Raw genomic sequence first — 57,671 nt, 5'->3', positions numbered from 1 at the left:
ATAATATCTCGTGAATTGATATCTGTTATCAAAAATTTCCTGAGAAATATTCGTAAGCTTTCTATTCGTCTTCGCCCCCAATTATTTCTCAGATATAAAGACTCCAATTCACCCAAAACAACTACAGATATCATAGCTGTATTATCGTCTCCCAAAGGATCATAATTCTTATCTAACCAATCCTTTTGAACATGATCCCTTAGGTAAATTAGGATGGCGTTTGTATCAAAGAAATAGTTCATCAAACAAGACTTAAACCATTCTAAGTAAATCCTCTATTGGCTCCTGAATATCTATTTCCTTTATCAACTGATCTACTTCTTCTTTATTGAAACCTTTATAGTTTTGTTCTAACTTCAATTGTTCAATATCTAACTCCTCCCTCATTGGTTTTACAATTTCCATAAGGATAGCATTTCCACTGGAATACTCCTTTAACAGCAACTCTAATTTATTCAAGACCTCTTCGTCTTGAAGACTTGTGATTTTTTCAATCAATTTGTATTTCTTTGTTTCAACGGTCATACCTCATTTTTTATCAATCAATAAGTTACGCTTAATTATCGGTTCTTACAATTCTATGTCTTGATTATCAACAAAAGTCAAAATCAATTGATTCCCGATTGCATTTACTCACCCACAACCTATATCCCATTCACACCTTCCTGAACAAAGATAAGCTTTCTCCAACTAACGCAATTCGGGAAGATTTGAGTATTAAACGGCCTTCCTAAAGCCGGGCGTCGCCTTCCCAAAGCCAAACGGGCCGTTGACCAAGTGGTGGTTTTTTCTCTTGTTTTTTTGCCGGAATATTGAGGAAAAACAATACGATATGAAAACATTCCGCATTTCCCCACGCTTGCTGACACTAAGTTTCCTGATCGCCGGGCTTGCCCTTTTCCACTTCCGGGCAGCGGCGCATTGGCTGGTATCCGGTTTGCCGGAAACCCAAACGGCAGTGGCTCCCCCGGACGACGGGCCACAGCGCATGCAGGTCGCCCTGCTTTTAGACACCAGCAACTCCATGGATGGGCTCATCGAACAGGCCAAATCCCAGCTCTGGAGCATCCTGGTCACCCTGAGCCAAACCCGCAAGGACGGCAAAGCGCCAAAACTGGAGATGGCGCTGTACGAGTATGGCAATGACAGGCTTCCTGCAGTTTCAGGCCATGTCCGGCAGGTCCTGCCTTTCACCAGCGATATGGACGAGGTTTCTGATGCCCTATTCCAGCTGACGACCAACGGCGGGCAGGAGTACTGCGGCACGGTGATCCAAAAGTCGCTGAGCAACTTAGGCTGGAGCAGGCACGAAAAAGCTGTCCGGATGATCTTCATAGCCGGTAACGAAGGGTTCAATCAGGGCGCCTACCCTTACCCTTCCGCCTGTACAGATGCACTGGAAAAGGACGTGATTGTGAATACCATTTTCTGCGGCGACTGCAACCAGGGCATTGAACTTCAGTGGAAAGACGGCGCAACGCGGACCGGCGGGCACTACAACTGCATCAACCAGAACGAGGTCACCACCTACATTGAGACGCCCTACGATGCCCGTCTGCAGCAGCTCAATGACTCCCTCAACCAGACCTACCTCCCTTTTGGGCAACAGGGGCAGGCCAAGCGGGAACTGCAAATCGCTCAGGACCAGAACGCCGGGCAGTACGGCCTGTCTAATGCCGCCAACCGCGCCACCTTCAAGGCTTCTTCCAGCTATAAGAATACTTCCTGGGACCTGGTGGATGCCTATCAGGAAGACGAAGCCGTTCTGGAGGAAGCCGAAGCACTGCCGGAAGCACTCAACGGCCTTTCAGAAGCCGAAATCAAAGCCAAGCTGAAAAACCTGGAACAGCAGCGGGCAGCAGTACAAGCTCAAATCCGGGACATCAGCCAGGAGCGGCAGGCCTATATCGATGCCCAGCGCCAAAAAGCCGGACAGGAAGCGGACTCCAACCTGGAAGCCTCCGTCCTGCAAGCCATTCGGGCGCAGGCAGCACAGAAAGGCTTTACGACGAAATAAAAACGAGGGCAGGGCCGCCCCGGCTGGGCTAAGGTTGCAGCCGGGGCAGGGCCCCGGCAGACCCCGCCAAGGCTAAGGTTGAGGTTGAGGTTGAGGACCAGGCTGTGTCACCCAGGGGCACGGCCGCTTTGCGACCGCCTCCCGGCAGACCAAGCGACCGGCACTCCGAGACCCACCGACCGGCAACGCTCGCCCCAAGACCCCGCCCCGGCAGACCCCGCCAAGGCTAAGGTTGAGGTTGAGGTTGAGGACCAGGCTGTGTCACCCAGGGGCACGGCCGCTTTGCGACCGCCTCCCGGCAGACCAAGCGACCGGCACTCCGAGACCAACCGACCGGCACTGCTCACCCCAAGACACCGCACCCGGCAGACCAACCACAGCCAATGCCCCATAGGGGCAAAATGTCGGTAACCTCCAAGCATAGCCAACGACTCGTGCCGTAGGTACGAAATGTGAAAACCCAGAGACACACCGACCGGCAACGCTCTCCCCAAGACACGGCCAGGAAGACCCCGCCCGGCCCTCAACCTCATCCTCGGTTCCGACCCCGCCAAAGACCAACCTCAACCTCCCCCAGGAAAAGCCCGGCACCGCCCCAGCTGAGGTTGAGGCTAAGGTTAAGGACCAGGCTGTGTCACCCAGGGGCACGGCCGCTTTGCGACCGCCTCCCGGCAGACCAAGCGACCGGCACTCCGAGACCAACCGACCGGCAACGCTCGCCCCAAGACCCCGCCCCGGCAGACCAACCACAGCCAATGCCCCATAGGGGCAAAATGTCGGTAACCTCCAAGCATAGCCAACGACTCGTGCCGTAGGTACGAAATGTGAAAACCCAGAGACACACCGACCGGCAACGCTCTCCCCAAGACACGGCCAGGAAGACCCCGCCCGGCCCTCAACCTCATCCTCGGTTCCGACCCCGCCAAAGACCAACCTCAACCTCCCCCAGGAAAAGCCCGGCACTGCCCCAGCTGAGGTTGAGGCTAAGGTTAAGGACCAGGCTGTGTCACCCAGGGGCACGGCCGCTTTGCGACCGCCTCCCGGCAGACCAAGCGACCGGCACTCCGAGACCAACCGACCGGCAACGCTCGCCCCAAGCCACCGCCCCGGCAGACCAACCACAGCCAATGCCCCATAGGGGCAAAATGTCGGTAACCTCCAAGCATAGCCAACGACTCGTGCCGTAGGTACGAAATGTGAAAACCCAGAGACACACCGACCGGCAACGCTCTCCCCAAGACACGGCCAGGAAGACCCCGCCCGGCCCTCAACCTCATCCTCGGTTCCGACCCCGCCAAAGACCAACCTCAACCTCCCCCAGGAAAAGCCCGGCACCGCCCCAGCTGAGGTTGAGGCTAAGGTTAAGGACCAGGCTGTGTCACCCAGGGGCACGGCCGCTTTGCGACCGCCTCCCGGCAGACCAAGCGACCGGCACTCCGAGACCAACCGACCGGCAACGCTCGCCCCAAGACCCCGCCCCGGCAGACCCCGCCAAGGCTAAGGCTAAGGTTGAGGTTGAGGTTGAGGACCAGGCTGTGTCACCCAGGGGCACGGCCGCTTTGCGACCGCCTCCCGGCAGACCAAGCGACCGGCACTGCTCGCCCCAAGACCCCGCCAGGAAGACCCCGCCCGGCCCCCGGCATTGCAGCGTTTAGGGAAAATCGCAGGCAGACGACGGCCACGCAGTGGCGCGGATACATTGTTTGAGCCAATACGCCCACACAACCTGAAAACCCGACATCAAGCTATTCCCTGCGCCCCCTTAACCCACCCCGCATCAAGGCGAGTTTGTAGGCACGAGCCGCTCCTTCGCGATTTTCCCGTTATACGCAATACGAAGTGGCTTGCGACATCGGCCACTGACGAAGCATAGCTTGTCAGGACAGGAGCAAGCCACTTCCCAGCGTAAATGCTGACCCTCCTGCCTTTAAGGTGATCAAAGCCCAAAGGCAACGGAACACGGGCATGCATTGAGTAGGTTTGCTGTGGCAAACCACTTAATCGTCAGTATAAGAACGATGTCCCGGTATAACCGGGAATTTTTATTTCCTCCGCCTGCCGTAGCTTAAGCGCCAGTATCCATTCGTAGGGACTTATCCGTATGGACTGGCCCGTCCATACGGACAAGTTATGGGAAGGCAGGTTCATCCAGGAAAAGAAAATGCCAGATTTACCCCAAGCCACCGCCCCGGCAGACCCAGCCCCGAAGACCAACCCTCGCTCCCAGGCAGGAGACCGTCTACGGTCGGACCTGGAAGCCATCGCCTGACTCTCAACCTCAACCTCGCAGAGACCCCGCCAAAGACCAACCTCAACCTCCCCCAGGAAAAGCCAGGAGCTGCCCCGCCGAGGTTAAGGTTAAGGTTAAGGACCAGGCGGCGTCACCCAGGGGCACGGCCGCTTTGCGACCGCCTCCTGACGACCCACCGACCGGCACTGCTCGCCCCAAGACACCGCACCCGGCAGACCCAGCAACGCCCCCCGGCAGGAGACCGTCTACGGTCGGTCCAGGAAGCCATCGCCCGGCCCTCAACCTCAACCTCGCAGAGACCTCGCCAAAGACCAACCTCAACCTTCCCCAGGAAAAGCCAGGCACCGGAGCAGCCAACGCTCAAAGTATACCCTAACAGCACTCCGCGCCCCGCTAGCCGAAGCCCTAAGCGAAGGCTGGTAGCCCGGGACTGAACCCACGGCAACGCTCGCCACTTTTACCCTCCTTCGTATCTACTTCAGCGGGCAGAGCATTTCCGAAGGCCGTATGGGTTACATTAAGAATTTTGCTGTTTCTAAGCGTAGCAAAGCCCGTATGGGTACATTTCCCCCAACCACCGCAAAAAACCAAGGCCAGCACTTCAAACCCCATAAAACCTAACAACCCAAACCCCACAACACCAAAAATTCCCTACCTTGCCAAAAACCAACCCACATTGCCATGAGCGACAAACTCAACCGCCGCGACTTCCTCCAAAAGTCCACCCTCGCCAGCGCCGGCCTGGCCGGATTACCCCTCACCGCACCCGGCTTTGCGCCCCTTCCCCAAAAAGAGCGTGACCTCCTGCGCGTCGGCATCATCGGCAGCGGGCTGCGCGGGCAATCCCATATCGACCTCCTCCTGCGCCGCAGCGACAGCACCGTAACCGCCATCTGCGATATCGACGACCGGATGATAAAGCGTACCCTCGACCTCTTCAAAAAGCACGACATCAAAGCTCCAAAGGTGTACAAGGGAGAACAGGCTTACCTCGAACTGCTCGAAGATGATACCGTAGATGCCGTCCTCATCGCCACTCCCTGGCGCTGGCATACCCCACAGGCCGTTGCCGCCATGCAGGCCGGAAAGTACGTAGGAATGGAAGTCAGCGGTGCCTTCTCCATCGACGAATGCTGGCAACTGGTCAATACGCACGAAGCAACCGGTACGCCCCTCTTTTTTCTGGAAAACGTCTGCTACCGCCGCGATGTGATGGCAGTGCTGAATATGGTGCGCCAGGACCTCTTCGGAGAACTCGTACACCTGGAGTGCGGCTATCAGCATGACCTGCGCGGAGTGAAGTTCAACGACGGAGAGACCGCCTACAACAGCGGCGTGGAATTTGGAGAAAAAGCCTTCAGTGAAGCCCGCTGGCGCACCCGCCACTCCGTCCACCGCAATGGTGACCTCTACCCCACCCATGGCATTGGCCCGGTCGCCCAGTACATCAACATCAACCGTGGCAACCGGCTGTTGTACCTGACTTCCACGTCCACCAAGTCACGGGGGCTGCACGAGTACATCGTTAACCACCCCAAGGGCGGGCCCGATCACCCGAATGCCAGTGTGCGGTTTGAGCTCGGTGACATTATCACCACCGTTGTCAAAACCGCCAAGGGCGAAAGCATCATCATCAGCCACGATACCAATCTGCCCCGCCCCTACTCTCTGGGCTTCCGGGTACAGGGCACCAAAGGCTTATGGATGGATGTCAATGATTCCATCTACCTCGAAGGTATAAGCCCCGGCCATCAGTGGGAACCGGCAGCAAGCTACCTGAAAAAGTACGACCACCCGCTCTGGCAAAAGCACGCCAATGATGCCGAAGGCGCCGGCCATGGCGGCATGGACTGGTTCCTGGTCAATGATTTCGTCCTCAGCGCCCGAAATAACACCCCACCACCTATCGATGTGTACGATGCCGCCACCTGGCTGGCCATCACTCCCCTTTCGGAGCAGTCCGTGGCCTCCGGCAGTCAGCCGCAGCCGGTGCCCGACTTCACCCGGGGCCGGTGGATGGTTTGGGAGAACCGGTTTGGGCAGGTGGGATAATGGGGTGCATCATTGCCAGGGCAGCCCGGGCCCAGCCGGGGTTCAGGTTGGTCCCGGAGCAGTCCGGGACGAGGTTCAGGTTGAGGTTCAGCACCAGGCAAGCCCGCCAAGGCTAAGGTTGAGGCTAAGGTTAAGGTTTCCGACTCCGCTAAAGCTACGTCGGACGGAGAAGAACCAGCCTCCGTCCTCCAGGGCCACGCCCGCTTTGCGACCGCCTCCTGAAGACCAACCATCGCCAATGCCCCATAGGGGCAAAATGTAGGTAACCTCCAAGACTAGCCAACGACTCGTGCCGTAGGTACGAAATGTAAAAACCCGTAGACACACCGACCGGCACTGCTCGCCCCCAAGCCAACGCCTGGCAGACCAACCCAGGAAGACGCCTCGACCGGCACTGCTCGCCCCAAGACCCCGCCCCGGCAGACCAAGCTCCGAAGACGCCGCCTGGTCCCCGGCATTGCAGCGTTTAGGGAAAATCGCGGAGGAGCGGCGTTCACGCAGTGACGTGGATACACTGTTTGAGCCCAAACGCCCAATCACCTGAAAAACCAGCATCATGCTATTCACCACGCACCCTTAACCCGCCCTGCACCAAGGCGAGTTTGTAGGCACGAGCCGCTCCTTCGCGATTTTCCCGTTAAGAACGATGCACAGCCGTGATTTTTGTTTCTTTTCATCCAGGAAAAGAAAATGCTAGATTTGCGCCAAGCCACAGCCCCGGCAGACCCAGCCCGGAAGACACCTCGACCGGCACCGCTCGCCCACCAAGGCTAAGGTTGAGGTTGAGGTTGAGCACCAGCCTGCGTCACCCAGTGCCACGGCCGCTTTGCGACCGCCTCCTGACGACCCACCGACCGGCAACGCTCGCCCCAAGACCCCGCCAGGAAGACCCCGCCTGGCCCCCGGCATTGCAGCGTTTAGGGAAAATCGCAGGCAGACGACGGCCACCCAGTGGCGCGGATACATTGTTTGAGCCAATACGCCCCACAACCTGAAAACCCGGTATCAAGCTATTCCCCACACCCCATTTTCCCACCCTGCACCAAGGCGAGTTTGTAGGCGCGAGTCGTCTGCCTGCGATTTTCCCGTTATACGCAATACGAAGTGGCTTGCGACATCGGCCACTGACGAAGCATAGCTTGTCAGGACAGGCGCAAGCCACTTCCCAGCGTAAATGCTGACCCTCCTGCCTTTAAGGTGGTCAAAGCCCAAAGGCAACGGAACACGGGCATGCATTGAGTAGGTTTGCTGTGGCAAACCACTTAATCGTCAGTATAAGAACGATGTCCCGGTATAACCGGGAACTTTTTGTTTCCTCCGCCTGCCGTAGCCTTTGCGAAGGCAGGTTCATCCAGGAAAAGAAAATGCCAGATTTGCCCCAAGCCACCGCCCCGGCAGACCCCGCCCCGAAGACCAACCCTCGCTCCCAGGCAGGAGACCGTCTACGGTCGGACCTGGAAGCCATCGCCTGACTCTCAACCTCAACCTCGCAGAGACCCCGCCAAAGACCAACCTCAACCTCCCCCAGGAAAAGCCCGGCACTGCCCCGCCAAGGTTGAGGCTAAGGTTAAGGTTTCCGACTCCCCATAACTTGTCCGTATGGACCTGTCCGTATGGATGGATATTGGCGCTAAAGCTACGTCGGACGGAGAAGAACCAGCCTCCGTCCTCCAGGGCCACGCCCGCTTTGCGACCGCCTCCTGAAGACCAACCGACCGGCAACGCTCGAAAACAACCGCCTACACTGCCCCTCAATCCCCTAAAGGGGAAGAACTACCCGCACCAACACCCAATTACCCATTTTCACCCCATTTCCCATCTTGGAAAGAAACCTTCATTAGCAGCGAAGCGACCCCGGAACCACCGACCGGCAACGCTCGCCACTTTTACATTTTTCAGTTTTACATTTCCGAAGCGCAGCAAGGCCCGTATGGGTACATTTCTCTGTTTTGCAGTTCCAAACCACAGCCAATGCCCCGTTAGGGGCAAAATGTAGGTAACACCCAAGACCAACCATCGCCTCGTGCCGTAGGTACGAAATGTAAAAACCCGGAGGCCCACCGACCGGCAACGCCCGCCCCCAAGCCACCGCCCCGGCAGACCCCGCCCCGAAGACCAACCCTCGCTCCCAGGCATGAGACCGTCTACGGTCGGTCCAGGAAGCCATCGCCTGACTCTCAACCTCAACCTCGCAGAGACCCCGCCAAAGACCAACCTCAACCTCCCCCAGGAAAAGCCCGGCACTGCCCCGCCAAGGTTGAGGCTAAGGTTAAGGTTTCCGACTCCCCATAACTTGTCCGTATGGACCTGTCCGTATGGATGGATATTGGCGCTAAAGCTACGTCGGACGGAGAAGCACCAGCCTGCGTCACCCAAAGCCACGGCCGCTTTGCGACCGCCTCCCCTTTGCCCCAGGCACAAAAAAAACTGCAGCTCAGGTCAAGCCCAAACTGCAGTTCCAACCTAAAAAATAAAATCTAACCTACTGCCGCACCACCTTCAGCACCTCCCGGTAGCCATCTTCGGTGAAGACCTCCAGAAAATAAAGCCCGGCGGGCAGTGACGCAGCATTCCAGTCCAGCTCCGTCTCCCCCTCCATTATAGGCTGCCGGGCGATCAGCTGCCCAAACTCGTTAAGCAGCGTCGCCTGCCCTTCCGCAACAAGAGGCCTGCTGAATTGCAGGGTAAACGCATCCCGGACCGGATTAGGCAGAATGCCGGCTTTGATAACCGGAGCTGATTCCGCTGTCCACTCCATCGTATTGGGCATAGCCAGACTGCCGCCCTGACTCAGGTAGCGCACTTCGCCAATAACGGCGGTTGCATTGCCAAACGGGTCGGTAGAGAAGACCGCCAGGCCCATTTCCACACAATTCGACATCGGCAGGTAGGCCTGATGAAAGAGCACCCAACTGCCACCGCTGCTGTTGCGGTAAAACGCCCGGAGGAGATCACCCTGACGGGTCAGGCGTAACCACTCAGGAAAGGACGCATAAGAAGTATTGCTGCTCCTTGGCCCGTTTTGAGTGTAACGGATTTCCCTCCGCAGCAGATTCGTCAGATTGGAATAGACCGCATACATCTTGGAACCCGGGTCGCTGCTTTCCCGGATCATCAGCCCGGCGTAGCCGCCAACAACGTCCCGGATGCGGGCCTGAATACCACCATCGCCGCAAAGAGGTACGCTGGCAAAAGCCAGGTTATCGGAATCCTGAGGAATGAGGTTATAGCCTCCAGTGCCAATGGTGAAGTCGCCAAGATCAGGGTTGTCATTGATACATGGGTCATATTCATAAAAGCTGCCATCACCCTGATCACCGATGTCGTTGGCGGTCCATTCCGGGGGCAGGGCGGTGCCGATTTCTACGGTGACCATTGCGGTGCATTGGCCGGTATTGCCGCTGGGGTCCTCAATCGTTACCACTACCGGGAAAGTCTGATAAGCATCGTCACAGGTATAGGTGACGCCCGGAAAATCTACGGAAGCGATGCTGCAGTTGTCACTACTGTTGATGGCATCGTAAATGTCGCTTTGCAGCAAAGTGTACAGGCCATTGGGCTGCAGTTCTACCGTGGGGTCAAAGCAGACCGGAACAGGCTTGATGTTGTCTTCCACCGTCACTGTCGTATTGCAGGTGCTTAGATTACCATTGACATCGACCACGGTAAGGGTTTCCAGGTTACTGCCCACCTCGGCACAACCAAAACTGGTCTGGCTGAGGGAAACAGACTGAATACCACAGGCATCGCTGGAACCGTTGTTTACAGCAGCGGCAGTAATAGAGCCATTGCCGTTTGCGTTGAGTTGCACAGTTACATTTTGGCATTGGGCAGAGGGTGGAATATTATCTTCAACGGTGACCGTCAGGAAACAGTAGCTGATATTCCCATCAAGATCGGTAATCGTCAGGAACTCTGTATTCTCACCGACTTCGGCACAGGTAAAGCTGGTTTGGCTGAGGACCAGGGGCTGCAGGCCTCCACAGGCATCATAGGAACCATCATCGACTGCTGCTGCCGTGGTGGAGCCATTGCCATTCACATCAAGCTGTACCGTTACATCCTGGCAACGGGCAACGGGTGGGACGTTGCTGCCATCATCCAGGCAACCGGCATTCATCACATAATTGCGCATCACATTGCCGGGCTGTGTCCCCATACCGTTGGTCATATTAAATGTACCGTGGTTACGGCTATCGAAGTAGCTCATAATAGTGGGGAAGACATTAAGCTTGTAGGGCTCCTCCAGGCAGGCCCCTCCTTCCGCATCTTCATACGGATTACCACCAGGGCTTACATTCCCATAGTCGTCTATGGTCGTACCATCGCCATTCCAAACGCAGGCATGAGTATGGCGGGAATTCAGGTTATGCCCGATCTCATGCGTCAGCACTTTTACAAAACGGGAATACATGGTCCAATCCAGTATTGGAGAGCTGCCGCCCGCTCTGGTCAGTGCGTAGGAATCAGAGGTGCAGAGCCCATCAAAAAAGGCAATGCCCCCACCTCCGGTAGCCGAAACGGTAGTTCCGGAAATCAGCTGTGCCAGGTCACCCGGCCAGCCGGCACCAGTCGAATTGTAATAATCCCGAAACTGATTGCGCTGAGTTTCCGAATCCGCACCTTCATCAAAGGCGTTGTCATTTGTGTCCCAGATAAAAATTCCGGACGTCACCATATTGATGCTCTCAGCCGTATAAATGGTCATTGTTTGAGCAAAAACAGCAGTTAACCGATTGGAGGTCTCTGTGACATCAGACCCGCAAACGGTGTAGTAGGAGAAATCAGCAACCAGGTAAACCTGTATTACTTTACAACCGTTTCGGTTGTCACTTACTCCAAACAGCTGATCATCGGTATAATCAGGGAGGTCTCTGCCTTCTGTTTCGGTATGGCATTCGAATTGCAACAATTGCTTTTTGAGTCGTTCTGCCAGGTCAACCGTCCGGTAAAGGATGTACCGGTCTGCTTTATCGTTCAATTTGGCGAGCTCATAGCTATGCCGGCCATCGCTGAACACGGCCACGAGTTCTTGCTCATAGACACTGACGGTCACCAGCGAACCGGAGTGGCCGGCCACGACACCTTTGTAGTGCACTCCAAGGTCAATATCACTTGTACGGCTGCCACTACTTGTTTCCAGTTTAAAGCCTTCAGCGAAAATATTGATTTTACCAAGGTGCAGCTCAAGGCTGTTGCCATTGGTAAGCGGGATATCAATGTTAAAATAGTTGGGAGCCGCCTCCCGCAAGGCCTTTAATTCCTCCAAATCAATGGTAAGCAGGGTTCCTTCTGTTACTTGTTTGTAGGCTTTCTCAGCCGGTTCAGGTTTGGAGTCACCAAATAAGTCGAAGGTGGGCTTTTGCTCCTGTCCAAAAGTCGGCATGGTACAGAATCCGAATAACAGCAATAGAAAAATCGGTCTCATAAAAATGGGTTTCGATGGTTTAAGTAATATCGTATGCTACGGCAAGGCTAAGGCCAGCCGAGCGGGTAAAGGTTGAACTGTATCGTACAGGCCAACGCCCAAAATGCTATCTACGGCATAGGGAGGAATATGCTCAATAGGAGTAGAGCCCAACTGCGCTAACGAACAGTAAGGCAGAGACTGTTATGCTGGAAATGAGACGGTCTTAATACTCAGTAATAAATGGAGGGTGTTTTTGCTTTCGGTTGCCCTGACCGCACGGTGCGTTTTCACTTCCGGACCTATGCTTTAGGGGCAAAGATGCTATCAAACAGAAAAATCAGGAGTATTAAGGAAAAGGCAGATGAAAAATAAGAATTTTTGCTTCTGTCTACCTGTACTGAAGGTCATTCAGGTAGACAGATTGGCAATTTTTGCGGAGGCAAAGGGCAATGGGTGACATGGTAAACAGATGTTTTTGGGATCAATTGGCAGCCCAACTTACTTTAAGCATAAAATTTGCTTTAAGCGCATCAAACTGTATTTACATTTCAAATGTACGACAACCCCAAAATAATGTTGCTTACTACACTTAAAAAAAGTAAAAATACCCGATTTAGGGTATACACAATAGTGTTTCAAAAAAATAGCAAGTGGTTGGGCTGCCCTCCAGGGCTAAGGTTAAGGTTTCCGACTCCCCATAACTTGTCCGTATGGATGGATATTGGCGCTAAAGCTACGTCGGACGGAGAAGGACCAGCCTGCGTCACCCAAAGGGCACGGTCGCTTTGCGACCGCCTCCTGAAGACCAACCGACCGGCACTGCTCGCCCCCAAGCCAACGCCCCGGCAGACCAAGCCCCGAAGCCACCGCCTGGCCCCCGGCATTGCAGCGTTTAGGGAAAATCGCAGGCAGACGACGGCCACCCAGTGGCGCGGATACATTGTCTGAGCCAATACGCCCCACAACCTGAAAACCCGGTATCAAGCTATTCCCCACACCCCATTTTCCCACCCTGCACCAAGGCGAGTTTGTAGGCGCGAGTCGGCTGTCTGCGATTTTCCCGTTAAGAACGATAAGTCCCGGTATAACCGGGAATTTTTGTTTCCTCCGCCTGCCGTAGCCTTTGCGAAGGCAGGTTCATCCAGGAAAAGAAAATGCCAGATTTGCGCCAAGCCACCGCCCCGGCAGACCCAGCCCCGAAGACCAACCCTCGCTCCCAGGCATGAGACCGTCTACGGTCGGTCCAGGAAGCCATCGCCTGGCTCTCAACCTCAACCTCGCAGAGACCCCGCCAAAGACCAACCTCAACCTCCCCCAGGAAAAGCCCGGCACTGCCCCGCCAAGGTTGAGGCTAAGGTTAAGATTTCCGACTCCCCATAACTTGTCCGTATGGACCTGTCCGTATGGATGGATATTGGCGCTAAAGCTACGTCGGACGGAGAAGGACCAGACTCCGTCACCCAAAGCCACGGCCGCTTTGCGACCGCCTCCCCTTTGCCCCAGGCACAAAAAAAACTGCAGCTCAGGTCAAGCCCAAACTGCAGTTCCAACCTAAAAAATAAAATCTAACTTACTGCCGCACCACCTTCAGCACCTCCCGGTAGCCATCTCCGGTGACCACTTCCAGAAAGTACAAGCCCGCAGGCAAGGCGCCGGTATCCCAGCCCAGTTCCGTCTCCCCTGCGCTCAGAGGCTGCTGGGATAAGCGCTGCCCAAACTCATTGAGCAGCGTAGCCTGCCCTGCGGTAGGCAATGGCTTGCTGAACTGCAGGATGAACTGGCCCCGCACCGGGTTCGGCACTACACTTGCTTTGACCTCCTCAGGCGTTTCAGCCTCCCAGACTAACCCATTGGGCGCAGACAAATTCTGCACGCCCTGGCTCTGATAGTTCACGCTGCTAAAGACCGCAGAAGCATCGCCGTTGGGGTCGGTGGTAAAGACCGCCAGGCCCATTTCCACACAGTTGCCCATCGGTACATACGCCTGATGGAACAGGGTCCAGTTGCCGCCATTGCTGTTGCGGTAGAAGGCACGGATGTAATCCCCCTGACGGACCAAACGCAGCCATTTCGGGAAGGCCGCAAAAAGGGTGCCGCTGGTCCGGGGGCCGTTCGTCACCGTCCGGGTTTCACGGCGCAGCAGATTGGTCAGGTTTGAGTATACGGCTACCATCTTTGCGCCCGGCGCGCTGCTTTCGCGTATCATCAGACCGCCGTAGCCGCCGCTCACACTTTCAATGCGCGCCTGTATGCCGCCGTTGCCGCACAGGGGTACGGTGGCGAAAGCCAGATTATCTGAATTTTGCGGGATGAGGTTGTAGCCTCCGGTGCTGATGGTAAAATCGCCCTGGCCCGGGTTGTTACCAACGCAGGGGTCGTAGGTGTAATCACTGCCATTGCCCGGGTCTCCGATATCACTGGTAGTCCATTCAGCGGGCAGGCTGCTGCCTGCCTCCACGCTTACGGTAGCGGTGCAGTTATTGGTATTGCCGCTCGGGTCTTTCACCGTCACGGTTATATTGAAGGCCTGATCTGCGTCATCGCAAGTGAAGGTGGCAGGCAGGAAGCTTACCGAGCTGAGAGAACAATTATCGTTGCTGTTGGCCGGGTCGTAGACATCACTCTGCTGCAAATCGTACATGCCATCCGATTGTATCTCTACGGTGGTGTTGAGGCAGACCGCAGTTGGGGTGATGTTGTCTTCCACAGTAACCGTTGCTGCACAGGTGGATGGGTTGCCGTTGTTGTCGGTGACAGTCAGGGTGACGTTGTTTGCGCCGACTTCTGAGCAGTCAAAATCAGTTTGCGAAAGCGAGAGGGACTGTATCCCGCAGGCGTCGCAGGAGCCGCTGTCGACATCTTGAGCGGTAATGCTTCCGTTGCCGTCAGCGTCCAGTTGCACGGTGAGGTTCTGGCAAAGGGCGGTGGGCGCTACGTTGTCCTCAACAGTGGCGGTAGCGGTGCAGGTATTGACAATACCATTGACATCGGTCACGGTCAGGGTCACGGTATTCGCACCGACTTGTGCGCATCCGAAATCGGTTTGCGAAAGCGAGAGGGACTGTATCCCGCAGGCGTCGCTGGAGCCGCTGTCGATATCTTGAGCGGTAATGCTTCCGTTGCCGTCAGCGTCCAGTTGCACGGTGAGGTTCTGGCAAAGGGCGGTGGGCGCTACGTTGTCCTCGACGGTGACTGTCGCGGCACACTGGCCGCTTTCGTTATTGACATCAGTAATGGTATAGGTTACGGTATTCCCGCCCACATCGGCACAGTCAAAGCCCATAATGTCCAAACTCTCGGAAGCTAAGCCGCACTCGGCGGTACTGCTGCTGCCAATGCCTGCTGGAGTAATACTGGCGTTGCCTCCGGCATCGAGCTGCACGGTGATGTTTTCGCAGACAGCCATAGGCGGTGCGCAGCAGAAGCTGTTGGGGTCGGCTACAGTGACGCTGGCGGTACAGACGTCAGATAGTCCACTGGATTGTGAAGTCACGGTCAGGGTTACATTGTAGGTATTACCTACATCGTCACAGTCGAAATCCGTCATAGAGGCGGAGAAATCAACCGGTCCACAGATAGCAAAGGAACCACCGTCAAAAAAGGAAGCGGCTACGGAAGTGATTAGGGTATCGCTAATCAAATTGACTGTTGGGTCAGCGCACACAGCAGTTGGCGGATTGTTGTCCTCCACGGTCACGGTGGCAGTACAAGTGCTGGTGTTGCCATTCACATCGGTTACCGTCAGTGTTTCAGTATTGGGGCCCACTTCTGAGCAATCAAAACTGGTTTGGCTTAAGGAGAGGCTGAGGATGCCACAAGCATCTCCGGATCCATTGTTCACTGCCGCTGCGGTGGCAGAGCCATTGCCGTTGGCATCGAGCTGTACGGTGAGGTTTTGGCAAAGAGCAGTGGGTGCTACGTTGTCTTCGACGGTGATAGTGGCGTCGCAGGTACTGAAGTTGCCGTTTACATCAGTGACAGTCAGCGTGGATATATTATTCTCCCCCACATCACTACAGGTAAAAGCCGTTGCTGTTGCACTAAGGCTGGCGATACCGCCTGGTACGGGCTGGGATGAGCAGTTATTAGCAGTAGAGCCGCCGTTGATATCTGAGCCCAGGATAGAGGCGTTACCGGTTGCGTTGAGCTGAACGGTGAGGTTTTGGCAAAGAGCGGTGGGCGGCGTATTATCCAATACCCTGATCTTGATACTGCAGGTGTCCAGGTTGCCGGTTGCGTCCAGTGCCGTCCAGCGCAGTTGGGTGGTACCCACCGGGAAGGCCGCACCGGCCAGCGTACCAGCGTTATTGAAGTTGTTCGTCAGGCTCGCTACCCCACAATTGTCGGTGGCGGTTGCATCGAACTCTGTGCCCTGGGCAGTGTAAGAACACGCCCCGGGGTCGTTGTTTCGATCGGTAAGCACTATTGGTGACGCTACGCAGGTAACGGTCGGGGCATCGCCATCCCGAACGGTGACATTGGCCGTGCAGAGCGCGAAATTTCCGGTATTGTCCGAAACGATCAATTCGATAGGAAATGTCTCCCCTACATCATCGCAGTCAAAGACAGTGGTATTAATCCCGAAACCCGCGACACCACAGTTATCAGTGGAGCCGCCGTCGAGTTCATTTGGGTCGAGGTTATATAACCCAGATGTATTCAGATTAACCGTTATATCCTGGCAGACTGCCATGGGAGCGAGCGTATCCAGGATCGTATAGACTACGGTACACTGGTCAAAATTCCCTGAAGCATCGGACTGAGAAATATTTTGTGTGAAGGTACTGACGCAGCCTGACGGAGCATTACTAACACCTGCCGTTCTATCAAACACGCAGTTATCCGTTCTTGTAATAATGCCCCCATTACTCAAGGGGTTAAAATTAACACTTCCTGTTTGATCAAGGTATACAGTAAGGTCCTGACACACGAGGGTGGGCGCTTCGGTATCATTCACCGTAACATTCAGCGTACAGGTAACGGTATTATCAGAGGCGTCGGTAGCGGTAGCGGTGACAGTAGTAGTCCCCACATCAAAAGCAGTACCTGAAGCCGGAGCATATTCAAAGCTGACGCCCGGGCAATCATCAGAAACGTTGGGGTTGGGGATGTTGACCACCGCGCCACACTGTCCGGGGTCGTTATCCACGGTGATGTCCGCCGGGCAGGTAATGACGGGGTCTTCGGTATCGTTGCAGCCAGTCGTCAAATCGCTTTGGACATCTCCGGTAAGCACGAAGCCTGAAGCCGTACAGTCCATGCCAAAGAAGTCACTTTGCCAGGTGCCCAGATTTAAACTAGGCGGATTGGGAACAGAGGCGGAGGTATTGTAGACGTAGGTGCAGCAAAACGTAAAGCCGCCCATGCCATCGCCGCTGTAGAGGTTGATCTCCCAACGGTTCTGTCCGCTATCCCACTCCGCTCTGACAATATTGCCATCGTCAAATTCGAAAATATTCCGGTTGTTGCCATCATCGCCGGCGGGCTGTAAGGTCGTGCTGGCAATGCCACAGGTAGCAGAGGCAAAGGTGATTTGTGCATTTAGCACATAAGAGGTACAAAATAGCAGGCCAATAAACAGGCTTACTTTTTTAAAAAAAGATATCAACCTTCTTTTTTTCATAATCAGTATTGGATTTTAGGCAGGCACGGATGTCCCGTGCTCCATGAGTTGAAATAATAAACAAGAGCTAAAAACAATGCCTTGTACAGCTGTACAAAAGCCAGTACAGAATTTTAGAGGGAGGACAAAATGCCTCAGGATAGGTAGATTACAGAACAAGGGCAGTTCCTGAAGAGTAGCCAAAGGTAACAAATTAATAGTGTAAACTCAGGGGGTTTTCAACCTCTGCGGCAAATGATCCCCGCCTCCTGCTGAACCCGCAAAATTTCGCGGTCGCGCAGCTCCTCATTCGGCAGCACATAGCAGCGGCGCATGTGATCGGCGTGAGCCGGGGTCAGGCCTTGCAGGGAGGTGAGCTGATTGCCCGAGGCGTAAAGGGTTTCCAGCCTGGTAAGCTTGTGGATGGGCTTTAGGTCGCGGAGCTGATTGTGCTGCACGTAGAGCTCCTTCAGGTGGACGAGGGGTTCAATGCCATGCAGCGACTCGATTTGGTTCTCATTGAGGAATAGGTGCTCCAGTTTGGTGAAGTGGCGCAACGAGCGGACTTCCCTGAGTTTCATATGGGTGATAGACAGGTACTTGAGGTTATACAGGGGCAACAGGCCCGACAGGTTGGTCAGGGGCGTGCTCACATTGGAATTGAATGCCGTGGGGCCAGCCAGGCGTAGGGTATCCACACCGATGAGGAGCATCATCAATGGATCATCGGCAGGAGGGGCAAGGGTTGGGCCTGCACCAAAGACCGCTTCATTGTAGGCCATTTTCCATTGCATTTCCAGGTCATTCCACCACTTACGGGCACGCAGGAGCTCCTCGGGGGCTGTTTTGACGATAATTTGCATAAAATCAGGGATTAGATGGGGACGGCTGTTCCGCAAAGCAGATACCGCACGCCCCCGGAAAATTTTTAATCTGGTTTAACTGCGGGAAGGAAAAATGCCTACCAGAGCAATACAGTTGTGCATAGCAAGGTAGGGCATACGGTTTTCGTGCGCCTGTCCGCCTCCGCTATTGCTGATCGCGCTACCGGCCAGCTGAGCATTGCCAGAAGTCCCGTTAAAGATGGTATCTGCTCCGGTTGTTTTACCGATCAGGGCATTGGTCCCTGCGGGAGAGACACCGGAGTCTCCCAGTGCAAAGCCATGGTTATGGCTGGGCATCTCTGCAGTGGTTAGGGTTACGGTCTCGGCGCCGCCTCGAGTCCCAAGGCGGTAGTCGGAAAGCCCTGGCCCACGCCCTGGCCCGATGATGACGCGCCCCCGGAGATCAGGCAGGGCAAAAGTAGTCCGGCCATCGCCTCCGTAGATCGTTCCCAAAAGAGAGAAAAGTGCCGTGTTCTGGCTGATTGGCATCAACTGCCCTTCGCAAAAGGCCCAGCCGCGTGGGGCGAAGTTGAATCCAAAGGTGGTAATCTGACCAATAAATGGGTCCATCGTCTAAAGTTTAAATAGTAATTGAATAATTGATGTTTCTTTAGACTCTATTTGAACCCTGTCAAAAAGGTTACCCTGCTATTCTAAAAAAGCGCCAGGCCAACGCTAAACGTGTACCCCAGCAGCCCAACCGACCTCGCAGAGCGTCGAATATTACTCACCCCAAACCCCTTCCAGGTTTCCGACCTCGTAGAGCGTCGCACACCGCCCACCAGCAAGTTAGGGCACACTCCCCAAAGCAGCCAACGCTCAAAGTATACCCCCCGCAGCCCAACCGACCTCGCAGAGCGTCGAATATTAGTCACCCCAAACCGCTTCCGGGTTTCCGACCTCGTAGAGCGTCGCACACCGCCCACCCCAAAGTTAGGGCATACTACCAAGCCAGGCCTACGCTCAAAGTATACCCTAACCGCCCAGCCCATTCGACCTCGTAGAGCGTCGAATATTACTCACCCCAAACCCCTTCCAGGTTTCCGACCTCGTAGAGCGTCGCACACCGCCCACCCGCAAGTTAGGGCACACTCCCCAAAGCAGCCAACGCTCAAAGTATACCCCAGCAGCCCAACCGACCTCGCAGAGCGTCGAATATTACTCACCCCAAACCCCTTCCAGGTTTCCGACCTCGTAGAGTGTCGCACACCGCCCACCCCAAAGTTAGGGCATACTACCAAGCCAGGCCTACGCTCAAAGTATACCCTAACAGCACTGCCCAATCGACCTCGCAGAGCGTCGAATATTACTCACCCCAAACCCCTTCCAGGTTTCCGACCTCGTAGAGCGTCGCACACCGCCCACCCAAAAGTTAGGGCATACGCCCCGGAGCAGCCTACGCTCAAAGTACACCTCAACAGCCCATTCGACCTCGTAGAGCGTCGAATATTAGTCACCCCACTCCTATTCCAGGTTTCCTACCTCGTAGAGCGTCGCACACCGACCACCCCAAAGTTAGGGCATACGCCCCGGAGCAGCCTACGCTCAAAGTACACCTCAACAGCCCATTCGACCTCGCAGAGCGTCGAATATTACTCACCCCAAACCCCTTCCAGGTTTCCGACCTCGTAGAGCGTCGCACACCGCCCACCCCAAAGTTAGGGCATACTCCCCGGAGCAGCCTACGCTCAAAGTACACCTCAACAGCCCATTCGACCTCGTAGAGCGTCGAATATTACTCACCCCAAACCCCTTCCAGGTTTCCGACCTCGTAGAGCGTCGCACACCGCCCACCCCAAAGTTAGGGCATACGCCCAAGCCAGGCCTACGCTCAAAGTATACCCTAACGGCACTGCCCTCCCCGCCCGCCGAAGCCCTAGGCGAAGGCTGGTAACCCAAGACTGCACCTACAGCACTGCTCGCCCCTTTTACCCTCCTTCGTATCTACTTCAGCGGGCAGAGCATTCCCGAAGGCCCGTATGGGTTACATTGCGCTGTTTTGCAGTTCCAAAGCGCACCAGAGCAAATTCCTCACTCCACCACCACCTCCCGGCTCCACTTCTCCCAATCCTCCAGGTAGTAATCCAGCAACGCAGGCTGGTCCAGGCGGTTGGGCTCCAGACCGGAAGGGCGGGCGGAATCGTCGGGGAAATGAAGCATGGCCTCCACGACCTCCCCGTCCAGATAGCGCACGGGCAGGTTAGTGCGGAAGGGCGTAATGGCAAGCGGCTGCGCCCCGGCCAGCACAAAGCCCCAGTCGCCAAAGGAGGGGACGTAGGTATGATAGGGCAGTACGTGCCGGAAGCCGGTCGCCTTTAGGGTCTCCACAATACACCAGAAGGCATCGCGGGTGTGAAAGGGGCTTGTGGCCTGCGTGGCTAACACCCCATTTGCCGTAAGGCGGTTGCGGGCCATACCGAAAAACCAGGTGCTGTAAAGGCGGGCCACGGCTTCGTTGGAGGGGTCAGGCAAATCTACAAGGATAAGATCGTAGTAGTTTTCGGTTTCTGCCAGGAACTGACTGGCGTCCTGGGCTATGGTCTGCACCTTTGGATGGTCCAGCACGCCTTCGTTAAGGTCTCGGATGTAAGGTTGCTCCCGCCCGAGGCGGAAGACGGCCGGGTCCAGATCGACAATGGTCACCTGTTTTACGCCGGGATGCTTGAGCACCTCCCGCGCCAGCAGCCCTTCTCCCCCACCTAAAATGAGAACCTGCTCCTGATAAGGGGCGGCTTCCAGAGGGATGATGCCCAGGACCTCGTGGTAACGGTACTCGTCAGTGGAAGAAAATTGGATGACCCGGTTGATGTACAGGCGGACGTCCGACCGGTTTTTGGTCACCGTCAACTGTTGGTAGGGCGTGCGCTCGCTGTACACGATACGGTGCGGGTAGGAACGGCTGTCCCAGTCTTCCAGCAGGGGTTGTGCCTGGTAAAGCAGGATACCGAAAACCAGGCTGATGCCTAAGGTGACACCAAACATCCCACGGACCAGCGACCGCGGTAACCGGCCCGCAAAATAGAGCAGGATGAAAACCCCCAGACTTATATTGACCAGCCCAAAAAACACCGAGCTCCGGAATAGCCCAAAAAACGGCAGGAGCAAAAACGGAAACAGCAGCGTCGCCAGCAAGGCTCCGAAGTAATCCAGCGACATCACATTAGCCAGGTTCTCCCGCAGCGGGTAGTACTTTTTCATAATGCGCGCCAGCAGGGGAATTTCAAAGCCGGTGAGCACCCCGATGACTACAGTTAATCCCAACACCAGCCCCTGATAGGCCTCCGGTGAAACCCGGGTAAAGAAAAAATACAGCAGCGGCACGCTCGCCCCGCCTACCAGCCCCAGCAGGCCCTCCACGCCGATAAACCAGGCGGCCAGGCGCTCTTCCGGAAACCATTGGCTCAGGTAAGAACCCAATCCCATGGCAGCCATATAAAACCCGATGGTGAGCGAAAACTGCGTGATACTGTCGCCCAAAAAATAGGAAGAAGTGGTGCTGATCAACAGTTCGTAAATGATAGAGCACAGCCCGGCAATGAAAATGGCAATCCCCAGGACGGTTTTCTCAGCGCGATTTTTTTGGAAGGGCATGGACTTTTCTCTACTTTTAACGATACAATCATTTACAGCGTGCTAAGATACAGGCTCTGTATAAAAGCAATGCCCTATTTTGTAACCCTATACCTGAAAATATGAGAAAACATACTACTGCCTTTGCCAGTGCCCTGATGTTAGCGCTTATCCTTTCCGGATGCGGCGGCGCTCAGCGCGTTGATCAGGACGCCGGTATTGTGACCACCGTGCGGGAGGTCAGCGAAGGCGAATTCAAGATCGAGGACGAACAAATGGTGGAAAGCAAAAGCGCCAGCGCCATCATCGCCAAATACGCCGACAATACCACAGACACCATTCCGCTGAGTGAAATGCAGCAAATGATGAACGACAGTACCTTGGCGCAGGCGGCACAGGATACCACACATCACCGTCACCATCATTACCGGCGGCATAGTTCCATGTTCAGCATCGTCTCCTACGGCATGATGGGCTATATGCTGGGCCGGAGCCGGAGCAGCTTCCGCCCCCGCCCCAGTGCGTATGTCAACCAGTCCACTTATCAGCGGGTGAGCAGCACCACTGGCACCCGCTTCCGCAATGCGACTTCCCGCACCACTTCTTCCCGCCCTTCCAAAGGGAAGTCTGGCTACGGAGGTTCCCGCTCAACCCGTTCGTCCGGTGGATAGGCGCCTGACCGAAACAGGGCGGCTCAGCCCGAAGCAGCTGCGCAAACGAGGCCTGGAGTGGTTTATCGAAGGGGACAACCACGACTACTTCGCTCCGGAGCTGCTCCGGTTAGCTGATAACGAGATCGCTGCCTTCAGCCAACCGGCCGGTGAGCTGTACGAACGCCTGTTGCTCGCCATCCGGAAAGTTGGCGAGCGCGAGCTATGGGAAGCTGCCGGTATCCCTGCGAATGCCGTGGAAGCCGTCGACTACTCCCTGAGGCGCGAATGGGGCAATCACCTGGTCGGCCGCTTTGACTTCGCAGGCGGGCTGGACGACGTGCCCCTGAAAATGCTGGAATTCAACGGGGATACCCTCTCACTTATGCCCGAAACCCTCAGCGTGCAGCCGATGATGCTGGAGTTGCTCCCGAGGCGCGAACGCAAAAATGCACGGCAATGGAACCACCTGCGTACCGGACTGGTGAAGGGGCTGCAAAAAATCCTGCAGCGCTATCCTAACCGGCCCGCCAACCTGCTGCTTATCGGGCTGGGGCACGAAGAAGACTGGCTCAACCTCGATGTCATTGAAATGGCGGCAAAGCAAGCGGGATTTGAAGAGGTCCACCGCGCACCAATGGAGGAAGTCATTTTCTCAGAAGAAGAGGGCATCTTCCTGGAAGTCGAGCCCGACGAATACCTCCGCTACGATTTTGTATTTAAAATGGCGCCCTGGGAGTTTATTGCCTACGAGGAGCCGGAGCTGATGGGCCTGCTTACGCAAATCATTAAGCGCGACCTGTGCGTCATTCTCAATCCGGCTTACAGTATGCTGCTGCAGTCCAAAGCCCTGCTGCCGCTGCTGGAGGAATTAGGCGGATTGCACCCGGCTATGCTAAAGGCGAGCCGGAGCGTGGCGGATTTCCCGGACCACCGCTATGCGGAAAAGCCCATCTACGGCCGGACTGGTGACAACGTGCGCCTGTTTGATGGCAGCCCGCAGTCCATTGCGGAAAACGATGGCGACTATGGCGACCTGCCACGCATTTATCAGCAACTTGCTCCGTTTAATGTAGACAGTGATGGCGACCGCTATCAGCCCAGCGTTTACATTGCGGGCGGAGAAGCTTGTGCGCTTTGTTTCCGGCGGCAGGATGGCCTCATCGTTGATGATGATGCTGAATTTATCGGCCATTATATTTCGACCTGACTTCATCCGAAAAAAACCACCAAGCCTTATGACCCGGCCTATCCAACTTCCCGTTACTCAAGCTCTGGGCAGACACGTACTGCTCGAGCTCTACCAATGCCCGGCGGAGCTCCTCAAGGCGGAAGGTGAGCTGGAAGAGTTTCTGAAAGCCGCTGCAGAACTTATGGGAGCAACGGTGGTGACTTCCAATTTTCATCAATTCTCGCCCTACGGTATTTCCGGGGTCGTCATTATTCAGGAGAGCCACCTGACGCTCCACACCTGGCCGGAGCACCGGTACGCTGCGGTTGATATTTTCACCTGCGGGGAGATTGACCTGGAGGCAGGTATTGAATACCTTATTCAGGCTTTCCGGGCGGAAACGGCGGACTGGAAGCTGTACGAACGGGGGAAAGGGTTGTAAGACTGTGTTGGGATTTCACCCTTTGGGCTGCATTTGCCAAATTTTATCCTGCACTTCGTTGCTCTCCCGCCTGCCATAGTCTTGTACGGCGGGCAGGTCAGTCGCTTAGCTCAGGCTATGCTTCTTCATCGCGCCCCCGACGATGAATGTCGGGATCAAAGACTTGTTCAGAATAAAATTTGACTACATTCGCTCCAAAAGCGAATTCCCAACACAGTCTGAATCAATACCCCTCCCACTCTACCTTCCTTCCACGCTTGCTATTCTTCAGAATATCCGGTACGGCCTCCAAAATGGCTTTTTGCAGGAGGTCAACCAGCCGGCGCTTCATAAAACTGCGCCTCAGGACAATACTGACTTCCCGTACCGGTTGCGGATTGCGGAAGGTGCGGACGTGCTTGTTGTACAGTTCTTCGGATAGCTCCAGGGTGGCCAGTTCCGGCAGCAGGGTGTAGCCATACTGCCGCTCCACAATACGGCGGAGGGTCTCCAGGCTGCCACTCTCAAAGCGTAACCCCCGTTGCGTATGCTGTTCCTGCTGCTCACTGCAGATGTTGACGACCTGAGAGCGGAAACAGTGCCCCTCCTGCAGCAACCACATGTCCTCTATGTTGAGGTCCTCGAAATCAATCCGGTCCTTATCCGTCAGCGGATGGGAGGTGGACATGTACACCACAAAGGTCTCGTAAAACAGCGGAATTTCCGTGAAGCCATCGGAGCGGATGGGCGTGACCAGCAAGCCCACATCAAGTTGGTCGGCTTTGAGGCGGTCCATGATTTCGTGCGACAGCAACTCCTGAATATGAAGCTGAACATCTGGATAGGCCTGCATAAAGTGGGGCAGGAACATCGGCAGCAGATAAGGGCCAAGGGTCGGGATAACGCCCACCCTAAGCTCGCCTTTCACCATTTCCTGTTCCTCCCGGATTAATTCCGGTATGCGGCTCGTTTCCCGGATGATGGTCCGGGCCTGACTGACGATGCGCTGCCCGATGTCCGTAGTCAAAATGGGCTTCTTGGAGCGGTCGAAAAGCAGTACACCGAGGTCTTCCTCCAGTTTCTTCACCTGCATGCTGAGGGTTGGCTGCGTCACCCGGCAGGATTTGGCTGCTTTTGCAAAGCTCTTTTCATTGTCTACGGCGACGATGTACTCTAATTGGGTCAGTGTCATTATTTAAAGTTTCTTACGCCCGGTAATCCGGACGCCTCCGAGATTGCCCCCGGCGAATAGATCAGCAATCGTTTGATAAAAAGACAGGCGGTTCTCAAAAAGAGCCTCCCCGTAGAATGAACGGTGGGCTTCCTGATTGTCTTTGAATTCATCAAACCGCTTTTTGGTCCATTCCCGCCAAAGGGTGTCCATTTCTACGACTTCTAAATCTGTGAAGCCCGCCTGCTCCAATGCCTGAAGGTACACCTCCGTGTTACTGACAGATTGAGCGCTCACTGTTTCCTTTAGCTGCCGGGCTTCCCCGCTACTCAGGGGGTTACGGACTACAAAGTCCTCAATAAAAAACCGCCCGCCGGGTTTCAGGGCTTTGTGGCAATGCGCCAGCACCTTGGCCCGGTCCGGCACATGCAGGAAGACCAGGAGGGAAATGAAGTGGTCGAATGTTCCTTCCCAATCGTAATTCAGCAGATCGCCTGCCCGGAATTCCACCTTGTCTGAAAGCCCTGCCCTCCGGGTCAGCTCCGTAGACAAACGGCATAGCTCCGGTTGTAATTCCACACCCATTACGCGGCAGCCGCTGCAATCGGCCAGTACCCTGGCGGTACCCCCTACCCCGCTGCCGACATCGTAGACATAGTCGCTGTCTTCCAAACTCAATGCTTCCGCCACCTCATAACAAGCTTCAGCTCCAAGGTAGTGGTATTGGTCCAGGTGCCCGAGCCCGAGCAGATCGCTTAGCTGAAGTGGTCCATCCTCCAGGCCTTCCTCCTCCAGTTTTTTGTAGACGCTGTCCACCCGCCAGTTGTACATCACAGAGGACAGGTTTTCTTCCTCAAAGGTTACGAATGGGGCGCAAAGCTGACGGGGTGAGACCGGGTCTTCGATAATACCCAAGGCCTGCAGGTCGCCCTGTACTTTATCCAGTTCCGAGGCTGCAATCGCCGGGGCGCAGCTCCATGTGGTCTGACCATACCAATCGGCTACGTCTTCGGGCTGCAATTTAAAATGATCACTGATGAACCTCAGTTTTTCCGTCCGGTCCGTATGATCCAGTCGCTGCCGGATATCATGCATAAGCTCCAGCAGTTCGGGCTGATACTGTTCAATAATCTCCTCCCGGGCCACGAGTACAAAGCAGGGCCAGGGCGTCACGCATACGCCCGGGCGGCGCCATTCTCCGCTGTCCACAGTAGGCTTGGTGGTGTATTTTTCCCACATGAAGGCATCAATGCGGCCCTCCTGCATGGCTTGGCGGGCCCCTTCGAAATTACCGACCACCTCAAACTGCAGCGCGCTCGTATCCCAGTCCAGCTGCCGGGCGTTGACGTAAGCCATCAGGTGAGAACCGGAAGTGTACCGGCTGATGCCAAAGACTTTGCCCTCCAGGTCTTCCACCGACTGATAAGGGCTGCCAGCCGCAACATGTATGCCCCAGGTGAGTGGGCTGGACACGTAGGTCCCTATAATTTGGCTGGGGTTGCCCTTGTGCAGGTCAGCGACCGCGCCTTCCGTCAACAGAAGGGCAATATCCAATGCACCACTCCGCAGCCCTTCGCACATGGCACCGGTGCCGCCGGGCTGTACCACCCACTCAAATTTAGGATGATCCCCGCCCGCCATATACCACGGGTAATTGAAATGTTCCGGTACACCGCCTACTCTAAATCGCACTGCTGACATTAAACTGCTTTTTGATCATTTATTTACCTAACTAATAGGAAATCCCTTTCAAAGTTTAAGCTTCGTCTGGTAAGGGCTTCTCGAAAAATAAGTTTTTCAATTGGATTTTGCTTTGATGAGGAACAAAACCAACCATCGGGCGGGTTTTGGGCATTATCAAGGCAAAAGCTGCTAAGCTGTAAATTTAGAGTCTTTATCTTTATCCGTAAGGTTACAGGTAAAGATAGGACGGACCCCTAAGAAAGTAACAAATATCACATTCCTAAAATGCACCCATGAAGCAGTTGGAACAAACCTGGCGATGGTTTGGTGATCAGGACCCGGTAAGCCTTTCGGATATCAGGCAGGCCGGAGCAACCGGTATTGTGAGTGCCCTGCACCACATCCCGATTGGTGAAGTGTGGCCGGTGGAAGCCATTCGGGCCCATCAGGCAAAGATTGAGGCCGCCGGGCTGACCTGGTCGGTCGTGGAAAGCGTGCCCGTGCACGATGAGGTCAAGCGCAAAACCGGCGACTGGAAACGCTATACCGAAAACTACCAGCAAACCCTGCGCAACCTGGGGGCCTGTGGCATTCCGGTGGTGACCTACAACTTCATGCCGGTCCTCGACTGGACCCGTACCGACTTGCATTACAAAGTGGCAGATGGTTCCCGTGCCCTGCGCTACGATGCCACTGCGCTTGCCGCATTCGACCTCTTCCTGCTGGAGCGGCCTAAGGCAGTACAACATTACAACAGCAGACAGCTGCAGCGGGCCAGAGGCTACTTCGGGCAAATGAAAGCTACCGAAAAAGAGGAGCTGATCAATACCCTCATTGCCGGGCTCCCGGGCACAGATGAAGGCTATGATCTCGCAGCCCTGCGCCGTAAGGTCGCCCTGTATCAGGATATTAAGCCACAGGAATACCGGCAAAACCTGATTGACTTCCTGAGCGCCATTACACCAACAGCGGCTGAGGCGGGCGTTTTTCTGGCCATACATCCTGATGACCCACCCTTTCCCATCCTTGGCCTGCCCCGTATTGTGAGCACAGCGGAGGATGCAGCAGCGATTCTGGCGGGCGTAGACCACCCCAACAATGGGCTTTGCTTCTGCACCGGTTCCTATGGTGCCCGGGCAGATAATGACCTCCCGGCTATGATTGAGCAGTTTGGCCAACGCATCCACTTTTTCCACCTCCGGAATGTGCGGAGAGAGCAGGACGGCAGTTTCTACGAAGATGACCATCTTGCGGGAAGCACAAATATGTACGAAGTAATGAAAAAAATTGTCCGGCTGCAGCAAAGCCGGGAGCGCTCCATTCCGATGCGCCCGGACCACGGGCATCAGATGCTGGATGACCTCAGCAAAAAGGTCAACCCCGGCTATTCTGCCATCGGGCGCCTCAGGGGACTGGCCGAACTCCGGGGGCTGGAGTATGGATTATTGCAAACTTTAAACCATTAGCGCAGATGTCATCCACCATTACGCAACAGCGAATCAAGCCTTTTCTAAACGAAGATTTCCTGCTGGAAAATCAGGTCGCCTGTGCGCTGTACCACGACTACGCCAAGGTACAACCCATCATCGACTACCATAACCACCTGCCACCGGATGCCATCGCCAAAGATGCACAGTTTGCCAATATCACCAAGGTTTGGCTGGACGGAGACCACTACAAATGGCGGGCCATGCGGACCCTCGGCGTGGATGAGCGCTTTATCACCGGTGATGCGCCGGACCGGGAGAAGTTCCGGGCCTGGGCAAAAACCGTGCCCTACACCATGCGCAACCCGCTTTACCACTGGACCCACCTGGAGCTGCAGCGCTACTTCGGGGTGACCGACCTGCTCCATCCGGATGTGGCAGATGAAATCTACGATACCACCACTCAACAGTTGCAACAGGCTTCCCACAGCGCCCGTGGATTGCTCAGGCAGCAAAACGTAGAGCTGGTCTGCACTACGGATGACCCCGTGGACGACCTGGCTCACCACGAGCAAATGGCAGACGCTGACGGTGATTTGCGCATGCTGCCGGCCTTCCGCCCCGATAAAGCCATCCTGATTGAAAAAACAACCTTTAACGACTATATCAACCAACTGGAAGCGGTTGCGGGTGCAGATATTCAGACCCTGGATCAGCTGATGTCTGTGCTCGAATCACGCATTCAGTATTTCCACGACCGGGGCTGCCGCCTGGCCGATCATGGGCTGGAGTGCGTGGATGCAGTGGAGTGGACGATGGCAGAAGCCCGGCAGGCTTTTGCCGGCAAACGTGCCGGCAGGGAGGTGTCTGCGGAGGCTTGCGCCAAATACCGTACGGCCGTGCTGACCGAACTGGGCAAGCTCTATCATCAGAAGGGATGGGTGTGGCAACTGCACCTGGGCGCCCTGCGCAACAACAGTTCCCGGATGATGCAACAACTGGGGCCGGACACGGGCTTCGACAGCATGGGCGACTGGAAGCAGGCGCAGGGGCTGTCCCGCCTGTTTGATACCCTGGACCGCGATGATCAGTTGCCCCGGACTATTCTCTACAACCTCAATCCGGCGGATAATGAAATCTTTGCCACGATGTCGGGGAACTTCAACGATGGCAGCGTGCGCGGAAAGATGCAGTTTGGCTCCGGCTGGTGGTTCCTTGATCAGAAAGACGGTATGGAAAAGCAGATGAATGCACTGTCCAACCTTGGTCTGCTCAGCTGCTTCATCGGCATGCTCACAGATAGCCGCAGCTTCTTGTCCTTCCCACGCCACGAATACTTCCGGCGCATCCTTTGCAACCTGATTGGCAGGGATGTCCACAACGGACAATTGCCCAATGACGTCGAGTGGCTGGGCAAAATCGTAGCGGATATCTGCTACCACAATGCGAAAAATTACTTTAAATTTTAAAGTTGCTAAATCAAATGAAAAAGATCGTCACCTTTGGTGAAATCATGCTGCGCCTGACGCCTCCCGGCTACCGGCGCTTGTCTCAGGCCAGTTCCTTTGAAGTGATCTACGGTGGTGGAGAGTCGAATGTGGCCGTTTCTCTGGCCAATTACGGGCTCCCGACTGAGTTTGTCACCCGACTGCCGGACAATGATATTGGGGAGTGTGCCCTGATGGAAATGCGTAAGCGCAATGTAGGCACGCAGCATATTGCCCGCGGAGGTGAACGGCTGGGCGTTTATTTTCTGGAAATTGGTGCGGTGGCCCGCGGCAGCAAGGTGGTCTACGACCGGGCTCACTCCGGTATGGCTACTATCGAAAAAGGCATGATTGACTGGGAAACAGTCTTTCAGGATGCGCAGTGGTTCCACTGGACCGGCATCACCCCGGCCATCTCTCAGGGCGCGGCCGATGCCTGCCTGGAAGCCGTACAGGCGGCCAACCGCATGGGCATTATGGTCTCTACAGACCTGAATTACAGAAAAAACTTATGGAAATACGGCAAAAAGCCCGCTGAGGTCATGCCCGACCTGGTGGCAGGCTGTGATGTCATCCTGGGCAACGAGGAAGATGCCGAAAAACACTTTGGAATCGAGCCCGAAGGCGTGGACGTCACTAAAGGGGATACCATTGATGCACAGGCATATACCTCGGTTTGCCAGCAGCTGATGGAGCGTTTCCCACGGTGCAAAAAAGCGATTATTACCCTGCGGGGCTCTATTAGCGCCTCCCACAATACCTGGTCTGGTGTGCTGTACGATGGGAAAACCCTCTTCGAAGCGCCGACTTACCAAATTACGGATATCGTGGACCGCGTAGGTGGTGGCGACAGCTTTATGGGCGGCCTGATTTACGGGTTGCTGACGTATCCGGATGATGATCAGCGGGCGCTCGACTTCGCGGTAGCGGCCTCCTGCCTTAAGCATACCATTTATGGAGATGCGAACCTGGTGACGGTAGAGGAGGTCGAAAAACTGATGCAGGGAGATGCCTCCGGGCGGGTGAGCCGCTAAGCGGAAAAGAATTATGTTTCATACACTACTTTGGTTGTTTGGTTGCGCCCCGTGCGCGACCAAACTCTTTTGTAAGTGACGAAAAAAAACAAACCTTTCATGGCCAGATATTCAAGAATTGAAGTAGCAGTGACGATGGCAGAGACCGGCCTGGTGCCTCTGTTCTACCATAAGGACACCGAGTTGTGCAAAAAGGTGCTCAAAGCCTGCTACGATGGCGGTGCCCGCATACTGGAATTCACCAACCGGGGCGACTTCGCCCATGAGGTTTTTCAGGAGCTCAATAAATATGCCCTTAAGGAATTGCCGGGCATGATGCTGGGCGTGGGCTCGGTGACGGACGCCGGCACCGCCAGTTTGTACCTGCAACTGGGCGCGAACTTTGTCGTCACCCCGGTACTACGGGAAGATATTGCCATCGTTTGCAACCGGCGGAAGGTCCTCTGGTCGCCCGGCTGTGGCAGCCTTACGGAGATTGCAAGGGCGGAAGAACTGGGGGCTGAGATTGTAAAGGTTTTCCCGGGCAGCACCCTCGGGCCGGGCTTTGTGAAAGCCATCAAAGGCCCCTGCCCCTGGACCAGCATTATGCCTACCGGTGGCGTCTCGCCCGATCCGGACAACCTAAAGTCCTGGTTTGATGCCGGGGTGACCTGCGTGGGCATGGGCTCCAAGCTGATTACCCAATCGGTGCTCAAACGCGGGGACTTTGACCAACTGACCGCCGATGTCAGGGCCACCCTCGACACCATTCAGGAAGTAAAGCCGAAGCAGACATGAAGCTATTCCTCCAATTAATACTACTCCCGGTTGCGTTGATCTTTATTAGTGGTTGTAGCCAGCAAGACGCCGTGACCGCCATCAAACTGGCGCATGGGCTGGATATTTCCCATCCTGTACACAAGGGCATGGTCTATTTTGCTGAGCAGGTTGCAGAGCGGTCCAACGGGCAGATGCGCATCGACATTTACCCCAGTGGCCAACTGGGCTCCGAGCGGCAGTGCCTGGAGTTGCTGCAGATTGGCAGCCTGGGCATGACAAAAGTATCGGCTGCGGTTTTGGAGAATTTTGCGCCCCGGATGAAGGTGCTCGGCCTGCCTTATCTGTTCCGGGACGACGAACATGCCTGGGCGGTCTTAAACGGCCCTATCGGCAAAGGCCTTCTGCTGGAAGCCCAGAACTACTGGCTCCGGGGTGTTTGTTTTTACGACGCCGGCAGCCGGAGTTTCTATACCAAAGACCGTCCTATTAATTCGCCGGATGACCTCGATGGGCTGAAGGTCCGCGTGATGAACAGTCAGACCGCCATGCAAATGGTCAAGGCACTGGGCGGCGCCCCTACCCCAATTTCCTTTGGTGAATTGTACACTGCACTGCAGCAGGGCGTAGTGGACGGAGCGGAGAATAACCCGCCCAGCTTTTATACTTCCCGCCACTATGAGGTTTGCAAGTACTACTCCATTGATGAGCACAGCACCGTACCCGATGTGATGCTGATCGGCACCAATACCTGGGAGCGCCTGACCGCACAGGAACAAACCTGGCTGCAGGAAGCAGCGGATGCTTCCGTAGAATACCAGCGGAAAGTCTGGGCCGCCTCAGAGCAGGAAGCCCTTGATGCGGTCAAAGCCGCGGGTGTGCAAATCAACTACCCCGATAAGTCTCCCTTTGCAGCACGCGTGGAAGACATCTACGAGCGCTACAAGGATGACGCCGAAATTTACGAACTGATTCAGCAAATTCAAGCCGTACAGTAATGCGAAACAACATCAATAAGTATGTAGGCTATTTCCTGGCCTTGCTCATGGCTGTCATGACCGTAGATGTGCTTTGGGGGGTCTTCACCCGATACATTATGGGCTCGCAAAGCCCCTGGACAGAGGAGCTGGCCCGCTTTCTGCTGATCTGGATCGGGTTGCTGGGCGCAGCTTATGTAGCCGGGCAAAATCAGCACCTGGCTATTGATATCCTGCCGGAACGACTGGAAGGCGCAGCTAAACAGCGGCTGCAGTGGGCCATCCGCCTGCTGGTGGCAGGCTTTGCCGCCACGGTTTTGGTGGCTGGTGGGGCGCGTCTGGTCTACATCACCTACAAGCTCGGGCAATATTCAGCTGCCCTGCAGGTGCCGCTTTCTGTGGTCTACAGCGTTGTCCCTGTGAGCGGGCTGCTCATCATCTATTACAAACTCGCTGAGCGCGGTGCCCCAACCGAAGCTCAGGCCTAAATACACCCTATGGAAGTCCTTATTCTGGTCTTATCCTTTCTGATTTTGCTGGGCATTGGGGTTCCCATTGCCTGGAGTATTGGTATTTCCAGCCTGTTCACCATGCTGGTGAGCATACCGGCTATGCCGGCTTTCACTACTGTGGCTCAGCGTATGGCCACAGGGCTCGACAGCTTTGCCCTGCTGGCTATCCCGTTTTTTATCCTCGCCGGACAGCTGATGAACCGGGGCGGGATTGCCCGAAGGCTAATTGATTTTGCCAAGACTCTGGTGGGCTCCCTGCCCGGGGGGCTGGCACATGTGAATATCATTGCTGCTATGCTCTTTGGGGCGATCTCCGGCTCAGCTGTAGCTGCGGCCTCTGCCATTGGTGGTTTTATGGGCAAGCGTATGGAAGATGAGGGCTATGACAAATCCTTTGGTGCGGCTGTGAATATCACTTCGGCGACCACAGGCATGACGATTCCGCCCAGTAATATCCTGATTGTTTATTCCCTGGCCAGCGGAGGGGCTTCGATTGCGGCACTTTTCCTGGCCGGGTACCTGCCGGGAATCCTCACCGGTCTGTTCCTCATGATTGTCGCTGGGGTCTGGGCCAAACGGAAAGGCTACCCCGTGGGCGAACGGAGTCAGCTGCGGGAAGTTGCCCGGACTTTTCTGGATGCCCTGCCCAGCTTACTACTATTGGTTATTGTAATCGGGGGAATTGTGGTGGGTGTTTTTACAGCAACTGAGGCTTCTGCCGTGGCAGTCCTGTACTGCCTTGTCCTGGGCTTCTGGTACCGGGAGTTTAAGGTAACTGACATGCCGGACATTCTGCTGCACGCGGTCAGTACCACAGCGATTGTGATGCTGCTTATTGGTACATCCATGAGCATGTCCTGGATTATGGCATTTGAGAATATCCCCCAGCAGATTACCGCACTGCTGCTATCGGTGAGCGACAGCCCGGTGGTGATCCTCCTGATTATCAATTTGATCCTGCTGTTTGTGGGCGTATTTATGGACATGACGCCGGCGGTGCTCATCTTCACGCCCATCTTCCTGCCGGTGGTGCAGGAAATGGGTATGGACCCGGTCCACTTCGGGATCATCATGGTACTGAACCTCTCGATTGGGCTGTGCACGCCTCCGGTGGGGTCGGTGTTGTTTGTGGGCGTCGGTGTAGCCGGCACAAGCATTCAGAAAGTCGTCAAACCACTGCTGCCGCTGTTTATTGCCATGATTGTGGCCCTGCTCATTGTCACCTATGTACCGGGGCTGTCCCTGTGGCTGCCCGAAGTATTTGGCTACTAAAAAAACTAAAATGCACGACCCGTTTTTGATCATCCATCCGAAAGATAATGTGGGCGTCGCCCTGCGTGACCTCGCTGAAGCCCAACAACTGGATACCCCCACAGGGCCAGTTAAGCTGGCAGAACCCATTGCCGCCAAGCACAAATTCACCCTGCAGCCACTATCAGCCGGCGAAGCAGTATATATGTACGGTGTACTTGTGGGTAAGGCTACCCGGGATATTCCTGCGGGTGGGAAAATCACAACGGAAAACCTGGTACACGCTGCCGAAGCATTCACCATGGCAGAACGTTCGGCCGAATGGGAAAAACCGGACATTTCCCGCTTTGAAGGGCGGACCTTCCGGGGATTCCACCGGGAAGACGGGCGGGTCGGCACCCGTAATTTCTGGCTGGTCATTCCGCTGGTTTTTTGTGAAAACCGAAACATACAGGTCATACGGGAAGCTATGACGGCAGAACTGGGCTACGTAACGGAGCGTCAGTTTGCCGTAGACACCCGCCGCCTCGTGGAAGCCTACCGGTCGGGGGCCAGTGAAGCCGCTCTGCTGCAGGAGGAGATCATCCGGGAAGGGGCTGCCCTGAAGGAAGACCGGGTGTTTCCTCAGGTGGATGGCATTAAGTTTCTGACGCATCAGGCAGGCTGTGGTGGTACACGGGAGGATGCAACAGCACTCTGTCAGTTGCTGGCTGGCTACATTGCCCACCCCAATGTAGCCGGTGCAACGGTGTTGAGCCTGGGTTGTCAGCATGCACAGGCCGCGCACCTCCGGGAAGCCCTGCAACGCATTGCGCCTCATTACAACCGCCCGCTTTTTATCCTTGAGCAACAGCAAAGTCAGTCCGAACGGCACTTCATAGCCGAAGCCGTTAAGCAAACTTTCGTGGGCCTGATTCAGGCTAACAAAGCCCGGCGGGAGCCCGCACCGTTGAGTAAACTCACCCTTGGGCTGGAGTGCGGCGGCTCAGACGGCTTCTCCGGTATTTCTGCCAATCCGGCGCTTGGGCATGCCTCAGATATCCTGGTAGCCCTGGGCGGTACCGCTATTCTGTCTGAATTTCCGGAACTGAACGGTGTGGAACAGGAGCTGCTGAACCGCTGCCGGGATGAGCAGACCGCACAAAAGTTTTACGACCTTATGCAAACCTACGCCCGCCGGGCAGCAGAGGTGGGGTCCGGTTTTGATATGAACCCCTCACCGGGCAATATCCGGGATGGGTTGATCACAGACGCGATCAAGTCCGCAGGGGCAGCGAAGAAAGGAGGCTCCTCACCGGTCACAGCGGTGCTCGACTATACGGAGCAGGCGGTCACTCCAGGCCTAAACCTGCTTTGCACGCCCGGTAATGATGTGGAAAGCACCACCGGCCTGGCTGGCTCCGGAGCGAATATCATTGTATTTACCACCGGGCTGGGCACCCCCACCGGCAACCCCGTAGCGCCCACCCTCAAAATGTCTACAAATACGGCACTAGCCAGGCGTATGCCTGACCTGATCGATATCGATGCGGGCACCATCATCACCGGTGAAGACAACCTGGTGTCAAAAGGCGAAGCCCTGCTGGAGCTCATCATCGAGGTAGCCAACGGGGAAACAGACCCGAAAGCCATGCAGCTGCAACAGGACGACTTTATCCCCTGGAAGCGGGGCGTTTCATTGTAAATTTCTCTAGCAGCCTGTCGGAGAGGCGCTCAATGGTCTGCGAACGGCAAATATTATTCTGCACTTCGTTGCTCATCAGTCACGTAGCTCAGGCTATGTTCCTTCTTCGCGCCTTGTTCAGAACAATATTTGCTCGCTCTCGCCGCATCAGCACATCTCCGACAGGCTGCTAGTAGCCCAGGATTTTCAGCATAGCTTCCGGGCTTTGCTCCGCCTGATAGAGCTCGTCCACGAGATTCCCCTGATCGTCCTTGTACACCAAAATATGCTTGGGCGAAGGGATCAGGCAATGCTTAATGCCACCGTACCCGCTGATCGAATCCTGATAGGCTCCGGTGTGGAAGAAGCCCAGGTAAAGCGGCTCCTCATCGGTGGAAGAGAAGGCCGGCAGGTAAACCTGGCTTTCGTGCACCTCAGAGTTGTAGTAGTCGGAATTGTCGCAGCTCAGCCCTCCGATGTTTACCCGTCGGTAGTCGTTGTACCATTTGTTGATGGGCAGGAGGATGAACCGCTCGCTGATGCCCCAGGTGTCGGGCAGCGTAGTCATGAGGGAGTTGTCGATCATGTACCACATCTCGGAATCGTTCTGTAGCTTTTGACCGAGGACAGAGAAGATGGTCGCGCCGCTCTCCCCTACCGTATACTTCCCAAATTCGGTGAAGATATCCGGCTCCGGGATTTCCTCTTCCTCGCAGGCCTGTGAAATGAGGCCTACGATTTCCTTGACCATGTATTTGTAATCGAACTCAAAGCCCAGAGAATTGCGGATGGGCATTCCCCCACCGATATTGATAGCTTTGAGGTCCTGACTGTTGCGCTTCAGCTCGCAGTACAATTTGATGGCTTTCTTCAGTTCGCCCCAGTAGTAAAGGGAGTCCTTGATGCCCGTGTCCACAAAAAAGTGGAGCATTTTGAGCTGGAACTTATCGTTGTTCTTAACGCGTTCCTCAAAAAAGCGCAGGACGTCCGCGTGCCGGATGCCGAGGCGGGAGGTGTAAAACTCAAAGTTGGGCTCCTCTTCTGTAGCCACGCGCAGGCCGATCTTGCAAACCCCTTTCACATGCTGCTCGTAGAAATCCAGCTCTGCCATATTATCGCAAACCGGGATCACATTCTCAAAGCCATCATTAATAAGGGCGGCGATGCGCTCCAGGTAGCCCCGGGTTTTAAAGCCATTGCATACGATGGTGGTTTCCTTCTGTAGCCTGCCCCTCTTGTGCAGGCGGCGGATGAGGTCAATATCAAATGCCGAGGACGTTTCTATCTCCACGCCATGCCGCAGCACTTCATTGAGCACATGGCTGAAGTGGCTGCTTTTGGTACAGTAGCAGTAGTGATACTTGCCGCGGTAGCCCATTGCCTTCATAGCCCGGGTAAACATATTCCGGGCTTTTTTGATCTGTGAGCCAATCTTGGGCAGATACGTCAGCTTGAGCGGCGTGCCGTATTTCTGAATGAGGTAACGAAGCGGGACCCCGTTGAATAACAGGTTGCCATCTTCCAGATCAAAGCCCTCCTGCGGGAAGTAGAAGGTCTGATCGATGAGGTCAAAGTATCGGTTGGTTGCAGCCAATGCTTCTGGTTTAATGATAATTGGACAAAAAACAGCGCAAAATTAGTCGACTTGCGCCAATATGGAAGCGTGAAAGCCTATTAATTGTTTTCAAAGCCAAACTAATATTCGGAGATTAGTCAGGGCGCTCCGGAAAGTTGCCCGAAAAATAATACTTTTGGGCAAAATCAGACGATATGGACCACCCAGACGCACTACGGCAGGTTGCTGCCTTTCACCGTACTTTTAAGCACCCCATAGAGCCTCAGCCCACTATTCCGGATGAAACCCGCTGCAGGCTCCGGGTCAGCCTGCTGGCAGAAGAAGTCAGGGAGCTGGAACAGGCTATAGCTGACCGCGACCTTACGGAAATCGCCGATGCGCTTTGTGACATTCAGTACGTACTTTCGGGAGCCATCCTGGAATTTGGGCTGGCGGATAAGTTCAAAGCCCTGTTTGAGGAGGTGCAGCGTTCAAATATGAGCAAGGCCTGCAGCACCCGGGAGGAAGCGGAGCAGACGATGGCCTACTATAAAACCGAGCGTGGCTTCGACAGCTATGTCGTGGAGGAAGACGGGCGCTTTCTGGTCTACCGGAAGGAAGACAACAAGACCCTGAAGTCCGTTGCCTATTCTCCCGCTGACTTGCATGCTATATTAAGCCGTTAAATTTTGTTCACCCAGCTCAGCAGGTCCTTCATATCAAAAGGCTTGGTCAGATAAGCAATCGCTCCAAGGCTTTGCCCTCTGGCAATATCCGTTTTCTGAGCCGCTGCAGACAGGAAGATAAAGGGAATGTCTTTAAGCGCGTCGTCCTGATTGGCGCGTTCTTTAATTTCGAATCCGTTGAGTAACGGCATTTTCACATCGCAGATGACGAGGTCCGGCTGTTCCGCCTGCAGGAAAGCCCAGCCCTCCTGCCCGTTGGTTGCCACCACTACATCATGGCCACTTAGTTCCAGGTACTCGGCGAGGTTTTCCCGGATCGTAGGCGTGTCTTCTACCAGCAATATTTTCTTCATTGAACTCCTTTGTGGCCAAATTGAAAAATGGAAGTATGCCCCTGTGGCTATTGCTCACTGGGGCTGGCTAAAACGCTCAAAAAAAGGCGTCGGAGTTCTGCTCGCGTCGGATTGGTTTTACCGTCAAAAAAGACCTTGCCGTTCACAATAATGGCAGGTATGGAACTGACGCCTGATGCCAGGATCGTCTCTACATCCATGACCTGTTCTATCGGAGCAGTCAGGTCCAGCTCCCGGACAATGTCTTCCAGCTGCCGGAAAAGCTGCCGGTGCCGACTGTTGCCCAAGCCTAGTACTAATATCTTATTCATGCTCCTTCGGTTTTTAATCTGGCAGCAAGGTGCACAAAAAGGCCGTACGGTACTTATGACATAAGTCAGGCAGGTATTTGAATTATATCAGCCTGCCCCCTTCGGCAAGCTTGATTCCGGACACCGCCACCGACAACAGTTTCTGATATAAAATGCTCCGGTATTGGCTTTTTACCCGCAGGCGTTTATATTTACGCACCGGTAACGCTTAACCATAAATGTCAGATATACCCAATCATAATCAACCTTCCCTGCCTTCGCCCCTGCTGTTTGAGCGCTTTATGAGCCAGCAAATCAGTGGCCTGGCTACCGTACGCCCGGATGGGAGCATCCTTGGCGTAGATGCCTCTGCTGCCCGTATTCTCGGGGTGGACGCCCAATCCGTGAAGGATAAAAATATCCGCGATTTCATACCTGCTCTGGATATCCCTGAAGTCTTTTCGGTGCAGGAACAACATGGACTTACCACCATACAGCACAAAGATGGCGCTCATTCTGTTGCCTTTACCCTCAGGGGCGGATGGGAAAAAGAACAAGGCCTTTATTTTCTTGTCCTTCATCTTCGTGACTCCCTGACCAAAGGACTGGACCTCTACCGCCATATGTTTGAGTGGATCCCTACAGGGCTCTTGGTTTATAACGTGGACCAGCAAAAGCCGCTCACCTGCAATCAGCGGCTGCTCGACCTTATACAGGTGGCCTCAGAAGAAGAGGTGCTGCGCCCGGACAGCCTCCTGAGCCAAAAACTTAAAACCCGGCTCTCGGGTATCCGCCTGGACGAAGAGCAGTCCTTTCAGGTCAACCTGAAACCCCCTGATGGCTACCCGGTCTGCCTGAAAGCGACCACAAGCCTTATCCCTGCATTGGACGAGAGCATCATCCTGGTCCTCCTGCAGGATATCACCCAGCAAAATGTAAATGCACGCGCCCTCAAGGAGAGCCGGAATACCCTGGAAGCCATTATTGGAAATGCTGTAGACGGCATCATCATCATTGATAACAGGGGCCGGATTCAGATGACCAACGAGGCCACTAGCCTGCTTTTCGGTTACGGCGCTGAAGAAATGCTGGGCCAAAACATCAATATGCTCATGCCAGAGCCCCACCGCAGTGCCCACGATGGCTACCTGCAAAACTATATGGCTACCGGCGAAGGGCAAATTATCGGCGTGGGCCGGGAGGTACAGGGAAAACGCAAAAACGGTGAACTCTTCCCATTCAGGCTTGGGGTCAGCCGCATTGAAACAGAGGTCGGACTGCTGTTTACCGGCGTTATCCACGACCTTACCGAAGAACATAAGGCCAAAGAAGAAATCATCAACCTTAACCGGGAGCTGGAGCAAAAAGTCGAAGAACGAACGGAAAAGCTGACCGAGGTGGTCAACAAACTCCTTCAGTCCAACCTCAAGCTGGAGGAACAAATTAAGGAAAGACGAGCTGCAGAGGAAGCCCTGAAACAAAACGAAGAGGAATTGCGCAAAGCCCTCGAACGGGAAAAAGAACTGAGCGAACTCAAATCGCGATTCGTCTCTATGGCTTCACACGAATTCCGTACGCCCCTTACGACCATTGCCTCTTCCTCTGAACTGATCAAGCTATACACGGATACTGCCCAACAGCCCAAACGCGAAAAACACCTGCGCCGTATTCAGTCTGCCGTGACTAACCTGACCGGCATACTGGGCGATTTCCTTTCCCTGAGCAAACTGGAAGAGGGTAAAATCAGCAACGTACCTTCTCCGGTCAGCCTGCCGGAATTGCTCGAAGAGTCCGTTGATGATGTGCATGTCCTTTTGAAAAAAGAACAAAGCGTAGTCCGGGACTTTGAGGGCCTGGACGAGGAAGTGATGATCGATAAAAAAATCCTCAAAAATATCATGCTCAACCTCCTGTCGAATGCCATCAAATACTCCGATCCCGGCACGACTGTGTGGCTGACAGCCCGGCTTGAACAGGGTACCCTTAAAGTCCGGGTGCGGGACGAGGGCATCGGCATCCCGGAGAGCGACCAAAAACACTTGTTCAGCCGCTTCTTCCGGGCCGATAATGCCGTCAATATACAGGGTACCGGGCTGGGCCTGAATATCGTGCACCGTTATCTGGAGCTCCTGGGTGGCAGCATCGATTTTGAAAGCGTAGAAGGCAAGGGCACTACTTTTTTCTTTGAAGTGCCCATAGACGATTAGTCACTCAGTTCATTCGCTTTTTCAATGAGATCCAGCAATTCCTGCCGGTACCCGCCCGGGTCGTAGGTCATTGCGCCGGAGCACCAGTCATAAATCTGATCATAGCTGGTCTGCCCTTTGTATTCTGAATCCCGCATCAGCAGCCCAAAACTGGCTACCCCGGCCGCAAACCGCATATGCTCGGAGGCTTGATCAAAGGACGCATTTTGATCGGGGATCTCTAAGGACATCAGTTGGCTGACGTCCGAAGTGAGGTCTTTGTATCGGAATTCAATGGTGAAAGCAGGTACGCCAAAGCTGCTCCCACCGCCACCGGCCGGCTTAATTTCGTAAAGTGCTGTAATGGCTTGCCCGGAACCGATCTCCCCTCCGTCTGCCTCATCGTCTTCAAAGTCTTCGTTGTCGAGCAAACGGTTTTCGTACCCAATCAAACGGTAGGCTTCCACCAGATTTGTGTTGAAGGTGACCTGGACTTTAACATCCCTGGCTACTGTGTAGAGCTTGCCGAGCTCTTCCACCAGGACTTTCTCCGCCTGTTGCTGATTGTCGATGTATTCGTAAGTGCCATTGCCGTTATTGGCGATTTGCTCCATGAGCTGATCGTTCAAATTGCCGGTACCGAAGCCCAGGACGGTAAGGAAAACGCCCTGCTCCCGCTTCTCTTCAATGAGTTGTACCAATTCCTCTGTACTCGATGGCCCCACATTGAAATCGCCATCGGTAGCCAGTATTACCCGGTTATTGCCTTCTTCAATGTAGTTTTCCAGGGCAATTTCGTAAGCTGTATTGATGCCATCAGCGCCCGCAGTGCTGCCACCGGAGGTCAGCCCTTCGATGGCGTTGATAATTGTCTCGGTCTGATCCCCTGCCGTGGAAGGCAAAGCCACCCCTGCCTGTCCGGCATAGGTAACAATAGCGACCCGGTCTTCCGCAGTAAGCTCCTGTGCCAGCAGCTTGAAGGCTTCCTGCAAAAGTGGCAGTTTTCTTACGCTGCCCATAGAGCCCGAAACGTCAATCAGAAAAACCAGGTTGGAAGGCGGGATATCTTCTTCTTCAATAGTCTGCCCCTTTATGCCAATGCGGATTAGTTTATGGGCCGGCGCCCAGGGGCAACGACTGACTTCTCCGTTTAGCCCAATCGGGTGCGGGCCCTCAGGCTGAGGGTAGTCGTAGTCGAAGTAATTGATGAGCTCCTCGGTGCGCAGAGCATCCGGGGGCGGCATAATGCCATCGTTCAGAAAACGGCGGGCATTGCTGTAGGAAGCGCCGTCTGCATCGATGGAAAAAGTGGAAGTGGGCTCGTCGGCAGTGGCGATAAAGGGGTTTTCAATGATTTCGGCGTACTGCTCTCCCGTCACATCATAATTAATGTAGGGCCCTCCTGCTCCGTTAATACCGTTTACAAGGGTACTGTCGCTGTACCGCCCGGGCTCATCGCTTTCGTCTAAGGAGCAACCCAAAAGCAGGGCGGTGGTCAGAAATAATACAAGATACTTATGCATAATGGTTTCGGTTTAGTTTGCTGTTGATGAATTGCCTCGCAGCCTATGGCCTGAAACGCCCCTTGCGGTACTTAAGGCAGGCCATCAGTAACAGGTATATGGTGTTAGTCGTATGCCCGGCCCAAAAGGGTTGGGTTGTTGGTCCAAAAGCGTGCCACTTTCAGCGAAAACCTTTTTTTGTTGACCGATTGTTCTGTAATTTACACTTCTTTCAAACCCGGCACCATGAAGTGGAAAGACATCGACTATAAAGAAGAGGCAGAGCAATTCCGGTATACGGTAGTAAGTTTTCCGGCTGCCGTGCGGTTTATTCTCAAAGAGCGTGTGTGGGAAGGATTCTGGACTTATGGCTGGTTTTCCCGTATCCTTACTTTCGTGGCTATCCTTGTAGGGCTCAATATGATTGGCGATGCCCTGGAATTCTTCGAAGGCTTCAACGAGAATGCCATAGCGCTGTCTTTTTCCGGAGTGACCTCTTTTGCCCAAAATCTTTACGACAACAGTATCGGCTTTCTGACGGACAGCGGTAGCCGCTTCCTGATGCTGGTGTTACTGGAAGTCATCATTTTCCATGCCTCCCGTCAGACGCTCCGGCTTATTGCAGGCAGGGACAGCAAGGCCGCATTTGGCGATTTTCTAAATGCGCAGATCCGTATGCTGATCGTCAGTGGATTTGCCTGGCTAATGACACTGCTCGTGGCCATACCGGTCAAGATTTTCTTCGGGGTTTTTGAATTCCTGGACTTCCTGAAACCGGGATTTCTTTTTGTGATTGAGGCCTTCTTCCTTGGCTTTTCGGTAGTGGACAACTATCAGGAACAGTACGGCCTGAGCATAAATGAAAGCTTTAAACAAGCCAAAGAGAACCTGGGCATCAACCTCGCAATCGGCATCGTAGTCCGGTTGCTTTTCTGGGTGCCGGTACTGGGCCCGGTGGTCGCCCCGCTCATTGCAGCTGTAGCCGCAACCATTGTCATGCATGAAGAATGTGATTTGGAATCGAAAGTCCCCTTGTCAGAAGAGGTGGAAGCAGTAGCATAAGCAAGCCGCAGCGGATGCTTACAGGCGGGCGGGGTAAGCAAATGCATAGGTCTTTTCGGCAGATTTCCTTATTTTTCGCCGAAACATCAAAAGATAAATCATGAAGCTCAATCCAATCCTGATTATCCTGTTCGCCTTTCTGCTGGCTCTGCCTGCGGGCGCTCAGGTAGACCTCATCAACAAGGTAAAAGATAATCAAAGTGAAAATGCCAAAGCCGGCTTCCAGTGGACACCTGTGGTGGACCTGGAGCGCACCTCTGTGAAAAATCAGGGCGCATCCGGCACCTGTTGGAGCTACAGCTCTAACTCCTTTCTGGAGTCCGAAATGATCCGCATGGGCAAAGAACCGGTAGACCTGGCGGAGATGTTCACCGTGCGCAATACCTACGAAGAAAAAGCCGACCGCTATGTGCGCCTGCATGGCAACCTGAACTTCGGGCAGGGCGGTGCCTTGCCGGATGTGATCGATATGTACGGCAAGTACGGCGCTGTGCCTCAGTCTGCCTACGCCGGCCTGAACTACGGTTACGATTACAACCGCCACGGAGAAATGGAAGCCATTCTCAAGGGGATGCTTGATGCCGTCATTGCGAATAAGAACAAACGACTTTCTCCGGTCTGGAAAGAAGCCTACAATAAGGTCCTGGATGTTTACCTGGGCGAACACCCGGAGTCGTTTGAGTACATGGGCAAGACCTACACCCCGAAGTCCTTTGCAGAGGAAGTTGTGGGCGTAGAGGCCGGGGACTATGTGCAGGTCACAAGCTGGTCTCACCACCCTCTATACGAAAAGTGTGTCATACTGGTACCGGACAACTGGACCTACGGGGAGTCGTACAACGTGGCTATGGAAGACATGATCACGATTATTGACCACGCCCTGAAGAATGGGTACTCCATTTCCTGGGCAGCAGATGTAAGCGAGAAGTACTTCTCCTGGAAGAATGGTATTGCGTTTGTGCCCGAGCAGGATTACGCCGATATGGCTGCCGAAGAGCGGGAACAACTCTTCAATGGCCCTAAGCCGGAAGCTGCAATAACAGTGGAAATGCGTCAGGAAGCTTACGACAACTATACCACCACGGATGACCACGGCATGCAGATTGTGGGCATCTCCAAAGATCAAAACGGCAAGGAGTGGTACCTCGTGAAGAACTCCTGGGGCACGGGCAATGATTATGAAGGTTATCTGTACGTGAGCAAAAACTACGTGCGCTACAAGACCCTGTCGTTCCTGCTCCATAAGGAAGGTATACCGGCAAGCCTGCGCAAAAAGCTTAGCATGTAAGCGCCATACGGGTTACCTGTAACGGATAATATGCCCCTGCACCTTACTTCAGAGTGGGTGTGGGGGCATAGCTTTTACAGTGGGTTGGAATCGAGTAGGAGAAAGTTAACCCACCATTTATACCTACGGATACCGCAAAGGTGGTGCGGTTAACTTTCGTCCTCTCACACCACCGGACGTACGGGCCTCGTATCACGGCGGTTCATTGAAGTTTCACGACGAAAGGTATACATTTCTGTTATGGGAACGTATCCTTTCTGTTTCAGACGTTTACAGGTCAGGGTTGTTTGCAGGATGGGACTGTGGGCTGTTCGCCAGTATCCTTTGCGGGTGTTGCCCCACTCATAGGATTTCTGTTGGCTAACTCCAAGTTTGCGTAGCGATCTTATCCGTGTGCGCACTCGCTTCCACTGTTTCCAGATACACATCCGTAGCCGTGCCTGTGTCCACTCCTCTATCCGCCGCAGCTGCCCTTTGGCATCTGCATGGCCAAAGTAGTTGATCCAACCTCGGGTTATCTGTGACAGCTTGGCTATCCGTTCGCCCATACTCATCGGCCAGCTCCGGCTTGTCACTCTCCTGATTTTATATTTCAGGCGGGTGTAGGATTTCCCACTTATGCGGGGGCGTATTTCGCCCCCTTTACCGTGCCAAAATCCAAAGCCTAACAGTTGTCCACTGCTCGGACGGCGGATGCCGCTCTTGTCCTTGTTTACCCGCAGTTTCAGCCGGTCTTCTATCCATTGGCATATCCCTGACAACACTCGCTCGGCAGCCCGATGGCTGCCTACAAAGATACTGATGTCGTCCGCGTAGCGTACAAATCGAAGCCCCCGCTTTTCCAGCTCCTTGTCCAATTCGTCTAGTACGATATTCGACAGGGCCGGACTTAGCGGGCCGCCTTGCGGCGTACCTTCCGTGCTCGCCCGTTTCACCCCGTTTTCCATAACCCCGCAGGTCAGGTAGCGGCGAATCAGGCGCAGTACTTCTTTGTCTTCTATCCGTTTACTCAGGCGGCTCATCAGACGGTCATGGTTTACCCGGTCAAAGAACTTCTCCAAGTCGATTTCCACGATGTACGTCAATCCGTCGTTCAGATAGGTTACCGCCTGTTCCAGCGCATCATGCGCATTGCGCCCTTTCCTGAACCCATAACTCGTAGCTGAAAACTCCCCGTCGTAGTACTTGTCCAGCTCCTGCGCTATGCTTTGTTGGAGCATCCGGTCTATTACGGTCGGTATCCCCAATTCCCTCGTCCCGCCGCTTGACTTCGGTATTTCTACCCGTCTTACTGCTTCGGGGCGGTACATCCCTGAACGCACTGTGGATTGCAAAAACTGCCATTCCTTCACCAAGTAGGGATACAAATCCTCCGCGCGCATCCCGTCTATGCCGGGTGCGCCGCCGTTTCGCATTACCTGTTGGCACGCTGACAAGAGGTTGCGTTCATTCACGATGCTTTCTACTGTAACCATTCGTCCTTGTCGCTTTGCGCCTGTCCTCGATGCAGCACTCGGCTCAACTCTCTTGCCTTACCTTCGGGTTCCGCCCTATATTCCAGCAAGAGCCCGCCTCAAAAAAAAACGGGTTGGCTGTCGTCTTAGCCTTCGTGCTAACCTTACAGTTCCGACGCTGTTCTCCAATGTTCGGCCCTTCCCTGAAAAAAAAGTTCAGGTCCTATGGCCTCTGCTGACTTCTGCCGCCTTATGCATCAGTATTCGCGCATACCTCCGCCTCCGGCTGTCACAGATCTCCCCAGGTAAGAACACAGACCTTCATCCCATGTACCTGCCGCATTTACCACCTGAGATTCCGGGCAGCGGTTGGGCTTCGTTTTGTTATGCAAACTCACCCACCTCAAATGGCCTTCTATGCGATTTCTGTCCGTCAGGTCAGGATTTTGCCGCCAGCTTCCTTCAGATTCCACCTCACGGTGGACACCCTTGCTCTTGGCTAATACTCCTCGCTGCCAAGCGTATAGCGGACTTGCACCGCCGAGTCTGTGCCCATGCTGGGCACACATAAAAAACGGATGCACTGCGCAAGGCAGGCATCCGTGAATTAGCGGCTAAAATTATTTCATAGTGTCTGCTGGAGTTCTTAGGTTTAAGTAGTATTGTTCAGCTCCAGATCGTTGTTGGCCTCGCCGCTAAGCAGGCAGAATACTTCTTGGTGCAGCCCCTTACCCGTAGGCAGGACTGACTTTTACCGGCATGGCACGCATGCGCGGGCACTGTAGCTACAGCACAACAGCTGCAGCTTCAGTTTTAACTAGTAGCAGGTGGATTATAATTTGCGTAAAACAACAGCCCGTCAATTGGCACAGGGGAATTACATCTCAGGCTGTAAGCGCTGTAGTGTTGGGTTTTAGGCGCTTTTTCCGCAAAATCAAGGGTGTATAGTCTATTACAGGAGGCTAAATGAATAGCCTTTAAGTGTCGTAGGTAAAGGGAATGGCTTTGAAGCCGGTGAGTTTTTGTGTAGTGTACTATCGTTTGGGTCGTTAAGACAACTGTAAAGTTAAATAAAAAAAATCCAAATAAGAAAATATTTTTTGGCCGAAATGCCCGGGCTAAATCCACTTTTTTAAAACCGTAGTAAATTCGGAAAGGAGCGGTCGCCTAAAAAAAGAAAACGGAGTAAGCTAAGAATCTGCACTTTTTGTTCCGAGCCTACCTCTACTGACCATGCCTTTGTTGTCCAGCTCAGACAAGCGGCTATTGATAATCAGGCAATTATCTTTGTACAGGCATTGAATTAAAGCTATTTTTGTAATAGCTTTGCACCTTAGTGTAAACCAAACACTATCAAAAAACTTATAACCATGCTTAAGAAACAGTATCTGAAAACTAAGCCAGCCTGCAAGGTAACCTTCAGCCTGCCTGCCCACGCCGTAAACGGCGCTAAGGAAGTAAAACTTCTCGGTGACTTCAACAACTGGAGCCCGGAGTCTGCTACAAAAATGAAAGCCGCGAAGGACGAGTACAAAGCCGTACTCGAGCTGGAAACCGGCCGTCAGTACCAGTTCCGCTACCTGATTGACGAAGCGTACTGGGAAAATGACCATCAGGCTGACGGGTACATCCCTTCTCCTTACTTTGGCATCGAAAACTCTGTAGTAGTGCTGGAAGAACAGCCTAAGGCGGCTCCTGCCAAAGCTGAAAAAGCGGCGCCTGCCAAAAAAGCGGCACCGGTAAAAGTGGCAGCCAAGAAGGCAGCACCTGCCAAAAAAGCGGCGCCTAAGAAAACTGCAGCAAAGAAGACAGCAACCGATGACCTCAAAAAAATTGAAGGCATTGGCCCTAAAATCGCTACCCTGCTGGCCGAAGCAGGCATCAAGACATTCAAGGACCTCGCCACTGCAAAAAAGGCAAAAGTCCAGGAAGTACTGAACACAGCTGGCCCTCGCTACAAAATGCACGATCCGGCAACCTGGATGGAGCAGGCCAAACTGGCGAACGCTGGCGAATGGGAAAAACTGGAGCTGCTTCAAAAGGAGCTCAAAGGCGGAAAGCGCACCAAAAAGTAACTTCCCGCAGTATTCCTGAACGAAAAGAAGCCCCGCCGGTCTGATATACGCAATACGAAGTGGTCACCGACGGGCTTCTCCTTTTCTGGCTCAAGCCTTCAACACTACTCTTTGAAGAGCGAGAAGGGCACGGCTTCCACCGTTTTGCGGTAAGCAGCGAAGTCGCTGACAAAAAATCTGTCTATCCTACCGGTTACTTCCCTGACCTGTGCTTTTGCCTGGTCAAGCTTCATCCTGCCCATAGGCGATAAGGCTCCCTGCACGCCTTCCAGGTAGGAATATACGCCGTATAAAGTGCTGTTGAGCAGGCCAGTGGACCGCCGGATGCCTTTGAAGTCCTCCGGCTGCATATACAGTTCTTCCAGCTGCGTGATGCTGTCCTGTAGTACCTTGCCTTGCTCTTTTATTGCCTTAAGCGTACTGTCTGGTGCATGGACCAGCGCTTCGTTTACCCTTTTGATGGTTTTTTGAGCTTCCTGAAGACGAGTAAAAGCTTCTTCGGCTTCTTCCACCATCTCATAAAACACTTCATAAGCCGCGTGCTCTGCCCGCAAATCCGCCAAATCAACGTCCAGTCTCGGATCAGCATGGACCCCTACCTTTGTGGAATCGGCAAAGTCTCCACTGCTGATGACCAACTTATATTCACCGGGGAGCACCTGATGACCGCGTGGTGGATCGCTGTCGGGCTTGGCAGCCCGCCGGGAGGGGAACCGCACACCTTCGGTGCGCAGGTCCCAGGTAAAGCGGTTCATACCGGGCTTAAGCTTTTCTGAAAACCGGCGAATGGTGTCCCCTGCCATATTCAGCACGACGATTTGGGCTTTCCTGCCTAGCTTCCGACCCTGCTCCTGAGTGTCCGCTTCAGCCTCGTGCTTATCTGTTTTTTCTTTCTCCTCTTCAGCTTCTTCTTCAGCTGGCTTTTGCCAAACGGTAATCCGGGCGTAAGGCGAGCGGTTTTTCCCACTGAACTCCCCATCTGCCGGAAAATGAGAGCCTTCGTAGCTTTTGTAATTAGCCAGGTAAGCATCGGGGACCGGGAAGGTGCGGAACGTATCCTGTAGAACGCCGCCTTCTGTACTGGCCACCTCCTGCATCGGGCGGGTGTCGTCCAGTACCCAGGCCGAACGCCCGAAAGTGCCGATAATCAAATCCTTGTCCCTGGGATGGATTTTGAGGTCACGTACCGGTGTGGCCGGAAAGCCCTGATCCCACTGCTGCCAGTCTCCTCCGCCGTTCAGGCTGAAGTATAAACCGTAATCTGTGCCCAGCCACAGCAGATTGGGCGCGTCGGGGTCCTGCACGATAGACAGCGCGTGCCCTTCCACCTGATCTTCATCTGCAATTCGCTCAAAGGTTGCCCCAAAGTCGGTCGTATGATAAGCCATCGGTCGCCAGTCGTTGCGGCGGTAATCGTTGACGATGACAAAGGCTTCACCGGCATTGCTTTGTGAAACTTCGATGTAGGGAATCCAGCTGCCGGGGCGGGCACCGGGCAGACGGCTGCTCAGCTCTGTCCAGCTCTTGCCGCCGTCGCGGGTGAGCTGCAGGTGGCCGTCATCTGTGCCCACCCAGATCACCTCTTCGTCCACCGGACTGGGAGCGATAGCCAGAATAGTGGTAAAGTTCTCCGCCCGGGTGTCATCAATGGTCAGCCCGCCGCTTTCAAACTGCCGCTGCCTGGTGGAATCGTTGGTGGTGAGGTCGGGAGAGATGATTGCCCAGGTCAGGCCGCAGTCCATGCTTTTGTGCACATACTGACTGCCGAAGTAGATGCCGCAATCGCGAAAGGGGTTTTGTGCGATAGCCGCATTCCAGTTGAAGCGCAACTCCTCCCCTTCCGGATGTACCGGCTTGACGAAACGGCTTTTGCCTGTCTCCCGGTCGATGTAGGACACATTGCCGCCCTGTGACATAGCGTATACGTAACGGTTGTTATCGGGCCGGAAGACCACATCAAAGCCATCACCAAAGTAAACCTCCTGCCAATCGGTATTCTGAATGCCGCCGTACTCCCAAACTGAGCTGGGCCCCACCCAGGAGCCATTGTCCTGCATGCCCCCGGCGATGTTGTAGGGGATGTCCATATCCACGCTAATGTGGTAAAACTGCGCCAGGGGCAGGGTTTGCACAAAGCGCCAGGTGTCACCGCCGTCGTGGCTGATATTCAGCCCGCCGTCATTGCCTTCGATCATGTACGCAGGGTTGTCGGGGTGAACCCAGAAGGCGTGGTGGTCCGGGTGGGTGCCCCGGCCGAACAGCTCAAAAGTCTTGCCGCCGTCTTCTGACTTGGACAGATAAGACCAGAGGTTGAATATCCGGTTCTCATTCTGAGGGTCAGCAAAGATATCAGCGTAGTAGAAGGGGCGGTTGCCAATATCTTCGGTGGAGACCAGCTTCCACTTGAAACCGCCATCGGTGGATTTATAGAACCCATTCTTCTTCGCTTCAATCAACGCATAGACGATACTGGGCTTGGAAGGGGCAATCGCCAGCCCCATGCGCCCGAGGTCTCCTTTTGGCAGGCCATCCTCTGAGGTCCGTTCTTCCCAGCTGTCGCCCCCGTCAAAGGATACGTAGAGGCCGGAACCTTCGCCCCCGGAATTGAAAAACCAGGGCTTACGGCCAAATTCCCACATGGCAGCAATCAGCTTGTTGGGGTTGGAAGGATCCACTACCAGATCAGCGCAGCCCGTGGAGTCATTGACAAACAAGACTTTTTCCCAGGTTTCCCCTCCGTCTTCGGTCCGGAAAACACCCCGCTCCGGGTTCGGGCCCCAGGCGGAGCCCAGTGCAGCGGCGTACACCACCTCCGGGTTGTCGCGGTGGATGATGATACGGTGGATAGTGCGGGTGTGCTCCAGCCCCATCCGCTTCCAGTTCTTACCTCCATCGATGGATTTGAAAATGCCCGCACCGCTGTTGTGGGAGTTCCGGGGGTTGCCTTCCCCGGTGCCCACCCAAATTTCATCGGGATTGGCCTGATTGATAGCCAGGGCGCCGATGGACTGCAGAGGTGCGTCCTCGAATACAGGCTCCCATTTGATGCCGCCGCTGCCGGAGTACCAGACACCGCCCGATGCGGTGCCGATGTAGATGCGGTTGGGCTGAGCATTAACTACATCAATCGTAGTGACCCGCCCGCTCATGCCTGCCGGGCCGATACTGCGGGGGGCGAGGGCTTCAAAGTGGTCCAGGTCGATATTCTGACCAAATAATGGAAAGGATAAAACGCTGAGGCTGAAAACCAACAGCCAGCTTAACTTTTGAATCATTTGCATAAGGTGCTTTTTCGTTTAGAAAGGTAAAATAGGCCTTCTTCGGGGTTTTCCACAATCACAGGATCAGAGCTGACGGCGGCATGACATACACTACAGGACAGCCGAAGCATGAAATTCCAATAGCTTTCGGGATGATCAAGTTGGTTTGTTTCTTCTATGGACGGCCCGCATTTCGCAATTTTTCACCCTTATCCGAAGCACTGATTATGATAAGAAAGATTTTCCTGACCGGTCTCGGGCTGGCATTAACTACGTTATTTCTCCATGCTCAGAACATACCGCCCTATCTGGACACCACTTATACCGATGCGGAACGGGCCGACGACCTCGTAGGGCGAATGACCCTGGACGAAAAGATAGCCCAATTGCAAAACCGCATGCATCTTGTACAACCAGGAGAAACAGGAGTAGGCTCCTTCGGTTTCATGTCTAATGATGCCTCTCCCTATGCTGGTTCAGAGGAATACAACATCTACCAGCGGGCACAAATCGAAAACACACGCCTCGGCATCCCGGCCACCCGTTCCGGAGAAGGGTTGTTTGCCTACATGGGCAACGGATCTACCAGCTTCCCCTCCCCCATCGGCATAGCAGCGAGCTTTGATCCATCCCTGCAGGCGGAAGTTGCCGGGGTACTGGCGAAGGAACTGAAAAGCCGGGGGGTAAGAAGGGTGCTCGCGCCGGTGGTCAACCTTACGCGTGACCCACGCTGGGGCCGGACCAACGAGACCTACGGAGAAGACCCCTACCTGAGCGGACAGATGGGCGCTGCCTACGTCCGGGTAATGGAAAAAGCCGGGCTCTCCACCATGATCAAGCACTTTGTGGCCAATATGGGGCTGGACGGGCAATTTACCGGGCCGGTCCACTTTACAGAGCGCCACCTGAGGGAGTACTACTTCCCGGCTTTCAAAACCTGCATTGAAGCCGGGGCTTCCTCCGTAATGATGGCTTACAACAACCTGGACGGCATACCCTGCGCCACCAACCCATGGCTGATCAGGGATATCCTGAAGGGAGAATGGGGCCTGGAGGGCTTTGTCTCCACGGACGGGCAGTCTTCCACTTTCATTATGGAGTCAGCCGGTATGTACAAAACCAAAAAAGACCTGGCGGTAGCGCTGATGAATGCAGGTTGCGACAAATCTTCCCCAAGTGACTTTTTTGATGCGCCCCTGCGGGAGGCCCTGCAGGAAGGCTTGGTGCCGGAAGCCCGCCTCAACGATGCCGTCCGGCGGATTTTGCTGCAGAAACTGGAGGCCGGGCTTTTTGAAGAGCCTTATGCTGACCCCGAAGCGGCAGCGCGCCTCAACAACCATCCGGACCACCGGGCAGTAGCACAGGAAGCCGCCAAACGGGCACTGGTGCTCCTCAGGAATGACAACAACTGCCTGCCGTTTCCGAAATCAGCCCAAAAAATAGCGGTAATCGGCCCACTGGCGGACTGGCTCATCATTGGGCACTACGGCGGATTCGGGCGGGAAGAAGTTACTGTGCTGGATGGCATCAAAGCCCTCCTTCCGGACGCAGATGTAACTTACGAGAAGGGCGTGGAGATGCAGTATTTTGGTTACCCGGCCATAGACGAGACCCACTTCAGTGGCCCGCTTAAAGCCGAATATTTTGACAATGAAAACTTAAAAGGCCAACCGGTTGTCATACGGGAAGAACCCAAAATCGAGCACGACTGGAAATCTGCGCGCCCGGAGAGGGTACCTTCTTCCAATTTTTCGGTACGCTGGACCGGCGCATTTACCAGCCCGGTCAGCGGGGCAGTAAGCCTTGGTGTGACGATGGATGATGGGGCACGGCTCTACCTGGATGGCAAGCTTGTCCTGGATGAATGGAAAGGGGGCGGCCGCCGCATGAAGGAAACCACCGTGCCGCTGGAGGCAGGAAAAACTTATCCTTTCATCCTGGAGTACTTCGATGGGGGTTTTGGAAGCTATATTCAGCTGGGTTGGGACATCAATGAAAATATCAATATCCCCAGGGCAGTGGAAGCCGCCCGGGAAGCAGATGCCGTAATCATCGTTGCCGGCATGTACGAAAATGAAAACTGGGACCGTACGGACCTCGACCTGAGCGAGCCACAGGAGGCGCTCATCCGGGCGGTATCCCAACTGGACAAGCCTACTGCGGTGGTTATCCAATCCGGCACCGTCATCACCATGAATGACTGGATTGACGAGGTGGATGCAGTACTCATGGGCTGGTACCCGGGCTGCGAGGGCGGCCATGCGATTGCTGCAGCGCTTTTTGGAGATTACAACCCGGGAGGCAAGCTGCCCATCACTTTCCCCAAAGTCACAGGGCAGGTGCCGCTCAATTACAACCGGCACCCCAAGGGCAAAGAGAAAATCAAATTCATCGGTGACTTTAACGAACCGCTTTTCCCTTTCGGGCACGGGCTGTCCTACAGTCAGTTTGAGTATGACAACATGGAGCTTTCAGCCAGCACCATTCAACCCGGGGATACCGTCCGCCTCCGGTTTAGGGTCACCAATACGAGCAACCGGGCAGGAGAAGAAGTCGCCCAACTGTACCTGCACGACCCCTATGCCAGCGTAACGCAACCTATTCAAAAGCTCATTGGATTTGAACGGCTGGCACTGGAAGCCGGAGCCTCTAAAACAGTGGAATTGCGCATCCTGCCCGAACAACTAAAAATCTGGGACATCAACATGAACCATGTCATTGAGCCCGGGGATTTTGAGCTGATGGCCGGGGCGTCCTCCACTGATATCCGACTTCGTGCTCAACTCACTGTAACAGAATAACAGACTTGATGTGTTAGGGACCACGAAAGGGTTAAGCTGGCGCTTTCCCTATACACTGACCTGATGCATAAAGTCTGATTATGAAATATTGCCTGTGCGCCAGCGACCTGTACGGGCGGCAACGAGGAAAGCGGCACCCCGGAAGACATGCTCCGTGGTGGGGATGAACCCGCCCCCCTACCGGCAAAACACGGCCGGGAGCTGCCTCTATCCGGACAATTGCAGTCTGATGGCGACCAGGAAGAAAGCATTTTCAAAAAAAACAGGCGCAGTAGCGGGATTGCGATTAGTGCCTGCCAAGTGGGCAATTCTTAGGTTTTATTGTACCTTCGAAGTCAAACAGGCAGTACATGAAGTTTAAGGACTACAACCTACATCCACAGCTACAAAAAGGGATTGAAAAAGCCGGGCTTAAACGGCCCACCGATATTCAGTATAAGTCTATCCCCGGGATTCTCAAAGGGGAAGACGTGCTGGCCGTTGCTCAGACCGGGACAGGGAAGACCGCTGCCTTTGCCATACCTATCCTGCACAAACTGCATGTACAAAAACAGCAGGCTCGCAGAGATGATGGGATGCGCTGTCTGGTCATGACCCCCACCCACGAGCTGGCCCTTCAGGTAGCCAAGGTTTTTCAGGACCTGGGCGCCCATACGCTCGTTAAAACCATGGCGCTCATTGGGGGCGTGGACCAGGAACCTCAGATTGAGGCCCTTAAAAAAGGCGTGGACGTGCTCGTGGCCACTCCCGGACGGTTTTTCGACCTGATCAGTCAGGGGCACCTGCGGCCCGAACGCATTCAAATTCTGGTGCTTGATGAAGCAGACCACATGCTGGACCTGGGCTTTTTGCAGGACATTAGCGACCTGCACCGCAAACTGCCCGCTAAACGGCAGACCCTCTTCTTCTCGGCCACGATCAACCTGCACATCAAAAAAATGGCCTATGCGCTAATCAATCAGCAGGCGATCCGCATTCAGATTTCGCCGAAGGACCCGGTTTCCAAAAATGTGGACCACTATGTGGCGGCGATAGAAATGGATGACAAACGCTTTTTCCTGGAGCGGATCATCAAAGAAAACCCGGACAGTAAAATTCTGGTCTTCGTCCGCACCAAAGTCCGCGCCGAGCGGGTCTCCAAAGCCATGGAGCGGGTAGGTATTAAGGCCCTGACTATTCACAGTGATAAGGATCAGCAAGACCGTTCCGCCGTTCTGCAGCAATTCCGGGAAGGAGCGATTCGCGTGCTGATTGCCACTGATGTAAGTGCCCGGGGTATTGACATTCCTGATGTCACCTACGTTATCAATTACGATTTGCCGGAGCAGGCGGAAAACTATGTGCACCGCGTGGGGCGGACGGGCAGGGGGAAGGCCCGCGGGCAGGCGCTTAGTTTTTGCAGCCCCAATGAAACGGAGCTCCTGGAAGCCATTGAAGGCTATATTGGCAAGGCCATAAAGATTCTGGATGTGGAGCGGGGAGAATACGAAAATACCCGCCTGCTTTCGGAAGATGCCGGGCTGAGTTTGGAAGACATCCTTTCCGAAATAGAAGACCTGGAGGCAGGGCAAAAGCGGAAAAAGAAAAAAAAGTAACCTGCCTTGTAGCAAAATCATTGCTGTTCGACTCAACTAATGAAGAAACCTACCTATATTTAATCAGTATTTGCACAAAACCTCCAGTACTGGCAGCCCCCTTTACCAGTAAGTTTCTTGATTATAAAGGCCATGGAAGACCACTACCTCAAACAAGAGTTATATAACCTCATTCAGTCCGACCTAAATATATTCGAGTTTCTGCAGGAAGCTTCCCTGGATGGAATATGGTACTGGGACCTCAGTAATCCCGAAGAGGAGTGGATGAGCCCAAAGTTCTGGACAACGCTGGGCTACGGCCCCGGGGAGATGCCTCACAAGGTCAGTGCGTGGCAAAGCCTCATCCACCCGGATGACCTTGAACTGGCCAAACAAAACCTGGCCGCCCACCTGGCAGATCCCTCCCATCCCTATGATCAGGAAGTCCGTTACCGGCACAAAAAAGGGTACACCGTTTGGGTGAGATGCCGGGGCATGGCCATACGGGACAAGAACGGGCACCCTACCAGAATGCTGGGGGCGCACAACAATATCACCAAACTCAAGGAAACTGAAATCCGGCTATTCAAGGAAAACCGGCCGCTCAGCGCCGTGCTGGAAAACTCCGGGCTCTATATTTTAAGTACGGACATCGAAGGCCGCTTTACCTATTTAAACGAAAAGTTCAGGCGGGAATTTGGCTGGCACCCTTTCGTTGAAATCGGTAAAGATTCTCTTCCCTCTATTCACCCCGACGATCACCGGGCTTGCACAGATACCGTTGCCCAATGCATAGCGCACCCCAATACCGCTTTTTTTGTTGACCTCCGCAAGCCCAGGAAGCAGGGCGGATGGCAAACCAACCGGTGGCACTTCTCAGCCCAGACCAATAGCAAAGGAATACCAGACAGCATTCTTTGTATCGGGTATAATATTTCTGCCAAGAAGAAGCTTGAAGCCGAATACCGATTGTTGGTCGACAATATCGGGGATGCTCTGGTGACTACCGATTTAAAAGGCAGCATCTTGTACGCTTCCAAAAGCTGGAATACCAACTTCAACCTCAACCAGCAAGCAGCCCTGAACCAATCCATCGCAGACTTTTGCATAGAAGAGGACCGGACTGAGCTTGAAGCTTTCATTGCTGAAATAGCGGATGGCAATTTATCCAAGCAAACGCTGGAATACCGCTTAAAGCTATCAGAGGAGCAGCATATTTGGGTAGAGACCAAGTGCAACCTTGACAACGATGGGGACCGGCTTATTTTTCTGATCAGAGATATTTCTGAGCGCAAACAGGCAGAGCAGAAGCTACAACGTACCACCCAACTGCTCAGCGACACCCAGAAAATGGCCAAAGTGGGAGGGTGGAGGTTAGACGTCAAAAGCGGTCAAACCACCTGGACAGAGGAAGTCTATCGAATTCATGAAGTCCCAAAGAGCTTTAACCCCAGCAAAGATTCGGGAACTAAATTTTATCACCCGGATAATCAGCAAGCGCTGGCGGCAGCTTTAAATGAAGCCATTCAGGCGGCTAAAAACTTTGACCTTACCTTCCGGTTCATCACCGCAAAAGGCAACCAAAAATGGGTAAAA

Annotated in this window: 38 protein-coding genes (2 of these 38 only partly in view); 22 read left to right on the top strand and 16 right to left on the bottom strand. The window is 54.4% G+C overall.

Going from position 1 to position 57,671, the window contains the following annotated elements; all coding sequences use genetic code 11:
• Nucleotides 1-242, bottom strand: the 5' portion of a protein-coding gene (locus ACO08I_RS27985; RefSeq protein ID WP_421947783.1) for a type II toxin-antitoxin system VapC family toxin. Its footprint begins 202 nt before the window's first position; 242 of the gene's 444 nt are visible here — the first part of the coding sequence; its start codon is at nt 240-242; its stop codon lies off the left edge, out of view.
• A 10-nt stretch (nt 243-252) separates the two neighbouring features.
• Nucleotides 253-525, bottom strand: a complete 273-nt coding sequence (locus ACO08I_RS27980) for a hypothetical protein (RefSeq protein ID WP_282776846.1) — start codon at nt 523-525, stop codon at nt 253-255.
• Between the two features lie 307 nt (nt 526-832).
• On the opposite strand from ACO08I_RS27980, the gene ACO08I_RS27975 reads away from it, so the two are divergent.
• Together ACO08I_RS27975 and ACO08I_RS27970 are read left to right on the top strand one after the other, a co-directional pair.
• Nucleotides 833-2,017, top strand: a complete 1,185-nt coding sequence (locus ACO08I_RS27975; RefSeq protein ID WP_421947782.1) for a VWA domain-containing protein — start codon at nt 833-835, stop codon at nt 2,015-2,017.
• 2,932 nt (nt 2,018-4,949) lie between these two features.
• Complete coding sequence (locus ACO08I_RS27970; RefSeq protein WP_421947781.1) at nt 4,950-6,320, top strand: Gfo/Idh/MocA family protein; 1,371 nt, start codon at nt 4,950-4,952, stop codon at nt 6,318-6,320.
• An 87-nt stretch (nt 6,321-6,407) separates the two neighbouring features.
• Here ACO08I_RS27970 and ACO08I_RS27965 read toward each other — a convergent pair whose 3' ends face one another.
• Together ACO08I_RS27965 and ACO08I_RS27960 are read right to left on the bottom strand one after the other, a co-directional pair.
• Nucleotides 6,408-6,878, bottom strand: a complete 471-nt coding sequence (locus tag ACO08I_RS27965) for a hypothetical protein (protein WP_421947780.1) — start codon at nt 6,876-6,878, stop codon at nt 6,408-6,410.
• 1,924 nt (nt 6,879-8,802) lie between these two features.
• On the bottom strand, nt 8,803-11,748 hold the full coding sequence (locus tag ACO08I_RS27960) for a M12 family metallo-peptidase (protein WP_421947779.1): 2,946 nt from the start codon (nt 11,746-11,748) through the stop codon (nt 8,803-8,805).
• A 684-nt stretch (nt 11,749-12,432) separates the two neighbouring features.
• Between ACO08I_RS27960 and ACO08I_RS27955 the strand changes: the two genes are divergently transcribed.
• On the top strand, nt 12,433-12,678 hold the full coding sequence (locus ACO08I_RS27955) for a hypothetical protein (RefSeq protein WP_421947778.1): 246 nt from the start codon (nt 12,433-12,435) through the stop codon (nt 12,676-12,678).
• A gap of 622 nt (nt 12,679-13,300) precedes the next feature.
• Here the strand turns inward: ACO08I_RS27955 and ACO08I_RS27950 are convergent.
• From ACO08I_RS27950 to ACO08I_RS27935, 4 genes are all read right to left on the bottom strand, one after another.
• A complete protein-coding gene (locus ACO08I_RS27950; RefSeq protein ID WP_421947777.1) occupies nt 13,301-17,353 on the bottom strand; it encodes an HYR domain-containing protein in 4,053 nt (1,350 codons plus the stop codon).
• A gap of 218 nt (nt 17,354-17,571) precedes the next feature.
• Nucleotides 17,572-18,195, bottom strand: a complete 624-nt coding sequence (locus tag ACO08I_RS27945) for a leucine-rich repeat domain-containing protein (RefSeq protein WP_282775338.1) — start codon at nt 18,193-18,195, stop codon at nt 17,572-17,574.
• A 75-nt stretch (nt 18,196-18,270) separates the two neighbouring features.
• Nucleotides 18,271-18,786, bottom strand: coding sequence for a phage tail protein (locus ACO08I_RS27940; RefSeq protein WP_282775337.1), 516 nt, complete (start codon nt 18,784-18,786; stop codon nt 18,271-18,273).
• 1,461 nt (nt 18,787-20,247) lie between these two features.
• Nucleotides 20,248-21,807 carry a polyamine aminopropyltransferase gene (locus tag ACO08I_RS27935; RefSeq protein WP_421947776.1) on the bottom strand — a complete coding sequence of 520 codons (1,560 nt, stop codon included), beginning with the start codon at nt 21,805-21,807 and terminating at the stop codon, nt 20,248-20,250.
• 101 nt (nt 21,808-21,908) lie between these two features.
• Here ACO08I_RS27935 and ACO08I_RS27930 point away from each other — a divergent pair, with 101 nt between their 5' ends.
• The 3 genes from ACO08I_RS27930 to speD are packed head-to-tail and all read left to right on the top strand — an operon-like array spanning nt 21,909 to nt 24,049.
• Nucleotides 21,909-22,457 carry a hypothetical protein gene (locus ACO08I_RS27930; RefSeq protein ID WP_044224309.1) on the top strand — a complete coding sequence of 183 codons (549 nt, stop codon included), beginning with the start codon at nt 21,909-21,911 and terminating at the stop codon, nt 22,455-22,457.
• On the top strand, nt 22,450-23,646 hold the full coding sequence (locus ACO08I_RS27925) for a glutathionylspermidine synthase family protein (RefSeq protein WP_282775334.1): 1,197 nt from the start codon (nt 22,450-22,452) through the stop codon (nt 23,644-23,646). The genes ACO08I_RS27930 and ACO08I_RS27925 overlap by 8 nt, the downstream gene beginning before the upstream one ends.
• Nucleotides 23,647-23,674: 28 nt before the next feature.
• On the top strand, nt 23,675-24,049 hold the full coding sequence (speD, locus tag ACO08I_RS27920) for an adenosylmethionine decarboxylase (protein ID WP_282775333.1): 375 nt from the start codon (nt 23,675-23,677) through the stop codon (nt 24,047-24,049).
• Between the two features lie 223 nt (nt 24,050-24,272).
• Here the strand turns inward: speD and ACO08I_RS27915 are convergent, their stop codons facing one another.
• Nucleotides 24,273-25,220 (bottom strand): LysR substrate-binding domain-containing protein, encoded by a 948-nt coding sequence (locus ACO08I_RS27915; RefSeq protein ID WP_421947775.1) that lies wholly within the window; start codon nt 25,218-25,220, stop codon nt 24,273-24,275.
• Between the two features lie 3 nt (nt 25,221-25,223).
• Nucleotides 25,224-26,900, bottom strand: a complete 1,677-nt coding sequence (locus ACO08I_RS27910; RefSeq protein ID WP_421947774.1) for a methyltransferase domain-containing protein — start codon at nt 26,898-26,900, stop codon at nt 25,224-25,226.
• Nucleotides 26,901-27,175: 275 nt separating this feature from the next.
• On the opposite strand from ACO08I_RS27910, the gene uxuA reads away from it, so the two are divergent.
• The 8 genes from uxuA to ACO08I_RS27870 all read left to right on the top strand — a co-directional run bounded on the left by uxuA (nt 27,176) and on the right by ACO08I_RS27870 (nt 36,010).
• A complete protein-coding gene (gene uxuA / locus ACO08I_RS27905) occupies nt 27,176-28,348 on the top strand; it encodes a mannonate dehydratase (protein ID WP_421947773.1) in 1,173 nt (390 codons plus the stop codon).
• A gap of 5 nt (nt 28,349-28,353) precedes the next feature.
• A complete protein-coding gene (gene uxaC / locus ACO08I_RS27900) occupies nt 28,354-29,778 on the top strand; it encodes a glucuronate isomerase (protein ID WP_421947772.1) in 1,425 nt (474 codons plus the stop codon).
• Nucleotides 29,779-29,792: 14 nt separating this feature from the next.
• Nucleotides 29,793-30,830 (top strand): PfkB family carbohydrate kinase, encoded by a 1,038-nt coding sequence (locus tag ACO08I_RS27895; RefSeq protein WP_421947771.1) that lies wholly within the window; start codon nt 29,793-29,795, stop codon nt 30,828-30,830.
• 99 nt (nt 30,831-30,929) lie between these two features.
• Nucleotides 30,930-31,607 (top strand): bifunctional 4-hydroxy-2-oxoglutarate aldolase/2-dehydro-3-deoxy-phosphogluconate aldolase, encoded by a 678-nt coding sequence (locus ACO08I_RS27890; protein WP_282775327.1) that lies wholly within the window; start codon nt 30,930-30,932, stop codon nt 31,605-31,607.
• Nucleotides 31,604-32,584: a TRAP transporter substrate-binding protein gene (locus tag ACO08I_RS27885; protein ID WP_421947770.1), complete on the top strand. Its 981-nt coding sequence runs from the start codon at nt 31,604-31,606 to the stop codon at nt 32,582-32,584. Before ACO08I_RS27890 ends, ACO08I_RS27885 begins: the two co-directional genes overlap by 4 nt.
• Nucleotides 32,584-33,051 (top strand): TRAP transporter small permease, encoded by a 468-nt coding sequence (locus ACO08I_RS27880; RefSeq protein WP_282775325.1) that lies wholly within the window; start codon nt 32,584-32,586, stop codon nt 33,049-33,051. The genes ACO08I_RS27885 and ACO08I_RS27880 overlap by 1 nt, the downstream gene beginning before the upstream one ends.
• A gap of 9 nt (nt 33,052-33,060) precedes the next feature.
• A complete protein-coding gene (locus ACO08I_RS27875) occupies nt 33,061-34,347 on the top strand; it encodes a TRAP transporter large permease (RefSeq protein ID WP_282775324.1) in 1,287 nt (428 codons plus the stop codon).
• Nucleotides 34,348-34,357: 10 nt separating this feature from the next.
• A complete protein-coding gene (locus tag ACO08I_RS27870; RefSeq protein WP_421947769.1) occupies nt 34,358-36,010 on the top strand; it encodes a UxaA family hydrolase in 1,653 nt (550 codons plus the stop codon).
• A gap of 169 nt (nt 36,011-36,179) precedes the next feature.
• On the opposite strand, the gene ACO08I_RS27865 is transcribed toward ACO08I_RS27870, so the two are convergent.
• Nucleotides 36,180-37,583, bottom strand: a complete 1,404-nt coding sequence (locus tag ACO08I_RS27865) for an arginine decarboxylase (RefSeq protein ID WP_421947768.1) — start codon at nt 37,581-37,583, stop codon at nt 36,180-36,182.
• 176 nt (nt 37,584-37,759) lie between these two features.
• Here ACO08I_RS27865 and ACO08I_RS27860 point away from each other — a divergent pair, with 176 nt between their 5' ends.
• The gene (locus tag ACO08I_RS27860; protein WP_282775321.1) at nt 37,760-38,230 is read left to right on the top strand and encodes a nucleoside triphosphate pyrophosphohydrolase family protein; all 471 of its coding nucleotides are present in this window, start codon (nt 37,760-37,762) and stop codon (nt 38,228-38,230) included.
• Here ACO08I_RS27860 and ACO08I_RS27855 read toward each other — a convergent pair.
• Both ACO08I_RS27855 and ACO08I_RS27850 read right to left on the bottom strand, forming a co-directional pair.
• Nucleotides 38,227-38,583: a response regulator gene (locus ACO08I_RS27855; protein ID WP_282775320.1), complete on the bottom strand. Its 357-nt coding sequence runs from the start codon at nt 38,581-38,583 to the stop codon at nt 38,227-38,229. The two genes, ACO08I_RS27860 and ACO08I_RS27855, sit on opposite strands and share 4 nt — an antisense overlap.
• Before the next feature lie 47 nt (nt 38,584-38,630).
• Complete coding sequence (locus ACO08I_RS27850; RefSeq protein WP_282775319.1) at nt 38,631-38,894, bottom strand: thioredoxin family protein; 264 nt, start codon at nt 38,892-38,894, stop codon at nt 38,631-38,633.
• Nucleotides 38,895-39,112: 218 nt separating this feature from the next.
• Between ACO08I_RS27850 and ACO08I_RS27845 the strand changes: the two genes are divergently transcribed.
• Nucleotides 39,113-41,080, top strand: coding sequence for a PAS domain S-box protein (locus ACO08I_RS27845; protein WP_421947767.1), 1,968 nt, complete (start codon nt 39,113-39,115; stop codon nt 41,078-41,080).
• On the opposite strand, the gene ACO08I_RS27840 is transcribed toward ACO08I_RS27845, so the two are convergent.
• Nucleotides 41,077-42,582: a vWA domain-containing protein gene (locus ACO08I_RS27840; RefSeq protein WP_421947766.1), complete on the bottom strand. Its 1,506-nt coding sequence runs from the start codon at nt 42,580-42,582 to the stop codon at nt 41,077-41,079. The genes ACO08I_RS27845 and ACO08I_RS27840 overlap by 4 nt on opposite strands.
• A gap of 225 nt (nt 42,583-42,807) precedes the next feature.
• On the opposite strand from ACO08I_RS27840, the gene ACO08I_RS27835 reads away from it, so the two are divergent.
• Nucleotides 42,808-43,623, top strand: coding sequence for a hypothetical protein (locus tag ACO08I_RS27835; RefSeq protein ID WP_282775316.1), 816 nt, complete (start codon nt 42,808-42,810; stop codon nt 43,621-43,623).
• Nucleotides 43,624-43,723: 100 nt separating this feature from the next.
• Entirely contained in the window at nt 43,724-44,911 is a 1,188-nt protein-coding gene (locus ACO08I_RS27830; protein ID WP_044224278.1) for an aminopeptidase C, read from the top strand.
• 164 nt (nt 44,912-45,075) lie between these two features.
• Here the strand turns inward: ACO08I_RS27830 and ltrA are convergent, their stop codons facing one another.
• The gene (gene ltrA, locus ACO08I_RS27825) at nt 45,076-46,386 is read right to left on the bottom strand and encodes a group II intron reverse transcriptase/maturase (protein WP_421947765.1); all 1,311 of its coding nucleotides are present in this window, start codon (nt 46,384-46,386) and stop codon (nt 45,076-45,078) included.
• Between the two features lie 1,349 nt (nt 46,387-47,735).
• Between ltrA and ACO08I_RS27820 the strand changes: the two genes are divergently transcribed.
• Entirely contained in the window at nt 47,736-48,440 is a 705-nt protein-coding gene (locus ACO08I_RS27820; protein WP_282773772.1) for a helix-hairpin-helix domain-containing protein, read from the top strand.
• A gap of 104 nt (nt 48,441-48,544) precedes the next feature.
• Here ACO08I_RS27820 and ACO08I_RS27815 read toward each other — a convergent pair whose 3' ends face one another.
• Nucleotides 48,545-51,715, bottom strand: a complete 3,171-nt coding sequence (locus ACO08I_RS27815; protein WP_421947764.1) for a WD40/YVTN/BNR-like repeat-containing protein — start codon at nt 51,713-51,715, stop codon at nt 48,545-48,547.
• Nucleotides 51,716-51,927: 212 nt separating this feature from the next.
• On the opposite strand from ACO08I_RS27815, the gene ACO08I_RS27810 reads away from it, so the two are divergent.
• The 3 genes from ACO08I_RS27810 to ACO08I_RS27800 form a co-directional block, all read left to right on the top strand.
• The gene (locus tag ACO08I_RS27810) at nt 51,928-54,501 is read left to right on the top strand and encodes a glycoside hydrolase family 3 C-terminal domain-containing protein (RefSeq protein ID WP_421947763.1); all 2,574 of its coding nucleotides are present in this window, start codon (nt 51,928-51,930) and stop codon (nt 54,499-54,501) included.
• Between the two features lie 350 nt (nt 54,502-54,851).
• A complete protein-coding gene (locus ACO08I_RS27805; RefSeq protein ID WP_282773767.1) occupies nt 54,852-56,096 on the top strand; it encodes a DEAD/DEAH box helicase in 1,245 nt (414 codons plus the stop codon).
• 132 nt (nt 56,097-56,228) lie between these two features.
• A protein-coding gene (locus tag ACO08I_RS27800; RefSeq protein ID WP_421947762.1) for a PAS domain-containing protein crosses the window boundary here: on the top strand, nt 56,229-57,671 show its start. 2,127 nt of this gene lie beyond the right edge of the window; 1,443 of the gene's 3,570 nt are visible here — the first part of the coding sequence; its start codon is at nt 56,229-56,231; the stop codon falls past the right edge of the window.

The sequence above is a fragment of the Phaeodactylibacter xiamenensis genome, assembly GCF_965229835.1.
In the GTDB taxonomy this organism is placed as follows: Bacteria; Bacteroidota; Bacteroidia; order Chitinophagales; family Saprospiraceae; genus Phaeodactylibacter; species Phaeodactylibacter xiamenensis.
The sequence above is the reverse complement of the archived record's forward strand: the minus strand, read 5'-3'. Positions and strand labels throughout refer to the sequence as shown.

Coding starts and splice junctions, on each gene's coding strand:
- ACO08I_RS27980 (WP_282776846.1), bottom strand. CDS start 525: ATGACCGTTGAAACAAAGAAATACAAATTGATTGAAAAAATCACAAGT.
- ACO08I_RS27975 (WP_421947782.1), top strand. CDS start 833: ATGAAAACATTCCGCATTTCCCCACGCTTGCTGACACTAAGTTTCCTG.
- ACO08I_RS27970 (WP_421947781.1), top strand. CDS start 4,950: ATGAGCGACAAACTCAACCGCCGCGACTTCCTCCAAAAGTCCACCCTC.
- ACO08I_RS27965 (WP_421947780.1), bottom strand. CDS start 6,878: ATGATGCTGGTTTTTCAGGTGATTGGGCGTTTGGGCTCAAACAGTGTA.
- ACO08I_RS27960 (WP_421947779.1), bottom strand. CDS start 11,748: ATGAGACCGATTTTTCTATTGCTGTTATTCGGATTCTGTACCATGCCG.
- ACO08I_RS27950 (WP_421947777.1), bottom strand. CDS start 17,353: ATGAAAAAAAGAAGGTTGATATCTTTTTTTAAAAAAGTAAGCCTGTTT.
- ACO08I_RS27945 (WP_282775338.1), bottom strand. CDS start 18,195: ATGCAAATTATCGTCAAAACAGCCCCCGAGGAGCTCCTGCGTGCCCGT.
- ACO08I_RS27940 (WP_282775337.1), bottom strand. CDS start 18,786: ATGGACCCATTTATTGGTCAGATTACCACCTTTGGATTCAACTTCGCC.
- ACO08I_RS27935 (WP_421947776.1), bottom strand. CDS start 21,807: ATGCCCTTCCAAAAAAATCGCGCTGAGAAAACCGTCCTGGGGATTGCC.
- ACO08I_RS27930 (WP_044224309.1), top strand. CDS start 21,909: ATGAGAAAACATACTACTGCCTTTGCCAGTGCCCTGATGTTAGCGCTT.
- speD (WP_282775333.1), top strand. CDS start 23,675: ATGACCCGGCCTATCCAACTTCCCGTTACTCAAGCTCTGGGCAGACAC.
- ACO08I_RS27915 (WP_421947775.1), bottom strand. CDS start 25,220: ATGACACTGACCCAATTAGAGTACATCGTCGCCGTAGACAATGAAAAG.
- ACO08I_RS27910 (WP_421947774.1), bottom strand. CDS start 26,900: ATGTCAGCAGTGCGATTTAGAGTAGGCGGTGTACCGGAACATTTCAAT.
- uxuA (WP_421947773.1), top strand. CDS start 27,176: ATGAAGCAGTTGGAACAAACCTGGCGATGGTTTGGTGATCAGGACCCG.
- uxaC (WP_421947772.1), top strand. CDS start 28,354: ATGTCATCCACCATTACGCAACAGCGAATCAAGCCTTTTCTAAACGAA.
- ACO08I_RS27895 (WP_421947771.1), top strand. CDS start 29,793: ATGAAAAAGATCGTCACCTTTGGTGAAATCATGCTGCGCCTGACGCCT.
- ACO08I_RS27890 (WP_282775327.1), top strand. CDS start 30,930: ATGGCCAGATATTCAAGAATTGAAGTAGCAGTGACGATGGCAGAGACC.
- ACO08I_RS27885 (WP_421947770.1), top strand. CDS start 31,604: ATGAAGCTATTCCTCCAATTAATACTACTCCCGGTTGCGTTGATCTTT.
- ACO08I_RS27880 (WP_282775325.1), top strand. CDS start 32,584: ATGCGAAACAACATCAATAAGTATGTAGGCTATTTCCTGGCCTTGCTC.
- ACO08I_RS27875 (WP_282775324.1), top strand. CDS start 33,061: ATGGAAGTCCTTATTCTGGTCTTATCCTTTCTGATTTTGCTGGGCATT.
- ACO08I_RS27870 (WP_421947769.1), top strand. CDS start 34,358: ATGCACGACCCGTTTTTGATCATCCATCCGAAAGATAATGTGGGCGTC.
- ACO08I_RS27860 (WP_282775321.1), top strand. CDS start 37,760: ATGGACCACCCAGACGCACTACGGCAGGTTGCTGCCTTTCACCGTACT.
- ACO08I_RS27855 (WP_282775320.1), bottom strand. CDS start 38,583: ATGAAGAAAATATTGCTGGTAGAAGACACGCCTACGATCCGGGAAAAC.
- ACO08I_RS27850 (WP_282775319.1), bottom strand. CDS start 38,894: ATGAATAAGATATTAGTACTAGGCTTGGGCAACAGTCGGCACCGGCAG.
- ACO08I_RS27845 (WP_421947767.1), top strand. CDS start 39,113: ATGTCAGATATACCCAATCATAATCAACCTTCCCTGCCTTCGCCCCTG.
- ACO08I_RS27840 (WP_421947766.1), bottom strand. CDS start 42,582: ATGCATAAGTATCTTGTATTATTTCTGACCACCGCCCTGCTTTTGGGT.
- ACO08I_RS27835 (WP_282775316.1), top strand. CDS start 42,808: ATGAAGTGGAAAGACATCGACTATAAAGAAGAGGCAGAGCAATTCCGG.
- ACO08I_RS27830 (WP_044224278.1), top strand. CDS start 43,724: ATGAAGCTCAATCCAATCCTGATTATCCTGTTCGCCTTTCTGCTGGCT.
- ltrA (WP_421947765.1), bottom strand. CDS start 46,386: ATGGTTACAGTAGAAAGCATCGTGAATGAACGCAACCTCTTGTCAGCG.
- ACO08I_RS27820 (WP_282773772.1), top strand. CDS start 47,736: ATGCTTAAGAAACAGTATCTGAAAACTAAGCCAGCCTGCAAGGTAACC.
- ACO08I_RS27815 (WP_421947764.1), bottom strand. CDS start 51,715: ATGATTCAAAAGTTAAGCTGGCTGTTGGTTTTCAGCCTCAGCGTTTTA.
- ACO08I_RS27810 (WP_421947763.1), top strand. CDS start 51,928: ATGATAAGAAAGATTTTCCTGACCGGTCTCGGGCTGGCATTAACTACG.
- ACO08I_RS27805 (WP_282773767.1), top strand. CDS start 54,852: ATGAAGTTTAAGGACTACAACCTACATCCACAGCTACAAAAAGGGATT.